This is a genomic window from Geobacillus sp. G4 (assembly GCF_040327975.1).
GTDB lineage: Bacteria > Bacillota > Bacilli > Bacillales > Anoxybacillaceae > Geobacillus > Geobacillus thermoleovorans.
Genome location: NZ_JBEPJY010000005.1, coordinates 110576 through 167897 on the forward strand (window position 1 = coordinate 110576; position 57322 = coordinate 167897).

A 57322-nucleotide genomic window follows, 5' to 3' on the forward strand; every position below is an offset into this window, starting at 1 on the left:
AATAGCGTAAGCGATGGATAACTGGCTGTTGCATTATTTATTATACCATGGCGATGCGCATTTTCAATGGGAATGTTTTCACCCCCGGTGAAAAACGGTCATTTTTGCCAAAGCGATGGAGTTCGCCAGGAAAGAAGAGCCGATGTTTCAATGCTTCTCCACTTGAGAAGATTCGATTGAGAACTGTTTTTCCCATACACCACCGACTCCCTATAAGGCTGGTGAAAAACGGGTTTTGCGCCCAGATCGGCGGCGCTGGACGAGAAAGGCATGTCGATCTGACAAAGTTTCTCTAAATAGAAAAAGAATTGGGATCTCCCGTTTTTTCTTTGAATCACCAACCCTCTATAGTTTTTGCCGCTCGCGAAACGCCCGTTCGATTTCGCGCTGCGCTTCTCTCCGCTTCATGTCTTCCCGTTTGTCGTATTTTTTCTTCCCTTTGGCCACCCCGAGCTCCACTTTGGCAAAGCCGTTTTTAATGTACAGTTTGAGCGGCACGAGCGTATACCCTTGCTCTTTCGTGTAGCCGATCAGCTTGTTGATTTCGCGGCGGTGCAAAAGGAGCTTTCTCGTCCGCAGCGGATCATGGTTGTAGCGGTTGCCTTGTTCATACGGGCTGATATGCATGTTATGGAGAAACACTTCCCCTTTTTCCACTTTAGCGAACGAATCTTTTAAGTTGACGCGCCCGTTGCGGATTGATTTGATTTCCGTCCCTTGCAAAACGAGGCCGGCTTCATACGTTTCTTCGATGAAATAGTCGTGGTGCGCTTTTTTGTTTTGGGCGATCACTTTTCCTTCGCCTTTGGGCATCCGTTTTCCCCCTCCTCATCGTAGCGTTTCTTATTTTACCAAAAACGAAAAAGAAGGAAAAGCCGCCCGTTCGGCTTTTCCTCACCGTTTTTTCTTTTTCTTCTTTTTCGCCTTCGCGCTGCGGTTTGAGCCGCTTTGCGCTTTCGGCTCCGCCTTCGCTTTTCCTTTCTTTTGCTTTTTCCCTTCAATGACGACCGGAGCGGCTTTCGCTTTCGGCGGACGGCGTCCCTTCATGCCGACGACTTCAAAATCGACGATCCGTTCGTCTTTGTTGACGTTGATGACGCGGACGGTGATTTCATCGCCGATGCGGTACATTTTCCCGGTCCGTTCGCCGATCAATGCGTAGTGGCGTTCGTCATAGCGGTAATAGTCGTCCGTTAAGTAGCTGACGTGCACCAAGCCTTCGATCGTGTTCGGCAGCTCAACGAACAAGCCGAAGTTCGTCACCGAGCTGATAATGCCGTCAAACTCCATCCCGATTTTGTCTTCCATAAACTCGGTTTTCTTCAGATCGTCCGTCTCCCGCTCCGCCTCAACGGCGCGCCGCTCCATATCGGAAGCGTGTTCGGCAATTTCAGGCAACTTTTCCGCCCATTTTTGCTGGGTGTCAAGATCCATCTGGCCGTTGATGAGATACGTCCGGATCAACCGATGGACGATCAAATCCGGGTAGCGGCGGATCGGCGACGTAAAATGGGTGTAAAACTCAGTCGACAGGCCGTAATGGCCGAGGCTCTCGGCGTCATAGCGCGCCTGCTTCATCGACCGAAGCATGACGGTCGAGATCACCATTTCTTCCGGCTCGCCGCGCACCGCTTCGAGAATTTGTTGCAAAGCGCGCGGATGGATTTGGTTGCCCGTTCCTTTCACGACATAGCCGAAGTTCGTGATGAACTCTAAAAAGCGCTGCAGTTTTTCCGGTTTCGGATCCTCGTGAACACGGTAAATAAATGGCACGTTCAACCAATGGAAATGCTCAGCCACCGTTTCGTTCGCCGCCAGCATAAACTCTTCAATCAACCGCTCAGCGACCGACCGCTCGCGCAAGACGACATCGTACGGCTTGCCGTTTTCATCGACAAGCACCTTCGCCTCCTTAAAATCAAAATCAATCGCCCCGCGCTTCATCCGCTTCGCCCGCAAAATGTCGGCAAGCTCAGCCATCAGCTCAAACATCGGCACAAGCGGCGCATATTTTTCCCGCAAGATTTCGTCTTTGTCAACGAGAATTTTATTGACATCGGAATACGTCATCCGTTCCGCCGTGCGGATGACGCTTGGGAAAATTTCATGGCGGACGACTTCTCCTTGCGGGGTGATTTCCATTTCGCACGAGAGCGTCAGCCGATCGACTTTCGGGTTGAGCGAGCAAATGCCGTTCGACAGCCGATGCGGGATCATCGGGATGACGCGGTCAACCAAATAAACGCTCGTGCCGCGTTCATACGCCTCGCGGTCAATAGGCGAGCCTTCCTCAACATAGTAGCTGACATCGGCGATATGAACGCCGAGCTTATAGTTGCCGTTTTCAAGCTTTGTCACGGTGACGGCATCGTCCAAATCCTTCGCATCTTCCCCGTCGATCGTGACGATCATCTCGCCGCGCAAATCGCGGCGCCCTTCCAAGTCTTTCTCCGTAATGACATCCGGCACCCGGTTGGCGTGCTCGATCACGTCTTCTGGAAATTGAAGCGGAAGGCCGTATTTATAGATGATCGCCAAAATGTCGACGCCCGGGTCGTTTTTATGGCCGAGAATTCGCACGACTTCCCCTTCAGCGCTCATTCGTCCTTCCGGGTACGAGGTGAGCCGGGCGACGACTTTATGCCCTTCGACCGCGCCGTTCGCCGCGTTTTTCGGGATGAAAATGTCATTGACGATCCGTTTGTCATCCGGGATGACAAAGCCGAAATATTTGCTTTCCGTGTACGTGCCGACGACCTCTTTCACCCCGCGCTCCAAAATGCGGACGATCGTTCCTTCGCGGCGCGCCCCGGATGAATCGGCTTGGACGCGCACAAGCACCGTGTCGCCATGCATGGCGTTTTTCAGTTCGGACGGCGGGATGAAAATATCATCCAGTCCCGGCTCCTCCGGTGTGACAAACGCGAATCCTTTCGGGTGGCCAATCACCTTGCCGCGCACGAGATTCATCCGCTCGGGCACGCCGTAGCGGTTGCTGCGCGTCCGGACGACAAGACCTTCCTCTTCCATGGCGACAAGCGTTTTGACAAACGTTTTAAACCCCTCAGCATCCGCAATCCCAAACGCTTCCTCCAGTTCCTCAACGGTCAGCGGTTTGTACGCCTCATCGCGCATAAACGTTAAAATGCGTTCGGCCAACACATGATCCATTGGCCATCCCCTCCTTTCTCCATTACCAATCTAACGATTCAAGAAATGCATAAATATCTTCATGCAGCTGATCTTTTTCTTGATCAAGCGTAATCACATGGCCTGATTGCTCATACCATTTGATTTGTTTGACCGGCGATTCAATTTCGTTATAAATGATGTTCGCGCTGTCTGGATTGATCATCTCATCATGGCGCGCTTGGACGACGAACGTCGGTGCATAAACCAAATCAAGGTGGGCGCGCACATCGGCAATGAGTTCTTGCAAGGCTTTCAACGTCTTCATCGGCGTTTGTTTGAACCGTTCCATTTCCTGTTCGATTTGTTCCTCTGATTTCCCTTCCCGCTTTTTATACTCGCGCGCATACTCGAGCACACCTTCGTACATCGTTTCTTCGCTTTTGATGTACATCGGCGCGCACATCGTCACAATGCCTTGTGTAGGTACAGTGTAGCCTAATTTGAGAGAAAATACGCCTCCAAGCGACAATCCAGCCACGGCAATTTTTTCGTAGCCTTTGTTTTTCAAAAACTGATAGCCGTTCATGACGTCTTGCCACCAATCATCCGGTCCGGTGTGGACGAGCTCTTCCGGCGGCACGCCATGCCCTTTGTAAATCGGAGCGTGGCACGTATACCCTTTCGATTCCAAGAATCGCCCAAGCATCCGAACGTCGGCGGAATTGCCGGTAAACCCATGCAAAAGCAGCACCGCCCGCTCCCCGGCTTCAAAGAAAAACGGCTTCGGCGGAACAATTTTCATCATAGGTTCTCCTTCCTCTCTGGTGTGAAATAGAAAGGGCAGCCCTTCATTCTATGGACCGCCCCATGTTTGACTTATGATGGCTGTACGTACGTAACCAGGATCGTCAATACGAAAAACAAAATGGCCAATATGACCGTCACGCGCTGAAACACCGCATCGAGCCCACGGGCTTTCTGCTTCCCGAACAATTGCTCGGCGCCGCCGGTGATCGCCCCCGACAGCCCGGCGCTGCGGCCCGACTGCAGCAAGACAACCGCGATCAGCGCGATCGACACAATGACAAGCAGCGTCACAAGCAAGGCATGCATGCCTGACACCTCCAACGACCGACGTTGCAATAATTTCACTATACCATAGATCGCCGTTGGCGGCAACTGGCGGGCCTGTCTCAACACGACGAAAGGCACAAATTCACTTTTTTGTGAAACATTAGATTGGAAAGCCCCTCATCTAAAAGTTTTAAAAAAATACAAGCCAGAAGATGCTCAAATGGAGGAAATCGATGAAATCATTGACGAATGCCTGGCAAAAATCGCAACGTATCTGACCTGATCTGATCGGCCTGGAGGCAACGGAAGAATGGAACGGTGTTGAAGGAAAGACTGCGTTTCCTGTCTTTGCAAGACAGCTGAATCGGAGGGCGGGGGCCAAAAAAATTCCCTGCCTCTACCCCTTTGCATAGATGTGGGAACGTTTCATCCTCCATCTGCTTGACGCTCCATGCCTCGGGCGCGGTATGATCATTGTCGTCCGCAGCCGAAATACGTTACAATAGAAAGCAAATCGGCAACGACTGGAGGGACTTCAATGGCAAGACCAGACGAACGAGTCATCATCGCGATTGACGGCTATCAATTCAAACGGGCGCGGGAGGCGAAGAAAGGAAAAATTTTCGTCACCTCGCCGATCGGGGCGAACTTTACGTTTGACGTCAACGTCATGCGGAAGCTGCTTGAGGCGATCGACCGCGACCCGGCGCTGGCGGAACAGTTCGGGCTTCCTTCACCGGGAGCAAACGAATAACAAAGGAACGGCGGTTGGCCGTTCCTTTTTCCTTATGCGCGCGTCATCCACGCCGCACGCTCGCAGCCAAACGGATCATCTTCGACATGGCTGGCGGCTGAAAAGACAAACACCGGTTTGCGCTCGTTCGTATAGATCGGCCACTTCTCTGGCAAATGCGCGCCGTTCGGGTCGCCGGTGCGGGCGAACGAAAGCCAGGCATAATGCATTTCGTTGGCGATCGCCTCGCGCTCCGGCCGATTGCCGACGAAATTCGCGACGCCCGGCTGATGGAGATTGTGAAACACAAACGGCAGCTCGAGCGCGTGGCATGCTTTCAGCTGCCCGCCGAACACCGGCGTTTCATAGTCAAACCGGTACATGTACACATCCGCTCCGTGGGCCGCTTGGGCGTCCGCTGTCCGCAGCATCCCCTCGACAAACACGCGGTACGTCATGATGCGAAGCCACGTTTGCCAGGCGGGCGCCGACGGCTCCGCCGTCTCTGCATAATAGCGAATCGCCGCCTCCGGCACGGGCCCGACTTCACGGTTGATCCGGTCAAGCAGTTCGTGTTCGCCAAGCTTCATCCATGACGGATCCGTCAAGGTAAACAGGTTGTACTCGTCTTTCGTGACGCCGATGAGAATCGGAATGCCGCTGGCCGCCCCATCGCAGAGCGCTTCGATCGGATGGCGGCGCAATACGCGGCCATCCACCACCGGACCGTACATGATTCTTGGGCCGAGCGACAGCGCCGACCGCAGCAGCTCCTCGGCGGGAATCGACAAGAGCCGGCCGCGGTCGCCCGGACGGATGCCGGCGCGCTCGAGAATGCGCTCGGTCATCGCCATGGCGGTCTTGGGCGAACGGAGGAGAAGCGCTCCCGAACCGCTTTGCAAAATGGCGCGCCGAAACAGCCCGCTGGCCTCCGGAAGCGACAACAGCACGCCGACGCTCGCCGCTCCGGCCGATTCACCGAAAATCGTGATGTTGTCCGGATCGCCGCCAAACGCCTCAATGTTCTCCTTCACCCAGTGCAACGCCGCCACTTGATCCAAAATGCCGAGATTCCCGGCTTGCGCGTACGCTTCGCCAAACAAATCCCCCAGATGCAAAAAGCCAAACACGTTCATTCGGTAGTTGATCGTCACGACAACGACATCGCCGTGTTTCGCGAACGCCGTCCCGTCATACCACGGCGAAGAACCCGAACCGAACAAAAAGGCGCCGCCATGAATCCAAAACAACACCGGGCGCTTCTTCCCATCCGCCGCCGGCGACCAAATGTTCAAGTACAGCCCGTCTTCGCTTGGCGCCTCGCTCATCCGCCCGAGCAATCCGCTGAAAATCGGATCCGACGGCTGCATGACCACGGGGCCAAACGCGGCCGCCTCACGCACCCCATCCCACGCATCGGGCGGTTCCGGCGGCAGAAAACGGCGTTCACCGACCGGCGCTTTCGCATACGGAATTCCTTTCCAAACGAAAACGCTTTCATTCGTCCCCCCGCGCAACCGTCCATACCGCGTCTCGACAATCATTTGTTCCATCCCCATCCCCTTAATATTCTGATGATTCAAAAATATTATAAACGAACAAACCACCTCCGTCCATTGCTTTGTCCTATGCGGGACAATGTCAGCTCATTTGAATAGGAAAGGGAACAGCACCTAAAGATTTCTTACTTTCCAGGCCAAATTGGGCGATGATGAGCCCTATCATACTAAGCATCGATGGTTTCGTTCCAGGCGTGTTGATTAACCAATAATATCCATAAAAAGCATAGAAAAAAGAGCACCTTTCCTGTAGAATGTAAGTAACGACGCAAACAAACCTAGGAGGCGCTCTCTGTGCACAAGCATACCACACTCCCAAATTTGATGCAAAAAATTGTTTCTGATGAGGATCGGATTTTACTTGTCAATTCGGAACAAAACAATGTCGTTCCAAAAAGCGCCATCGCGTCGTGATCTTTCAGGATGCGAACGAGCATGACATCCGTGTGGTCACGAACCTCTTGAAGGCATCGGCGGAAAAGATTGCCGAGATGTATCAAGCGCGTCATCATAAAACGACTATTTACGATCCCATCTGATGAAGAGGCGCAGCTTTCCTGAATGCGTCAAGACGTCTTGATCACCGCCAGCCATTCGATTCTCTTTTCGCCTCCGTCAAAACGACAGGCGCCCCCTCCGTTGGGGACGCCTGTTCCCGTTATTTTTTCAAATTGTAAAACGAGCGGATGCCTTGGTAAATGGCCGTGTGGCCGAGTTCATCTTCAATGCGGAGCAGCTGGTTGTATTTCGCGACGCGGTCGGTGCGCGACGGCGCGCCCGTTTTGATTTGGCCGGCGTTGGTGGCGACGGCGATGTCCGCGATCGTGCTGTCTTCCGTTTCGCCGGAACGGTGCGAGACGACGGCGGTGTAGCCGGCACGTTTCGCCATTTCGATGGCGTCAAACGTTTCGGTGAGCGTGCCGATTTGGTTCACTTTGATCAAAATCGAGTTGCCGACGCCTTTTTCAATGCCTTCGGCCAGTTTTTTCGTGTTTGTGACAAACAAGTCGTCGCCGACAAGCTGGACTTTTTTGCCGAGCCGCTCGGTCAGCAGTTTATGGCCTTCCCAGTCGTTTTCATCGAGCCCGTCTTCGATCGAGATGATCGGATATTTCGATACAAGCTCTTCATACCAAGCGACCATTTCTTCCGACGTTTTCACAACGCCTTCGCCTTCAAGATGATATTTGCCGTCTTCTTTGTTGTACAGCTCGGACGAGGCAACGTCCATCGCGAGCATCACTTGTTCGCCCGGTTTGTAGCCGGCTTTTTCGATCGCTTCGATGATCGTTTGCAGCGCTTCTTCGTTCGATTTCAAGTTCGGGGCGAAGCCTCCTTCATCGCCGACGGCGGTGTTGTAGCCTTTCGCTTTCAGCACCGCTTTTAAGCTGTGGAAAATTTCCGCCCCCATGCGCAGCGCTTCGCGGAAGCTTTCCGCGCCGACCGGCATGATCATAAATTCTTGAATGTCGACGTTGTTGTCCGCATGCGCGCCGCCGTTTAAAATGTTCATCATCGGCACCGGCAGCGTTTTGGCGTTAAAGCCGCCTAAGTATTGGTACAGCGGCAGGCCAAGCTCGTCCGCTGCCGCGCGGGCCACGGCGAGCGAGACGCCCAAAATGGCGTTGGCGCCAAGCTTGCTTTTGTTTTCCGTGCCGTCTAATTCAATCAGCTTCCGGTCGATCGCCACTTGGTCGGCGACCTCCAGGCCGATGATTTCCGGCGCGATGATTTCGTTGACGTTTTCGACCGCTTTTAACACCCCTTTGCCGAGGTAGCGGTTTTTATCGCCGTCGCGCAGTTCGACCGCTTCATATTCCCCGGTCGAGGCGCCGCTCGGCACCAAGGCGCGGCCGAAGCCGCCGTCTTCTGTGTACACTTCCACTTCCACCGTCGGGTTGCCGCGCGAATCGAGCACTTCGCGAGCGTAGACATCGATAATGGCAGACATGGGAACACACTCCTTTTCGTATCGTTTTCTCAAGATCATCATTATTTGACAATCAACGATTTCCCCGTCATTTCTTTCGGCTGCGGCAAGCCGAGCAAATCGAGCATCGTCGGCGCCAAATCGCCTAAGATGCCGCCGTCTCTAAGCTTGATGCCTTTTTTCGTCACGATGACCGGCACCGGATTCGTCGTATGAGCCGTTTGCGGCTTGCCGTCCGGCGTCAATACTTCATCGGCGTTGCCGTGGTCGGCGGTGATGATGGCGATGCCGCCTTTGGCCAAAATGGCATCGACGACTTTGCCGAGGCATTCGTCCACTGCCTCCACCGCCTTGATCGTCGGTTCGAGCTTGCCCGAATGGCCGACCATATCCGGGTTGGCGTAGTTCAAAATGATCGCATCGTACTTATCGGCTTCAATTTCCTTGAGCAGCGCATCGGTCACTTCATAGGCGCTCATTTCCGGCTTCAAGTCATACGTCGGCACTTTCGGCGAGTTGATCAAAATCCGGTCTTCGCCTGGAAATTTCTCTTCGCGGCCGCCGCTCATAAAAAACGTCACGTGCGGATATTTTTCGGTCTCGGCGATGCGCAGTTGGCGCAGTCCGTGCTGCGACAGCACTTCCCCAAGCGTGTTGTCAAGGTTCGTCGGCTTGAACGCCACGTATCCTTTCACCGTTTCGCTGAAGTGCGTCAAGCAGACGAAGAACAAATGCTTCGGATGTTTCGGGCCGCGGTCAAACTCGCGGAAATCTTCGTTCGTAAACGTGTTCGAAATTTGAATCGCCCGGTCGGGGCGGAAGTTGTAGAAAATAATCGCGTCGTTGTCTTGGATCGTCGCCACCGGCCGGCCGTCTTCGCGGACGATGACCGACGGCAGGACGAATTCGTCGTAAATGCCGTGTTTGTACGAGTCCTCGATGCATTCGAGCGGATCCCGGTACGTCGGCCCTTCCCCGTACACCATCGCCCGGTACGCCTTTTCGACCCGGTCCCAACGCTTGTCGCGATCCATCGAGTAGTAGCGGCCCGATAACGTCGCGATTTCGCCGACGCCGTATTCCTTGATTTTTTCCTGCAGTTCTTTGATGTATTGCGGAGCCGTTTGCGGGCCGACGTCGCGGCCGTCCAAAAAGCCGTGGATGTACACACGCTTCACGCCTTCTTTCGCCGCTAAGCGCAAGAGGGCGTACAAATGGTGAATATGGCTGTGCACGCCGCCGTCAGAAAGCAAGCCGAACAAGTGAAGGCTCGTTCCGTGCTGCTTCACATGGTTCATCGCCGTCAAAAACGTTTCGTTCCGGTCAAACTCGCCTTCGCGGATGGCGATGTTCACTCTCGTTAAGCTTTGGTACACAATGCGGCCGGCGCCGATGTTTAAATGCCCGACTTCCGAGTTGCCCATCTGTCCTTCCGGAAGTCCAACCGCCTCGCCGCACGCCTTGAGCGTCGCGTGCGGATACTCGCTCCAGTAGCGGTCAAAGTTCGGCTTATGGGCTTGGGCGACCGCATTGCCGTACGTTTCTTCGCGCAGCGCAAACCCGTCCAAAATGATGAGAGCCACTGGTTGTTTACTCATGGCGGCCCGCCTCCACCAATTGCAAGAATGAAGCCGGCTCGAGGCTCGCCCCGCCGACTAAGGCGCCGTCGATCTGTTCTTGCGCCAAGAAGTCGCGGATGTTGTCCGGTTTGACGCTGCCGCCGTATTGGATGCGGATCGCTTCCGCCGCCTCCGGGCCAAACAGGCGCGAAACAACCGAACGGATATGGCCGCAGACGCTGTTGGCGTCTTCCGGTGTTGATGATTTGCCCGTCCCGATCGCCCAAATCGGCTCGTAAGCGATGACCGCTTGCTTCACTTGTTCCGGCGTCAAGCCGGCGAGCGCTTTTTCCACTTGCGAGGCGACAACGGCGTTCGTCTGCCCCGCTTCCCGCTCCTCAAGCGATTCGCCGCAGCAAATAATCGGTATAAGCCCGCGGGTGAAAGCCGCCAATACTTTTTTATTGACTGTCTCATCCGTTTCCGCAAACATCTGCCGGCGCTCCGAATGGCCGAGGATGACGTACGTGACGCCGAGGTCTTTCAGCATGACCGGGCTCACTTCGCCTGTGTACGCCCCTTGATCGGCAAAGTGCATCGTTTGCGCCCCGATTTTTAAATCCGTGCCGTCTGCCGCTTGCACCAACCGATCCAAAAAGAGAAACGGCGCGCAAACGACGGAATCGACTTCGTCGGCCGGCGGCACGTGCCCTTTTACGTTCTCGACAAATTGAACGGCTTCCGCCAATGTTTTATGCATTTTCCAGTTGCCTGCAATGATGCGTTTTCTCATCGTTCACCCTTCCTTTCAATGGGCGGCGTCAGCCGCCATGCGCCAAATCCGGCGCCGTGGGTCATTTGTCTTCGAGCGCGACGACACCCGGCAGCTGTTTTCCTTCCATAAACTCGAGCGAAGCGCCGCCGCCGGTGGAGATATGATCCATTTTGTCGGCCAAGCCGAATTTCTCAACCGCCGCCGCCGAATCCCCGCCGCCGATGACCGAATAGGTGTCGGGCGCTTCCGCCAGTGCTTCGGCGATCGCTTTTGTCCCATGGGCGAACGCTTCCATTTCAAAGACGCCCATCGGGCCGTTCCAGACAACGAGCTTCGATTGACGAATGACATCGCGGTATAATTCGCGCGTTTTCGGGCCGATGTCAAGCGCCTCCCAATCGCTCGGAATGGCGTCGATGGCGACGACTTTCGTGTTGGCGTCGTTCGCAAACCGGTCGGCGACGACCACGTCCACCGGCATATAAAAACGGACGCCTTTTTCTTTCGCCTTTTCCATAAACGATTTGGCGAGTTCGATTTTGTCCTCCTCAAGCAGCGACTTGCCGACGTCATGGCCGAGCGCTTTGACGAACGTATACGCCAGTCCGCCGCCGATGATCAAGTTGTCGACTTTTTCAAGCAAATTGTCGATGACGCCGATTTTGTCTTTCACTTTCGCGCCGCCGATGATCGCCGTAAACGGGCGGTCCGGATTCGAGAGCGCTTTGCCGAGCACTTCGAGTTCTTTTTCCATCAAAAACCCGGCCACCGCAGGCAAGTAATGGGCGATGCCTTCCGTCGACGCATGAGCGCGGTGGGCGGCGCCGAACGCATCGTTGACATACAGATCCGCGAGCTCCGCAAACGCTTTGGCCAGCTCTGGATCGTTTTTCTCTTCGCCAGGGTAAAAACGGACGTTCTCAAGCAAGAGCACGTCGCCTTCGTTCAAACGGTCGACCGCCGTTTTCACCTCATCGCCGACCGCTTCATTCGTTTTGGCGACCGGCCGTTCAAGCAGCTCGCCGAGCCGCTTCGCAACGGCATCCAAACGCAATTCTTCGACCACTTTTCCTTTCGGGCGGCCGAGGTGGCTCGCCAAAATGACTTTCGCCCCGTGCTCGATCAAATAGCGGATCGTCGGGAGTGCGGCGCGAATGCGCGTGTCATCGGTGATGGCGCCTTGCTCCATCGGAACGTTGAAATCGACGCGGCAAAAGACGCGCTTTCCCCTCACCTCAACGTCGCGGATCGTCTTCTTGTTCATCGTTCGTGCCCCCTTTTGGCTGCAGTTTGGACAAAGGAAAAGGAGTGGGGATCATTTCCCCGCTCCCCTCCATTTCCCTATTATAGACTTGAACGGATGGAAAACTCAACGCCAAGCTGGTTTTACAGCCCTTTCGAGGCGATGTAGGCGGCCAAGTCGACGACGCGGTGCGAATAGCCCGTTTCGTTGTCATACCACGAAACGACTTTCACCATTTTGCCTTCAATGACCATTGTCGACAGCGCGTCGATCGTCGACGAAGCGGTGCTGCCGTTGTAGTCGCGCGACACGAGCGGTTCTTCGCTGTAGGCCAAAATGCCTTTCAGCTCGCCTTCCGCTGCTGCTTTCAACGCGGCATTCACTTCTTCGACCGTCACTTCTTTTTCCAATTCCGCCACCAAGTCGACAACTGATACGTTCGGCGTCGGCACGCGCATTGCCATGCCGTTCAATTTGCCTTTCAGTTCCGGCAAGACAAGCGCAACAGCTTTCGCCGCCCCGGTCGTCGTCGGAATGATCGATTCCGCGGCCGCGCGAGCCCGGCGCAAATCTTTATGCGGCAAGTCCAAAATTTGTTGGTCGTTCGTGTACGAGTGAACGGTCGTCATCATGCCGCGGACGATGCCGAATTTTTCATGCAGCACTTTGGCAAACGGCGCCAAGCAGTTCGTCGTGCACGAAGCGTTCGAGATGACATGATGGGCTTTCGGATCGTATTTGTCTTGGTTGACGCCCATGACGATCGTAATATCCTCGTCTTTCGCCGGTGCGGAAATGATCACTTTTTTCGCACCCGCTTCCAAATGTTTGGCGGCGTCTTCGCGTTTCGTGAAGCGGCCGGTCGACTCAACGACGATGTCAACGCCGATCTCGCCCCACGCCAAGTTCGCCGGATCGCGTTCCGCCTTGACGATGATTTCTTTGCCGTTGACGACCAAGTTGTTGCCGTTCACCGACACTTCGGCATCCAGACGGCCATGGACGGAGTCGTACTTCAACAAATGAGCAAGCGTATTCGCATCGGTTAAATCGTTCACCGCCACCACTTCAATGTCCGGGTTTTTCAATGCCGCGCGGAAGACGTTGCGCCCGATGCGGCCAAATCCGTTGATTCCCACTTTGACTGCCATCTTATTTTCCTCCTTGCGATTGGATTGTATCAGCAAGGGAGATTACTCCCCTACGAACGCTTTTGCGGCTCCTTCGTCCGTCACCAATAGCGAGTGCGGCGCCCGTTTCATGTACGCGCGAATGGCTTTCGCCTTCGACGCCCCTCCGGCGACGGCGATGACATGCTCGACATGCGGGAGGTGTTCAAGTTGAATGCCGACTGTTTTCACTTTATGGACGACGTCGCCGTACTCGTTGAAATAGTAGCCGAACGCCTCGGCGACCGCATGGCGGGCGATGATGTTCTCCATCTCTACAGGCGGCGTCTTCCGCCGCTTGGCCATCGTCACCGCTTCACCGATGCCATGGACGACCATGCGGCATGATTGGATGAGCTCAAGCACTTCTTTCACCGCCGGCTCTTCGACAAGCGACGCGTACGCTTCATCGCTCAGCTGGTCAGGCACGTGCAGCAACCGATAGCGGCCCATCGCTTTTTCCGCCATTTTCGCACAAATCGTGTTCGCCTGATTCTCGACATCTTCGCCAAGGCCGCCGCGCGCCGGCACGAACAACACATCGCGAAGCTTCGAATCCGGCGTCATCATCTCCGCGACCGCCGCCATCGTCGTTCCGCCGGCCACGGCGACGATGTCCCCGGGCTCAAGCAGCTCCTTCATGCAGGCGACACACGCTCTACCCATTTCTTTTTTTACCCAAGGGGAACGGTCGCTATCCCCGGCAACGACAATCACCCGCGGAATGCCGAGCTGTTCCTGCAGCGCGGCTTCCAGCTCTTTGAGTCCGAGCGCTTCCCGCATCAAATCATTGAGCGTATGAAGGAGCGCCTGGCCTTCCTCCGTCAACCGCATGCCCGACACATCGGCGGAAAGCAAGTTTTGTCCTTTCAAAAATTCTGTTTCCGACCGGAGCACCCGCTCACTCATGCCGAGGCTCGCCGCCAGCGCCCGCCGCCCGATCGGCGCCATAAGCGAAATGGAGTGCAAAATTTGATATCGTTTTTGCATAACGTCAAGCAAGTCAGGCAATAATTTTTTTTGTGCCTCCAATAACGGCTGCATGGATCCTTTCTCCTCGATTGAATATAGGGACATCTTATGTCCCGGTATGACATATTATGTCCCGCAGTGCCATAAAAAATTCCTCCCGCGCCATTTTCATTATAGCAGGAGGACGATAGCCGTTCAACTGTTTTGCGCCCGCCGCAACCGTTTTCTCACCGCTTCTTTTTCAATCGCTCCCCAGCCGATTTCTTCGCCATCCAATTCCACAACCGGGATCATCAGCTGATATTTTTCCAGCAGTTCATCATCTTTGTAAATATCAATTTCTTCCAGCGTAAACGAATAGTCCGCCCGCAGCTCCGTCAAAACGGCTTTCGCTTTGTCGCAGAGCGGGCAATTGGTTTTCGTATACAATCGGATATGCATTCATTTCTTCCTCTCTTTCTACAGCAGTTGCCGTTTCGATTGGCCGCCCGTTACGGCAGGCCGATATATTGCCTCCGCTTTGCCGAAGACGGGATGCGCAGCTGCTCGCGGTATTTGGCGACCGTGCGGCGCGAAATGGCGATGCCGTGCCGATCGCGAAGCAAATCAGCAAGCTGTTGGTCAGACAGCGGCGCCCGCCGATCTTCCTCGGAAATAAGGGCCTCAATGATCGCTTTCACGCGGGCGGACGATGCCGCTTCATCCCCTGCGGCCGTCGCGGCGTTTGAAAAGAAACGGCGCAACTCCACGGTGCCAAACGGCGTTTGCACATATTTATGCCGGACCGCGCGGCTCACCGTCGATTCATGAACGCCGAGCTCCTCGGCCACCTCGCGCATCGTCATCGGCTTGAGCGCCGAAAGCCCAAACTCCAAACACGAGCGCTGGCGGTCGATGATGACGGCCGTCAAATGGAGAAGCGTCTGTTTCCGTTGCTCCAAACTTTTCGCGAGCCATGTAAACTGCCGATATTTTTCTTTGATAAACTGTTCGGCATGCCGGTCGCCGGATGTAGCGATGCGCCGCTCGTACTCCCGATTCCATCCGAGCTCCGGATGGATGTCATCATTATAGGCGGCCATCCAGTCCCCTTCCGCCCCGCGGACGACGATGACATCCGGCACCACCAAAGGCGGTGTTTCGCTCGAATAGTGAATGCCTGGCCGCGGCTCGAGTGTGCGAATGAGCTCGAAGACGCGTTGCAGTTCGCCAAGGCTGACGCCAAGCTGCTTGGCCAGCGTTTTCCACGACTTTTCCGCAAAGGGGACAAAATGGTAGCGGACGATCATCTCCGCCAGCTCGTCGCGCTCAGGAAGACGTTCCAGTTGCAGCAAGAGGCATTCCGCCAAATCGCGGGCGCCGACTCCCGGCGGGTCGAGCGACTGCACAAGGCGCAGCCCCCGTTCCATCTCTTGTTCCGATGCGGAAAACCGCGCCGCCAGCTCGGCAAGCGGCACGCGCAAATAGCCATCCTCATCGAGCGAGGCAATGAGATAACGGACGATGCGCTCTTCCCGATCGGCCAGCTTCAACGCAGGCAGCTGAGAAAGCAAATGGCCAACAAGTGTCTCTGCGCGGGCGCCAATGTTCTCGAGCCATTGCTTTTGGTCTCTTTCTGTCCGGCTTGGCCGTTGCCGCACCCGGGTGCGGCGAATTTCCAAAAACGGGTTTTCCAGCGACTGTTCATATAAAAACGCTTCCAAATCCACTGCGGAATATTGCAACAGTTCAATCGCCTGCACAAGTTCCTTTGTCAGCGACAACTGCAGCCGCTGCTCTTGCCATAACTCCGCCCTCATCGTCACGCCTCCCTTTCTTTTATTGTACACAACGGGAGCGGGAGGGGGTAGGAGAAATTTTTGACGGCGGAAAGCGGCCTTGGCGACCGCCCGAACCGGCGCCTGTTCAGACGAAAAAACCCAATGCCCCGCCCGAGCCCTTGATTTGGGAACCCTCTCGAGGAAAGCGGCGCGTCCGCTGCTGATCTAAAAGAAAAACAGCCGCCTAGGCGGCTGTTTTGCCTCGGCAGGATTACAACCATATACCAAGTATATGTTTTTTAACCTAAGGGTCTTTATTCCTTCCCATTTCCTCCTCACCGCCCCGCGCACTCGTTTATACGTATCGCGCCGGACCCCATGATCTCCATCCAGTCGCCCCAGGTCATTCCGTCCTTTTTCTTCATGTGGTTTAGCTTTTGTTATCGTTCAATACCTCGTGCAACTTCTACACGTGTATCACCTCACCTACATAAAAAACGCCGCCCAATCGGGTGACGCAACGGAAGGAGGATTCGGTTTGCACCTTTCACTTATTAGTGGCATTTACACGACAAAAAACAAAAAACTGTAGTCTGGATGAAGAAAGAGCGCTTCCAGATACTCCGTGGCGCCATACGCTTTGTCTGCGGACAAAGTCCGAATTGTGATCGACGGTTGGCGAAACCGAATCGAAGCCAGCTGCTCCAAACTCGTTTCCTGTTCCGCCATATTGTCACTACTCTGCAAACGTACTCGCATATTTTAGATGAGATGGAACAAAAAGAATCCCGGCAGGTCGATCTCGCGATGGCGGAACTGGATCGTACCAAATAGCCGTGCAAAATTCGTACAAAATTTTTTCGGATTCTATCGGTTTTTTCGGGATTCCCAAAAAATGAAAAACGACCGCAAACGCGGTCGTATCAAGGGATTTGGGAATCTCAATCCGAACTTGTCGGATCGTTGGAACGCCCTCGGCAGGATTCGAACCCACGCTAAGAGAACCGGAATCTCTCGTGCTATCCACTACACTACGAGGGCATGGAAGTTCATGATTTCTCTATTTCGTTCCGTCGCATGTTCTATTATAGCAGGATCGTGCAAAAATGCAAGGGGAAAATGCAATAAAAAAACAGGAAAAATTAGGCCTTTGTTCCTTCCACATCAATGCCACCGCCACAGGCAACTGGTTAAAAAAATAAAAAAGCGGTTATGATGAAAAGAGGGATGTTCCCGCTAGCCGCGAATATGTTATAAAGAATGGGGAAGGTCGTTTTGTTTGACCTTCATTGACCATTCGTGTATGATGAAGGCGTACATATTGATCCATTAGGATGGAAAAGGAGGCGTTTTTGATGTATTTGATTCCGACTGTCATCGAACAGACGAACCGCGGGGAGCGGGCGTACGACATTTATTCGCGCTTATTGAAAGACCGAATCGTGTTCCTTGGCAGCCCGATCGACGACCAAGTGGCCAACTCGATCGTGTCGCAGCTGTTGTTTTTGGCGGCGGAAGACCCGGACAAAGATATTTCCTTGTACATCAACAGCCCGGGCGGCTCGATCACAGCTGGCCTGGCGATTTACGACACGATGCAGTTCATCAAACCGGACGTATCGACAATTTGCATCGGCATGGCCGCTTCCATGGGGGCGTTTTTGCTTGCCGCCGGTGCGAAAGGGAAACGGTTCGCCTTGCCAAACAGTGAAATCATGATCCACCAACCGCTCGGCGGCGCCCAAGGGCAAGCGACGGAAATCGAAATCGCAGCGAAGCGCATTTTGTTCTTGCGCGACAAATTGAACCGCATTTTATCGGAAAACACCGGCCAGCCGATCGAAGTGATCGAGCGCGATACGGACCGCGACAACTTTATGACCGCGCAAAAAGCGATGGAATACGGCATCATTGACCGCGTGCTGACGCGCGCTGATGAAAAATAAGGCATGCACACGTTGGCAGAACCGCTATAGAGCTGCGCCTGCACCGACATTGACGAAAAAAGGCTGCTTCCGACAAAAACGGAGCAGCCTTTTCCATTCCTTTCCCCGCCAGCCCCACACGCTGCTTTACTTTTCCTTTTGCACATAGGCGGCGAGCTTTTCGATCGCTTCTTGCTCATCCGGACCGTCGGCAATGAGCGTGATCACCGCTCCATGGCCGATGGCGAGGCTCATCAAGCCCATAATGCTTTTCGCGTTGACCCGTTTTCCGTCTTTTTCCAAAAACACATCAGCGGAAAAACGGTTCGCTTCTTGGACAAACAACGCCGCCGGGCGCGCCTGCAGCCCGGTTTTTAATTTCACTTCCACTTGTTTTTCCATCATTCTCCATCTCCCCTTTACAGCGATTTATGGAAATCGACCGGCTTTCCAGCCCGCAGCCGCTCCGCGATCTCATCAATTTTGCGCAGCCGGTGGTTGATGCCGGATTTGCTGATTTTTCCACCGGCAACCATCTCCCCGAGCTCTTTCAGCGTCACGTCTTGATGCTCGATGCGAAGTTTCGCGATTTCCCGCAGCTTGGCCGGCAGTGAATCAAGGCCGATCGTCTCGTCGATGTAGCGGATGTTCTCCACCTGGCGAAGCGCAGCGCCGATCGTTTTGTTCAAATTGGCGGTTTCGCAATTGACAAGCCGGTTGACCGAGTTGCGCATATCGCGGACGATGCGAATGTCCTCAAAGCGGAGCAGCGCTTGATGGGCGCCGATGATGTTCAAAAACTCGGCGATTTTTTCCGCCTCTTTTAAATACGTAATAAACCCCTTTTTCCGTTCCAACGTTTTCGCATTTAAAAAAAAGTGGCTGTTCATCAATTCGCATAACGCCCGGTTATGCTCCTCATACAGCGAAAAAATCTCCAAATGGTAGGACGACGTCTCCGGGTTGTTGACCGAACCGCCGGCCAAAAACGCGCCGCGCAAATACGAGCGCTTGCAGCATTTTTTCTTGACGAGCTCCGGGGAAATGTCATGGATGAGCGAAAAATCGCCGTTGACAATGTGAAGTTCACGAAGCAAAGAAGCCGCACCGTCGGTCACGCGGACGATGTAGACGTTGTTTTTTTTCAAGCGCATTTTCTTGCGGACAAACAGCTCGACGGCGACATCGTAGCCCTTTTTCAATAACGTATAAATGCGCCGAGCGATCGCCGCATTTTCCGTCTGGACATCGATGGCCATTCGCCCGCCGGAAAACGACAGTGAACCGTTCATGCGCAAAAGCGCCGACAGCTCCGCGCGCAAGCAGCAAGGCTTCACCTCTAAATGGGTCAATTCCTTTTTCGTTTCCGATGCAAAAGACACGATCGCTCCACCTCCATTCGTTCCCCGCATCCGGCCGGTTGGAGGTGCCTGACTTTCGGCGCGGCCATCGGGAGCATCACCGCCCATAATGGCGCTTTGCGGCCTACTCGGGTCCCGCCTTTAACGGTGAGGGAGAAGCCCGAGAAGAAGGGCGGCGACTTTCGCCGTATTATGGCGAATGACCCCATCCTCGTACGTGACAATATCGTCGCGGATGACTTGCAACGAAAGCCCGCTGCTGTCGTCACGCACCGGCTCGGCCCGCTCCGCCTCGTAGCGGCGGCGGATCGCTTCCGGGATCGCTCCGCTGTTGATGATCACCGCGTCCAAAAACGGGCCGCCAAGATGAGCATGAAGCGCCTCCACATGGTCGCTCACCGTATAGTGCGGCGTCTCGCCGGCCTGAGTCATAATGTTGCATATATATACTTTTTTCGCCTTCGCCTTGCATACTTCCTGCCCGATTTTCGGCACGAGCAAATTCGGCAAGATGCTTGTGTATAGGCTGCCCGGCCCGATGACAATCAAATCGGCGCGGCGGATGGCATCAACCGTCTCCGGCAGCGGCTCAATGTCTTCCGGCGTTAAAAACACCCTCTTAATTTTTTTTCCCGCACTCGGGATTTTTGACTCGCCAGAGATGATGGAACCGTCTTCCATCTCCGCGTGCAAAACGACGCTCTTGTTCGCTGCCGGCAGCACCTGGCCGCGCACGTTCAACACTTTGCTCATCTCACGGATCGCTTTCACAAAGTCGCCGGTGATCGATGTGAGCGCCGCCAAAATCAAATTGCCGAGCGAATGGCCGGATAAGCCGTTGCCGTTTTGAAAACGGTGCTGGAACAGCTCGACAATGAGCGGTTCGACGTCAGACAGCGCGGCCAATACGTTGCGGACATCCCCGGGCGGCGGAATGTGCAGCTCATCGCGCAGCCGCCCGGAACTCCCTCCATCATCGGCGACGGTGACAATGGCGGTCAAATCCAATTCATGCTGCTTCAGCCCCCTCAGCAGGACGGGAAGCCCGGTGCCGCCGCCGATGACGACCAGTTTCGCTGCTCGTTCGTTTCTCATCGGTGTATGTCCTTTCTCCTCTCCATGTCCCGGTGCGAGACAACCGTTTTATAATCATCTGAAAAATGGCGGGCGATATATTCTGCGAGCGCCACCGAACGGTGCTGCCCGCCCGTGCAGCCGATGGCGATCACCAGCTGGCTTTTTCCTTCGCGCTGGTAATACGGCAGCATAAACGACAACAAGTCAATGAGCTTTTCCAAAAACTTTTGCGTTTCCCCCCACTTGAGCACGTAGGACGATACGTCGTCATCCAACCCGGTTTTCGGACGCATATGTTCAATGTAATGCGGGTTCGGCAAAAAGCGGACGTCAAACACCAAATCTGCATCAATTGGAATGCCGTACTTAAACCCAAACGACATGACGTTGATGGTAAACCCGGATTGAGCGTGCGATGAGAACTGGCGGATGATTTTCTCCCGCAGCTCGCGCGGCTTGAGCCCCGTCGTATCGTAAATGATCTGCGCCCGCCCTTTCAGTTCTTCGAGCAGCTTCCGCTCCAAACGGATTCCTTCAAGCGGGGGCTCGTTCGGCGCAAGCGGATGCGTCCGCCGCGTTTCTTTGTAGCGGGCCACCAACGTCGAATCTTGGGCGTCCAAGAACAACACCTGGGGGACGACCCACGCTTGCTCACCCAGCTCATCGAGCGCGGCGAACAAATGATCGAAAAAGTCGCGGCTGCGCAAATCCATGACAAGGGCGACTTTGTTCATTTTATTCCCGGATTCTTTGACGAGCTCCAAAAATTTCGGCAGCAGCGTCGGCGGCAAGTTGTCAATACAAAAAAAGCCGAGGTCTTCGAAGCTTTGAATCGCCACCGTCTTTCCCGCTCCGGACATACCGGTGATGATGACGAGCTGAATCGGCTGCAGCGCCCCGTTTTGTCCCATCTCCGCCCCTCCTCTCCATCAGCTCGGATCGAGCCGATATGAAAGCAGCTCGAATTCCTCTGTATAGACAAACACCCCGTACATGACCCCTTTGCCTTTCAAGGCGTAATCCAAAATATGATAGTCTCCAGGGGCCATCGGCAGCGTCGAAAGCGTCTCCACCTGATGCCAAGCAAGCGTCCCTTCTTCGGAAGACGGCACGTTTTCACCAATGAAGTCGTCGGCGAAAAACGTAAACATCATCCACTCCGACACCGTTTCATTCCCATTTTTCATCACGATCGTAAAGACGCCTTTCAGCTCTGGATTTTTCAAATAAATGCCCGTCTCTTCCCGGTATTCACGAATGCATGCTTCACGCACCGTCTCGCCGGGCTCCATTTTCCCGCCCGGAGCGACCCACCAGCCGCGCCTCGGCTTTTGCAAAAGCAGCACTTGGCCGTCTTTATATAATACGCAGTTTGTCACCCGTTGCAATTCGTTCACCCCAACCATCCGCAAACACGCACATAATCATCTTTATTTTACCATAAATAGTTAGGCCGCTCCACCTTCAAACCGCTGGAAACCGTCCGCTTCCCGTCTGCAAAAACCTCGGGGCCCAACATTCCGCTTCCAGCCGAAAGACGCCATCCCCCGCCGTTTCGAGCGGGGCGGCAGGATGCAAGCGCGCAGGCAAAGAAAAAAGAGACGCGGACAAACGCCCGCGCCAAAAAGGATCTATATAAAAGGGGGTCAATTACTTACTTATAGCATACGACAAATGTGTTGCGCCCGTGTTACATCTGGGTTAAATAACCATTACGATTTGATTGCGATTTGGTTACCGGATCAGCTGACCCCTTGCTTATTGAGCTTTTCTTTCAGTTCCTCAACGTAATGCTGGGCGCTTTGCGCGGCGATGCTGCCGTCGCCGGCAGCCGTCACGATCTGCCGGAGCGTTTTTTCCCGCACATCACCGGCGGCGAAAATGCCCGGCACTTTCGTCTCCATCTTTTCGTTCGTGACGATATAGCCGTTTTCATTCGTGATGCCAAGATTGGCAAACGGCTTCGAGAGCGGCACCATCCCGATGTAAATGAAAACGCCGTCGCACGGAAATTCGCGTTCCTCGCCCGTTTGCGTATGCACAAGCGTCACGCTGCCGACTTTTCCGTCCTTTTCGTTGATTTGTTTCACCGTATGGTTCCAGATGAAATCAATTTTTTCATTGGCGAACGCCCGGTCTTGCAAAATTTTTTGCGCCCGCAGCTTGTCGCGGCGGTGAACGATCGTCACTTTATTGGCAAACCGCGTCAAATAAACGCCCTCTTCGACCGCCGAGTCGCCCCCACCCACGACGACCAAATCTTTTCCTTTGAAAAACGCCCCGTCGCACACCGCACAGTACGAAACGCCGCGGCCGCCGAGCTCCGCTTCACCCGGTACACCGAGTTTTTTATATTCCGCTCCGGTGGCGATGATGACCGCGCGGGCCTTGTACTCTTTATCGCCGACAATGACCGTTTTGTACGCCTCGCCGTCGATGATTTCTTTCACATCGCCGTATGCGTACTCCGCGCCGAATTTTTTCGCATGCTCAAACATTTTCGCCGCCAATTCCGGGCCTAAAATCGTTTCAAAGCCGGGATAGTTCTCGACTTCCTCAGTGTTGACCATCTGCCCGCCCGGAACGCCGCGCTCGATCATCAGCGTCGACAAATTGGCGCGCGATGTATAGACAGCCGCCGTCAGCCCAGCCGGCCCGGCTCCGGCAATAATGACATCGTAAATTTTTTCGTCTGCCACACCGTCCACTCCCTCGCTTGAGAATCATTCCATTTTCATCGTATAGAAGTCGATTCGCCCTGTCTATTGATTTGCTCATGTATAGAGCCGGCGCGCTTTTTGCACGTATTTTTGCACCGTCGACGCCGACACGCCGTATTTGGCCGCCATCTCTCTTTGCGTCACACGCTCTCCTTGCTGTCGGCGCCACATGTATTCGATCGCCGCCGCCCACGCGGCTCCGTTCGCAAATGGCTCGCGATCAGCCGACGGATGGACGGCCATCGCGAAGGCGAAGCGGCAGAGCGCTTCCTTTTCCTCATTATGCGCCGAAAGCGCATCGACCATGCGGCCGATGTTCGCCGCCCAAGCGGACGGGCCGTCGGTTAAGCCGAACAAAAAGCAGTCGATAAACGGGCGCAGACGGGGATCGGACGGCAAGAGGCGGCATACCGCAAGCGACATCGATGGCTCTTTCGCCTGCGGCGAGCGGCTGAACAAGTACAATCCGTACAGACGGTCGGCCAGCTCGTCGCCCTCCAGCCAAGCCATCAAGCGGATAAGCGCCTCATCCACCGGCGCTGAAACGGCCCACGGCTCCTCACCCCGTTTTTCGGGATGGAGGGTGGCAAGCACCTCCCACATTTGCCGAGCGAGCGGCTCATGGCCAGTATAGTAGGCAGCGCAAGCGAGCCAATAATAAAATGGCCCATCACCGCCAAAGCCTTGTTTATACAAACGGTGCAGCCAACGGAACGCCAAATCGAACCGCCCAACAAGCGCGAATGTCGCCCCGAGCTTGTATTGATGCTCGCGAAAAAACGGATACAAACCGGCCAGCGTCTCGCAAAGCGCGGCCGCCTGTTCTTCCTCACGCAAGTAATAGGCGAAGACAAGCGCGTTGCAAAGCGCATGCAAATTGCCGGGATCGCGTTTGAGCACTTCACGCACTTTCTGTTTCGCTTTGTCGACATCGCCGCTGTAAAAATAAGCAAGCGCCAAATTGTTATGCGCCGACCAAACGTCCGGATAGCGCACGACGAGCGCTTCAAGCGCTTCAATCGCTTCCGCAAACCGCTCCTCCTCAAGCAAACGGCGGGCCCGATCCTCCAGCACCATCAGCTGCTCCTCTTCTTCCGTCCATTCCGAGCCATCGAGCCGAAGCAGCTCAAGCAAGTCAGCAGCATCGTCGGCAAACTCTCCGGCCGGCTCATGCGCCAAATAACGTTCCGCGTATTGCCTTGCTTCACGAAACAAGCCGAGGCAGGCGAAATTGTTCGCCAAAAAATACAAACAGTCGTACATCGTTTCGTCCAAATCATGGATAATTTTGAACAGCCATTGATTGGAAAATTGATATTCACCAAGCTCCGACAGCACAAGGGCAAGCTGCAAGGCGAATGAGGCGTCGCGCTCATCCAAACGGACGGCGCGCTCAAAATATTTCCTCGCCTTTTCCAAATCGCCTCGGTCGTATGCTTTCATTCCTTTTTTAAAAAAGTAATCTCCGCTTTGGATGAACGGTACAATCGTCGCTTTTCGTGATGATCGCTTCAGTTGTTTTCCCATTCTGTCCTCCGTCGTCCGTAAAATTCGTCGAACAACAGTATACCATATCGGCGGCGAAAACAAGCAAGAAACTTTAGGAATGCGGTTTTTCCGTGCAAAAAAGGAACGCCGGCGCGATGGCAGACGTTCCTTTTTCTCACCTAACCATCTTGTTATTTTTTGTCGCTCGCTTCCACCTTTTGCGCGTGCCGCTCGGCAAGCGTCGCAAGCACCGCGTCAAGCGGCAGCTTTTGTTCGCGCAACAGCACAAGCAAATGGTACAACAAGTCGGCCGCTTCCCATTTCAATTCGTCATGGCTCCGGTTTTTCGCCGCGATGATGACTTCCGCCGCTTCTTCGCCGACTTTCTTCAAAATTTTATCGACGCCTTTTTCAAACAAGTACGTCGTGTACGACCCTTCCGGCCGTTCGGCGTCGCGCTGGGCGATGATTTGTTCAAGCTCATGCAAAATCGCGAACCGGTCGGCCGCCGGCGTGCGCGCCGCGCCGTCCAGCGAGCGGGAAAAACAGGAATACGACCCGGTATGGCAAGCCGGGCCGGCCGGCTCGACGAGAACGAGCAGGGCGTCGGCGTCGCAGTCGTAGCGGATGTCGACAACGCGCTGCACGTTTCCAGATGTCGCCCCTTTATGCCATAGTTCTTGGCGCGAGCGGCTGTAAAACCATGTTTCTCCGGTCTCCAGCGTTTTTTTAAGCGACTCTTTGTTCATATAGGCAAGCGTGAGCACTTCCTTGCTTTGCGCATCTTGGACGATGGCAGGTACAAGCCCTTTTTCATCAAAGCGAATGTCCGCCGTCATCGCACGTTCACCCCTTTTTCTTTCAAGTACGCTTTCACTTGTCCGACTGACGTTTCTTTGTAATGGAAAATCGATGCCGCGAGCGCCGCGTCTGCTTTCCCTTTTTCGAACGCTTCGAGGAAATGCTCCGCCTTGCCGGCGCCGCCCGAGGCGATGACCGGAACCGGGACCGCTTCGCTCACCCGCCGCGTCAACTCAATATCAAAACCGTTTTTGCCGCCGTCCGCGTCCATGCTCGTCAGCAAAATCTCCCCGGCGCCAAGACGGACCGCTTCCTGCGCCCAAGCGACGACTTCCCAGTTCGTGGCGTTGCGGCCGCCGTGCGTATAGACGCGCCATGAACCAAGCGTTTCATCGTATTTCGCGTCAATGGCGACGACGATGCATTGCGAGCCGAAAAAGTCCGCCCCTTCGGTGATCAAGGTCGGATGGAGCACCGCGGCGGTGTTGAGCGACACTTTGTCGGCCCCGGCGCGAAGCATCCGCTTCATATCCTCAAGCGAGTGGATGCCGCCGCCGACCGTAAACGGAATCGCTAGCTGGGCGGCGACGCGCTCGACGACATCGACCATCGTTTTCCGCCCTTCATGGGAAGCGGAAATGTCCAAAAACACGAGCTCGTCCGCCCCTTGCTCATCGTACGCCTTCGCGAGCTCCACCGGATCGCCGGCATCGCGCAGCTGGACAAATTGCACTCCTTTGACGACGCGCCCGTCTTTCACATCGAGGCACGGGATGATGCGCTTCGTGATCATCGCTCGTTCACCGCCTTGAGCGCTTCCGCGAGCGTAAACTGATTCGTATAAAGCGCCTTGCCGACGATCGCGCCGCCGATGCCTTGTCCAGCATATTGGCAGAGCGCGCGCAAATCGTCAAGCGAGCTGACGCCGCCAGAAGCGATCACTTCTTTTCCCGTCGCCTCGGCCAACCGGACCGCGGCGGCGATGTTCGGGCCCGACAGCGTGCCGTCCGTTGCAATGTCCGTAAAGATAAACGTCTCCGCCCCCGCCTCAGCGAGCATCCGCCCGAGCTCTTCCGCCTTGACGTTCGACGTCGCAAGCCACCCTTCCGTCGCCACGAAGCCGTCGCGGGCGTCAATGCCAATCACGATGCGGCGGCCGTATTTTTGGAGCATCTTTTTCACAAACGGCGAGTCGGAAATGGCCGCACTTCCTAAAATGACGCGGGCGACCCCATTTTCTAAATAATGCACGATATCCTCTTCCGTCCGGATGCCGCCGCCCACTTGCACATGGACGGAAAGCTTCCGCGCCGCTTCGACAACAAACCGGTCGTTGACGCGGCGCCCTTCTTTCGCTCCGTCCAAATCGACCATATGAATCCACTCCGCCCCTTGAGCGGCGAATTGCTCGGCCATCGCGACCGGCGAATCGCCGTACACCGTTTCTTTGTTGTAATCGCCTTGCAGCAGGCGGACGCACTTGCCGCCGCGCATATCGATCGCCGGATAAATCGTAAACGCCGCCATCAGCCGTTCCCCCTTCCCGTGGCGATGCCGACATAATTGTTCAAGATGCTCATGCCGACCGCACCGCTTTTTTCCGGATGAAACTGTGTGCCAAACACACAGCCGCGCCCGACGACCGCCGGAACATCAACGTCATATTCACTGCTCGCGAGCACGACGTCCTCATCCCCTGGAATGACATAATACGAATGGACAAAATAGACATGCCCTTCCTCGACGCCACGAAGGAGCGGCGACGGACGATGAAAGCGGAGCCGGTTCCAGCCCATGTGCGGCACTTTGTATGGCTCGCCGGTTTTCGTGACGCCCGGAAAGCGGACGACGCGGCCGCGAAGCAAGCCAAGCCCTTTTGTCGGCCCGTTTTCTTCGCTTTCGTCAAACAACAGCTGCATCCCTAAACAAATGCCGAGCAGCGGCGTGCCGTTTTCAACCGCCGAACGGATGAAAGCAGCTAGGCCTGTCTCATTTAAAATGTGCATCGCATCGCGAAACGAGCCGACACCGGGCAAAATCAGCCCGCGCGCCTGCTCGAGCTCCTCTTTGTCGCCGCTTAGGACATACGGACAGCCGAGCCGCTCGAGCGCTTTGCTGACGCTGTATAAGTTGCCCATGCCATAGTCGATGATCCCGATCATCGTCATCCCATTCCTTTCTTCCCTGATCCATGCCCATCCCCTTGTTCAATGAACAACGGTATGGCGGCATGCTTTTTTACGGCGCTCCTTCCATGTGCAAACCTCTCCTTGGCATCCGGTCGCCTTTCCTGCATCCATGGAGCTTTTCCCGCAGGAAGCGCTGCCTCGATCCGACCGCCTTTCCTGCGCCTGCGGAACTCTTTCCCCACGGGGGGCGCCCCACTCCATCGGCTACAGCATCCCTTTTGTCGACGGAACGCCTTTGACGCGCGGGTCGATCATCGTTGCTTCATCGAGCGCCCGCCCGAGCGCCTTAAACACCGCTTCGACCATATGGTGCGTATTGCGCCCGTAATGGACGATGACATGCAAGTTCATCCGCGCTTCAAGCGCCAGTTTCCATAAAAACTCATGCACGAGTTCGACATCAAACGCGCCGACTTTCGCTGCCGGAAACTCGCCGCGAAACTCAAAATGCGGGCGATTGCTCAAGTCGATCACAACTTGCGCCAAGGCGTCATCCATCGGCACAAACGCGTTGCCGTACCGCTTGATTCCTTTTTTGTCGCCAAGCGCTTCCTTGATCGCCTGCCCGAGGCAAATGCCGATGTCTTCCGTCGTATGGTGGTCGTCAATATGCGTGTCGCCTTTGGCCTCAATGTGCAAATCGAACTGGCCGTGCTTGGCGAACAAATCGAGCATATGGGTTAAAAACGGCACGCCCGTTTCCAGTTCCGCCTTCCCTTCGCCATCCAACGAAAGCGATAACTGAATGCTCGTCTCGTTCGTCGTTCTTGCGATCATCGCTTCCCTTGCCATCATTCATTCCCCTTTCTCGAGCCGCACCTCAATGGCGCGCGCGTGCGCCTCCAGCCCCTCGAGGCGGGCAAAGGCGGCGATTTTGTCGCCATGTTGTTTCAATGCGGTTTCACTGTAAACAATCACGCTTGATTTTTTCACAAACTCGTCAACGCTCAAGCCGCTTGAGAATCTGGCCGTGCCGTTGGTTGGCAGCACGTGGTTCGGCCCGGCGAAATAGTCGCCGACCGGCTCGGAGCTGAAGCGGCCGAAAAACATCGCTCCCGCATGGCGGAGCCGGCCGAAAAGCGCGAGCGGTTCTGCCGTCATCACTTCCAAATGCTCCGGCGCCAGTTCGTTCACGACATCCACCGCTTCCTCAAGCGTCTCGGTGACGTAAATGGCGCCGTAGTTCTCGAGCGCCGCTTGGGCAATGTCGCGGCGCGGCAGCGTTTCCAGCTGCCGTTCGACTTCGCTCGCCACCGCCAGCGCCAATTTCATCGACGGCGTCACCAAAATGGCCGACGCCCGCACGTCATGCTCGGCTTGCGACAACAAATCCGCCGCAATCTCATCCGGTCGGGCCGTTTCATCCGCCAGCACGACAATTTCGCTCGGCCCCGCGATCATGTCGATCGCCACATGCCCGAACACTTCCCGCTTCGCCAATGCCACATAAATATTGCCCGGCCCGAAAATTTTGTCAACCGGCCGGATCGTTTCCGTCCCGTAAGCAAGCGCGGCGATCGCCTGCGCGCCGCCGACTTTGTAAATTTCCGTCACGCCGAGTTCATAGGCGGCAGCCAGCACCCCAGCCGGGAGCGTGCCGTCTTTGTTTGGCGGCGAGGTGATGACAATCCGTTTCACCCCCGCCACTTGTGCGGGAATAACGTTCATCAGCACAGACGACGGATAAGCGGCCGTCCCGCCTGGCACGTACAACCCGACCGCATCGAGCGGCGTCACCTTTTGTCCGAGAATTGTGCCGTCTTCTTTCGTCATCCACCATGATTCGCGCTTTTGCCGTTTGTGGTAGTCGCGAATGTTGGCCGCCGCTTGGCGAATGATCTCCAGCATCTCCGCGTCCATCGCCGCATGCGCGCGCTTCATTTCCTCTTCCGTCACCTTGAGCGAATCCAGCTTGACGCCGTCAAACCGTTCCGTATATTCTTTCAGCGCCGCATCGCCACGCACCCGCACCGCGGCGATGATATCCAGCACCGCGCGCCGCTGCTCCTCCGTTCCGCTTTCAATCGTGCGCCGCAGCGAGACGCCGCCTCGGATCCGTTCGATTTTCATCGTTCGCTCCCCTTTCTGTGACGTCCATCGGTTTTCGTCCATTGGCAATCTGTATCGATGCAATTTGAAGCTTTACCATTTGCAGCTTTTACCGAGTATTTGATCGACTGTCGGGCGACCGAACAACGCCGCTTAAAGACCCATATATATATGGGTCTGTGAAGCAGGCGGTTGTTCGATCCTCCGTCAGTCGAAAATGGACAAACCGCTTTTCCGTCAAGGATATGTTAAAGTTCTTCGTTGCATCTATATGCTATTTTCCAACGGCGTTGTCAACGCCGCTCCGCCATTCCCGAATCTCCACCAACCCATTCTTCGGAAACCGCCCATTTCCGCTCTGTCACACCTTTTTTCCTACGGCTGGGGAATGACCGCCGCCAATCGGTCGACCAACCGTTCAATGTCCCCGCCGTTTAGCCGGTAGCTCGCCGGGTTGACAATCAGGCGCGACGTCACCTCGGCGATCCGTTCAAGTTCGACAAGCCCGTTTTCTCTGAGCGTCCGCCCCGTGGAAACGATGTCCACGATCCGGTCGGCAAGGCCGATCAGCGGGGCGAGTTCAATGGATCCGTTCAGGCGGATGATTTCGACTTGCTCGCCTTGCTCGCGAAAATACGTTGACGCGATGTTCGGGTATTTCGTCGCCACCCTTGGTGCGATTTCGTTCATCTTGGCGCCGGGCAGCCCGGCGACCGCCAAATGGCAGCGGCTGATGTGCAAATCGAGCAGTTCGTACACATCCCGTTCTTCTTCCATCAGCACGTCCTTGCCGGCAATGCCCAAATCCGCGACCCCATGCTCGACATAGGTGACGACATCCATCGGTTTCGCCAAAATAAAGCGCATGTTTTCCTCTGGCACATCAATGACGAGCTTGCGCGACTCGGTAAATTCCGGCGGCAGCGCATAATCCGCCCGCCGCAGCAACTCGACCGCCTCTTCAAAAATGCGCCCTTTTGGCATGGCAATCGTCAGCATCATTCTTCCTCCTTGCTCCTCATCATGTCAAATGCGGCGCTGGGCCTTGAGTACACCGCATGCTCTCCACCGCCATGGGCAGCCTTTCCCGTCCGTTCTTCGCATCCGCTCTGTCCCGCCAATCGCTGCCGTTTTCAACAGCGTCGATGACCAACCGGCGGCGCCTTCTCTGTTATGTTCACTGCCCATCGCGCCCGCTGCGGCCAAGCAAATACACGATCGACCGGTAGCGCTGGCTGTAGGCGTCAATATCACGAATGCCGGCAATGTGCTGCAAGACGACGCGCTTGCCTTCCGCCCGTTTCGCTTCGGCCAATTCCACCGCTTCCGCCAGCCGCTCTTGGCTGAACACGATGCACTCGATGTCATCGCGCACATCCGTTTCCCCAATCGCCTCAATCAACCGATCGACGCGCAACCCAAACCCCGTCGCCGGCGCCGGGCGCGAGAACTTCGCCAATAAATCATCATACCGCCCGCCGTTGCCGATCGGGAATCCCACTTGCTCGGCGTACACTTCAAACAAAATGCCAGTGTAATAGCTCATATGGCTGACAAGCGCCATATCGAGCTTCACCGCCTCGGCCACTCCGTACGTCCGAAGCACCGCCATGAGCACCGCCAGCTCATCGGCCGCCCGCCGCCCCTTCTCGCTTGTGACGAGCGTTTTCGCCTGTTCAATCACGTCCGTTCCACCGCGCAAGGAAAGAAGATCCAACAGCCGCTTTTGATCGATCGACGAAAGCGGCCACGACTTCACATGTTCACGGTAGCCGACGTAATTTTTCTCATATAAAAAACGGCGCAATACACTCGCCCGCTCCTCATTCCCTAAAATCTCCAAAAACAGAGCATTGACATAACCGATATGGCCGACCGCCACCGAAAACCGCCCGAGTCCCGTCCGCTTCAGCAGGGCGACCATTAAACTGATCACCTCGGCGTCGGCCGTCACCGTGCCGTCGCCGATCAACTCCACACCGATCTGTTCAAACTCCGCCGGCCGCCCGCCTTCGCGCTGCTGGGCGCGGAACACATTGGCGTTGTACGCCAGCCGGAGCGGATTGCCGTCGTCATACAACCGCGACGCCGCCACCCGGGCGATCGGCGCCGTCATATCGGGCCGCAATACGAGCGTATGCCCTTGCTGATCGAGGAGCTTAAACAGCCGATGATCGGCAATCGCCGACGCCGCCCCGACCGTTTCATAATACTCAAGCGTCGGCGTTTCGATAAACTCGTACCCCCAGCGCTCAATTTCTTCCGCCATCACCGAACGCACTTGTTTTTTCAACTCATATAAAAACGGCAGCGTATCGCGCATGCCTAACGGTTTTTCAAACATGAACAGCTTTTTTGCCATGTCCCCACGCCCTTTATCGAGATGCTTTAGTTTGCTAATATGGTAGAGAAGTGAAGTTATTAGTAGTTTACTCCTTTGCGGCCACAGCGTCAAGGGGGGAATGCTTTATAAATAACAAAACGGACAAGATCGCTTCAAAAAAGGAAGCGCTTGTCCATTTCGTTCCATGTCGCATAGGCGATTATCCACAATAATGGAATAAATACCTAAAAAAGTAGAGTACTTATTTATATACATGCAACGAAAAAGTTTAACATATCATTGACGGAAAAGTCGCTTATCCACTTTTCGACTGGCGGTGACCGAACAATCACCCGCTTCGCAGCCCCATACATGGTTCCGGAAGCGGCATTGTTCGCTCGCCCGACAGTCGATCCAATCGCTCTGTAAAAACTACAAATGTTAAAGATTCAAATTGCACCTATATAGAAAACCTACGCCCGTCAGACGATCTTCATCAGTCGCATTATAAATGTTTTTTGTGTTCCAATCTTTTTATCACTTTTTCTGGAAATCTTCATTTTTCCAAACAAAACCTCGCCCCCATTCAATTGGAAGGCGGTTCATTCCGGCGGACGATGCGCATCGGGCAACCCGCGGCCATCGCCCCGGGCGGGACGTCTTGATGGACGACGGTGCCGGCGGCGACCACGGCGCGGTCGCCGATCACCACACCAGGCAAAATGGTCGAGTTCGCGCCGATCATCACCTCATCGCCGATCACCACATCGCCGAGGCGGTATTCGTCAACCAAATATTCGTGAGCGAGAATCGTCGTGTTGTAGCCGATGACGCAGTTGCGGCCGATGCGGATTTTTTCAGGGAAGAGAATATCTGGCATGACCATAAAGGCGAGCGCCGTTTGTTCGCCGATTTTCATGCCGAGAAACGTGCGGTACAGCCAGTTTTTCAGCGGCAAAAACGGCGTGTAGCGCCCGATTTGAATGATGATGACGTTTTTCAGCACTTTCCAAAACGATACGGTGCGGTACAATTGCCAGAGCGAGTTCGCCCCGTGGACAGGGTATTTTGTCGTTCGTCTCACTGGGAGGACGTTTCCTCCTTCCGTTCGTTGATGCCGACAATGGCCAGCAAATCGCTCATTTTTTCCAGCATATAGTCCGGTTCATATTGTTCCAAATAGCCGCGGCCTTTAATCGCCCAAGCGACGCCGGCCGTTTTGACGCCGGCGTTTTTGCCGGCCAAAATGTCGTGGTAGTTGTCGCCGACCATCAGCGCTTCGTCCGATTTCGACTGAAGCGCCTCAAGCGCCTTATGAATCGGTTCGGGATCCGGTTTGGGGCGGCTGACGTCATCAAGGCCGATGACGCACGAGAAAAACGGTTCCAACCGCGTTTTTCTTAACCCCATCAGGGCGGTGTCGTGCATTTTCGTCGTCACGACGCCGAGGCGGAAGCCATGGCGGTGCAGCGTTTCGATCGTCTCATACACGGTGTCAAACTCGCGGATCAGTTCGTCATGGCGGGCATGGTTGAAGGTGCGATACGTCTTCACCATCTCCTCGGCCCGTTCCGGATCGAGCGAGCTGAACGTCTCATACAGCGACGGGCCGATGAACGGCAAGACGTCCTCACGCCCGTAGCGGCCCGGATAATACTTCTCCAGCGTATGCAAAAACGACTGGATGATCAGCTCATTCGTATCAATCAACGTTCCGTCAAGGTCAAATAAAATCGTGCGAATCGTCATGATGCGGCTTCCTTTCTCATCGGGTGTTCAAAACGGCGCCAAAGGAACGCCACCGCCATCGTCAACAGCACAGCCGTAACGAGGCGAATGACCAACAACGGCCAGACCGGGATGCCGAGCGGAACGAAAATGAGCGTGTCTTCGACAACCGCATGGCAAGAAACGAGAAAAATAAACGCCAACGTCAAATCGCGCTTCGAGACGCCGTCTTCTTTCGCCGCCTGAATCATCACCCCCGCCCCATAAGCGAGGCCGAACACAAAACCGGCGGCAAGGGTGAGCGATGTGTTCGCGCTCATGCCGAGCATCTTGGTCGCTGGCGCCATCCAGCGCGAAAACGTCTCAATCCAGTGGCGTTCTTTCAACACTTGAATGATCGTCATCAATGGAATGACAATCGCAACCAGCTGGACGATGCCGGTCGCCGCTTTTTTCAGCGCCGCCAAGATGATCTCTCCCCAGCCGGACGGCGAGGCGGCTTCAGGCGAGACAAACCCATATTGAGCGAGTTCCTGCCCCCCATCCCATAGATGGGCGATCAACAAACCGGAGACAACGGCCAAGCCAATGCGCACGGCGAGCATGAGCCAAACGCTCATACCCGTCCGCGAAGCGACGGAAGACTCGACGATCAAGTTGTGAGAAAAGGAAAGCATGACAGCGAGAATGAGCACTTCTTTCACTGTAAACTCGATCGTCAGCATCGCCCCGATCGCGGCGTACAGCCCGAGCAAATTGCCGAGCACCAGCGGCACGGCCGCGTCGCCGGATAAGCCGAACCACTTCATCAGGGGAGTGACAAGGTCGATCAACCATGAAAATAAAGGGGTCGGCTGCAACAGCGCTAAAATGAGCGTCACTGGAAAAATGATTTTGCCGAGCGCCCATGACGTCTTCAGTCCGGCGATGACGCCGCGCTGCAATGTTCCTACCATATCTCCTCTCTCCTTCGCTTGTCTTCATGCCGCCGTGTGACCTTTTCACCACACGCCGCCTCTCTTTTTCCCTAGTCATCCGTCAACGGATAAGGACGGCTATTCGTCTTGATACCTTGCTTTTGCCCATCCTTTCGCCCGGCGCACGATCCACAGCGCGATCGACAACACGATCAGCGTCACGGATACGACTTGGGCCGCGCGCAGACTGCCGGCCAGCATCAAGCTGTCGGTGCGCATCCCTTCAATCCAGAAACGGCCAACCGAATACCAAATCAAATAGGACAAAAACAGCTCGCCGCGCCGCAAATTGACGCGCCGCAGCCAAAGAAGCAAGAAAAAGCCGACGAGGTTCCAAAGGGACTCATATAAAAAAGTCGGATGCCAATAACGGCCGTCAATGTACATTTGATTGATGATCCAATCCGGCAAATGCAAATTTTCAAGAAACTGGCGCGACACAGGGCCGCCGTGCGCCTCTTGGTTCATAAAATTGCCCCAGCGCCCGATCGCCTGGCCTAAAATGATGCTTGGTGCGGCAATATCGGCGAGCTTCCAAAACGACAGCCCGCGCGCGCGGGCGAACACCGCGCCCGTCGCCACCGCCCCGATCAAACCGCCGTGAATGGCGAGGCCGCCTTGCCAAACTTTTGGAATCTCGGACAAATGCTTTGAATAATAGTGCCATTCAAACAGCACGTAGTACGCCCGCGCGCAGACAATGGCGATCGGCACGGCAAATAACACCAAATCGACAAACGTCTCTTTCGGCAAGCCGCGCCGCACCGCTTCGCGCGTCGCGAGCCATAGCCCAATCAACACACCGGTGCCGATAATGACCCCATACCAATAAATCGTAATGGGGCCAAGGTGCAAAAACACGCGGTCGAGCGGCTGAATCGTCGATTCCATCGTTTCCACCTCCTATGCTCCATGCCCAAACGAGATCCATTCCTTTGACGCAAGAAACATCAGTCGTAATCGTGCGCGCCGTCTTCGATGGCGTCGCTCAATCGCGCCGAAAACTCCTCAGCCGCGTTGACCCCGAGCCGCTTCAGCCGGAAGTTCATCGCCGCCACTTCGACGATGACCGCCAAGTTGCGCCCTGGGCGGACCGGAATCGTTAATTTCGGCAATTCGGTATCCAAAATTTTCACTTTCTCTTCTTCCAACCCGAGCCGATCGTACTGCTTCTCCGGATCCCAAAGCTCCAAGTCGACGACGAGCGAAATGCGCTTATGCGTCCGCACCGCCCCTGCGCCGAACAGCGTCATCATATTAATAATGCCGAGGCCGCGAATTTCAAGCAGATGCTCGATCAGCTCCGGCGCGCTGCCGACGAGCGTATCTTCATCTTCTTGGCGGATTTCCACACAGTCGTCGGCGACCAACCGATGGCCGCGTTTGACGAGCTCCAGCGCCGTTTCGCTTTTGCCGACGCCGCTTTTGCCCGTGATCAACACCCCGACGCCGTACACATCGACAAGCACCCCGTGCACCGCGGTGGTGGGGGCGAGCTTGCTTTCCAAATAGTTTGTCAATCGGCTTGACAGGCGGGTCGTTTTCATCGTCGAGCGCATGACCGGCACCGACTGGCGCTCAGACGCTTCGATCAGCTCCGGCGGCACTTCCAATCCACGCGAGACGATGATCCCTGGCGTAATGTCGGTGCAAAGCCGTTCCATCCGCGATTTTTTTTCTTCCGGCGTCAACGTTTCATAAAACGACAGCTCCGTCCGTCCGAGCAGCTGCAGACGCTCCGCCGGGTAATAGGCGAAATAGCCGGCCATTTCAATCCCCGGCCGCGACAAATCGCTTGTCGTAATCGGGCGGTAAATGCCCTCCGCGCCGCTGACGAGCTCGAGCTGGAACTGTTCAATGATGTCTTTCGTCCGCACTTTTGGCATACGTCGCCTTTCTCCCCTTTCTTCATCTTTTTCCATTGTAACACGTTTCGTTCCGCCATTGAATGGAAAACATCGGGGAAAACAAAACAGGGACGGCTCCCCCCGTCCCGATCAAGCCAAACACATCAAACCGAAACGATCTTCACCGCATCGTTTCTCCCATTGCAACCCCTTGCCGCATTCGCCATCTTTTCACACGATCACGGAAAACCATGGCGCCACCGGCCTTCCAATGGATCACGCCCCCGTTACGACCGGTTGCGCAGCGGCTCGATAATCGCTTTTTGCACGAGCAGGTGGAAAAACGACAAGACGATCGATGCGAGCAGCGCCGTGCCAAAGCCGCCGATTTGAAACGCATCGCCCATCAGCCCTGCAGTCATCATGAGCGTGATGGCGTTAATGACAAACAAAAACAAACCGAGCGTCAACACTGTCACCGGCAGCGTCAACAAGATGAGCACAGGGCGAACGACGGCGTTGAGCACCGCCAAAATCACGCTCGCCAAAAACGCCGCGCCGATGCCGCTGAAGTGAATATCGTCAAAATAGCCGTCAATCGCCATCAGCAGCACCGTATTGATAAACACACCGATCAGCCAATTGAGCATCCCATCACCATCTTTATTCGAGTCTCGCGCCCGCCGGCCACACCTTGTTACAGTCCCAAAGAAACGGAGCCACGGCATTCGCCGGCAAACGGGCGCTTTCTCTTATTTTAACACTTGAATCCCTTTTATGACATTCCAAACGATGACAACAAGATTCACCGCCCCAGCAACGAGGAACCCAAGCCAGACGAGCCCGCCGCCAAAAAGAAGCGATTCCTCGCCCCAATGGCCGAACAGCACCGGCGACGCGGCCAACGCAATGAACAAGAGGATCGTAACGGCCGGAATCAAATGCGACACGAGCGACCGCTTCGCATGGCGTTTGACTTCAAGATCTTCGACAACAAAATAGACGACAATCGGCAAAATGAACGGCGCAAAAAAGACGCTGAAATAACAAAGCGCGGATAACACTTTGTTCGTCGACAATCGGCAATCCCCTTTCCAAGTTTCCTTTACCTGTATATACGACGGCCGCTAGGAAAAGTTTCCTGCCGACGGCAAAAAAAGGCGGCGGCCGCCGGTGCCCCAAGCGGCGGACAAAGCCGCAAAGGCCTTTACGCCTTCACCTCTTCATATTGCGCCTGCATGCGCGCCCGGTCGCGCTCGAGAATCGGTTTTAAGTAGCGGCCGGTGTGCGACTCCTCCACCTCGGCCACCTCTTCCGGCGTGCCGACAGCGACGATTTGTCCGCCTCGGTCGCCGCCTTCCGGACCTAAGTCAATGATATAGTCCGCGGTTTTGATGACGTCCAAGTTATGTTCAATGACAAGCACGGTATCGCCGTTGTCGACGAGCCGGTGGAGCACATCAAGCAGCCGGGCGATGTCATCGACATGAAGCCCGGTCGTCGGCTCGTCCAAAATGTAGAGCGTCCGGCCGTTGGAGCGGCGGTGAAGCTCAGCGGCGAGCTTGACGCGCTGCGCCTCGCCGCCCGAGAGCGTCGTCGCCGGCTGGCCGAGCTTCATATAACCGAGCCCGACGTCATAGAGCGTCTCGAGCTTGCGTTTGATTTTCGGGATCGAGGCGAAAAAGTCGAGCGCATCTTCGACCGTCATGTCGAGCACCTCGGCGATGTTTTTTCCTTTATACGTCACCTCGAGCGTCTCGCGGTTGTACCGTTTGCCGTGGCACACTTCGCACGGGACGTACACGTCCGGCAAAAAGTGCATCTCAATTTTGATGATGCCATCGCCATGGCACGCCTCGCAGCGCCCGCCTTTGACATTGAAGCTGAACCGCCCTTTTTTGTAGCCGCGCACTTTCGCTTCGTTCGTCGAGGCAAACACGTCGCGGATGTCGTCAAACACCCCGGTGTACGTCGCCGGGTTCGAGCGTGGCGTGCGGCCGATCGGCGACTGGTCGATGTCAATGACTTTATCGAGATGCTCCAGCCCGCGGATGCCGCGGTGCTCGCCCGGTTTCGCCTTCGCCCGGTGCAGCTTTTGCGCCAGCGCCTTATACAACACTTCGTTCACGAGCGTACTTTTGCCCGAGCCCGACACCCCGGTGACAGCGACAAACGTGCCGAGCGGGATTTTCACCGATACGTTTTTCAAGTTATGCTCGCGCGCGCCGACGACCTCAAGCCAACGTCCGTCCGGACGGCGACGCTCGGCCGGAATCGGGATGAATTTTTTCCCCGATAAATACTGGCCGGTGAGCGAGTTCGGGTCGTTCATCACTTCTTCCGGCGTGCCGGCGGCGACGACCTCGCCGCCGTGGATGCCCGCCCCCGGACCAATGTCAATCAAATAGTCCGCGGCCAGCATGGTATCCTCGTCGTGCTCCACCACAATGAGCGTATTGCCGAGGTCGCGCATGCTTTTCAACGTCGCGATCAGCCGGTCGTTGTCGCGCTGATGAAGCCCGATCGACGGCTCGTCGAGCACGTACAGCACCCCCGTCAGCCGCGAGCCGATCTGCGTCGCCAAGCGGATGCGCTGCGCCTCGCCGCCGGAGAGCGTTCCTGCCGAGCGGCTGAGCGTCAAATAGTCGAGGCCGACGTTTTGCAAAAAGCCGAGCCGGTCGCGAATTTCACGCAAAATGAGGCGGGCGATTTGCGCTTCTTTTTCGGTCAGCTCGAGACCGTCAAAAAAGGCGAGCGCCTCGGTCACCGACATGGCGGTGACCTCGCCGATATGCTTGCCGCCGACAAGGACGGCCAGGCTTTCTTTTTTCAGCCGGTAGCCTTGGCATGTCGGACATGGTTGTTCCGCCATATACTTTTCCATCTGCTCGCGGATGTAGTCCGAGCTCGTCTCGCGATAGCGGCGTTCGACGTTCGGAATGACGCCTTCAAATGCGATGTATTGTTCGCGCACTTGCCCGAAATCATTCGTATAGCGGAAGTAAATCGGCTCCCCGCCGCTGCCGTACAAAATTTTATCGAGCTGCTCTTTTGGCAAATCTCTGACCGGCACGTCCATCGGGATGCCGTAATGGCGGCACACGGCTTCGAGCAGCTGCGGGTAATATTGCGAGCTTTGCGGCTCCCACGGAGCGATGGCGTGTTCTTTTAACGTCAGCTCATCGTTCGGGATGACCAAATCGAGATCCACTTCGAGCTTCGCCCCGAGCCCGTCGCAGTCCGGGCAGGCGCCGAATGGACTGTTGAACGAAAACAGACGCGGTTCAAGCTCCCCGATCGAAAAGCCGCAGTACGGACAAGCGTGCTTTTCGCTGAACAAGAGCTCCCCCTCGCCGATCACGTCAACGACCACTTTGCCGTCGGCGAGCTTCAGCGCCGTCTCAAGCGAATCGGCAAGCCTGGCGGCGATGCCGTCTTTGATGATGATGCGGTCGACGACGACATCAATCGAATGTTTTTTGTTTTTTTCCAGCTCAATGTCCTCCGTCAACTCGCGCATCTCGCCGTCAATGCGGACGCGCACATACCCTTGTTTGCGAATATCCTCCAATGTCTTGGCGTGCGTCCCTTTTTTTCCCGAGACGATCGGCGCCAAAATTTGCATTTTCGTCCGCTCCGGGTAAGCGAGCAGCCGGTCGACCATTTGCTCGATCGTCTGCGATTGGATTTCAATGCCGTGCGTCGGGCAAATGGGGCGGCCGATGCGGGCGAACAGCAGCCGTAAATAATCGTAAATTTCCGTCACCGTGCCGACGGTTGAGCGCGGGTTGCGGCTCGTCGTTTTTTGATCGATCGAAATGGCCGGCGACAACCCTTCAATCGCATCGACGTCCGGTTTTTCCATCTGCCCTAAAAACTGGCGGGCATACGCCGACAGCGATTCGACGTAGCGGCGCTGGCCTTCCGCGTAAATCGTATCAAACGCCAGCGACGACTTCCCCGACCCGGACAGCCCGGTCAAGACGACGAGCTTGCCGCGCGGGATTTCGACGTCAATGTTTTTCAAGTTGTGGGCGCGCGCCCCTTTGACGACAATTTTATCCATTCCGTTCATCCGGCCATCACCCTTCCGCTTTCAATTCGAAAATGATATCGCGCAGCTGGGCGGCCCGCTCGAAGTCGAGCGCTTTGGCCGCCTCTTTCATTTCCGCTTCGAGCGTTCGAATCAGCTCTTCCCGCTCTTGTTTCGTCATCGCTGCCGCCGGCTTTGCCTCGTACATCTCCGTCTCTTCCGCCGCATACGTCGCGCGGATGACGTCGCGAATCTCCTTTTTCACCGTGCGCGGCACGATGCCGTGCTTTCGGTTGTACTCTTCTTGAATCGCGCGGCGCCGCTTCGTCTCTTGAATGGCGATTTCCATCGATTTCGTGATCGTATCGGCGTACATGATCACATGGCCGTTCGCGTTGCGCGCCGCCCGGCCGATCGTCTGGATGAGCGAGCGCTCCGAGCGCAAAAACCCTTCTTTGTCGGCGTCCAAAATGGCGACAAGCGACACTTCCGGAATGTCGAGCCCTTCGCGAAGCAAGTTGATGCCGACCAATACATCGTATTTGCCGAGCCGCAAATCGCGGATGATTTCAATGCGCTCGAGCGTCTTAATTTCCGAATGCAAATACGCCACCTTGATCCCCGCTTCTTTCAAATAATCGGTCAAATCTTCCGCCATCTTTTTCGTCAGCGTCGTCACCAACGTCCGCTCGTTCCGCTCGACGCGCTCGCGAATTTCGCCGATCAAATCGTCGATTTGCCCTTTCGTCGGGCGGACGTCGATCGTTGGGTCGAGAAGCCCGGTCGGGCGGATGATTTGTTCGACAACGCCCGGGCTGTGTTCAAGCTCATACGGCCCCGGCGTCGCTGAGACGTAAATAATTTGATTGATTTTTTGCTCGAACTCTTCAAACGTGAGCGGCCGGTTGTCAAGCGCCGACGGCAGACGGAAGCCGTGGTCGACAAGCACTTGCTTGCGCGCCCGGTCGCCGTTGTACATGCCGCGCAGCTGCGGCAAGGTGACGTGCGACTCATCAACGATGATCAAAAAATCGTCCGGAAAATAGTCAAGCAATGTATACGGCGTCGAGCCTGGCGGCCGCAGCGCCAAATGGCGCGAGTAGTTTTCGATGCCGGAACAAAAGCCCATCTCGCGCATCATTTCAAGGTCATAGCGCGTCCGCTGCTCAAGCCGCTGCGCCTCTAAGAGCTTTCCTTGCGCGCGCAGTTCGGCAAGCCGCTCCTCAAGCTCTTGTTCGATGTTTTGAATGGCGAGCCGCATTTTCTCCTCGCGCGTCACGAAGTGCGACGCCGGGAAAATGGCGACATGCTCGCGCTCGCCGAGCACCTCGCCGGTTAAGGCGTCCACCTCGCGGATGCGCTCGATTTCATCGCCGAAAAATTCGACGCGGATGCAATGTTCATCGCGCGACGCGGGGAAAATTTCGACAACATCGCCGCGGACGCGGAACGTGCCGCGGCGAAAATCGATGTCATTGCGGTCGTATTGGATGTCAACGAGCCGCCGAAGCAACGCGTTGCGCTCGATTTCCATCCCAACGCGCAGCGAGACGACGAGCTCCCGATATTCTTCCGGCGACCCTAAACCGTAAATGCACGACACGCTCGCAACGATAATCACGTCCCGGCGCTCAAACAAGGCTGATGTCGCCGAGTGCCGCAATTTGTCGATTTCATCGTTGATTTTCGCGTCTTTTTCAATGTACGTATCCGTCTGCGGCACATACGCTTCCGGCTGATAGTAATCGTAATAGCTGACAAAATATTCGACGGCGTTGTGCGGGAAAAACTCTTTCAGCTCGCTGTACAATTGGCCAGCGAGCGTTTTGTTGTGGGCGATGACAAGCGTCGGTTTGTTGACTTGGGCGATCACGTTCGAGATCGTAAACGTTTTGCCCGTCCCCGTCGCCCCAAGCAGCGTTTGATGCTTCACCCCGCGGCGCAGGCCGTCAACGAGCTTGGCGATCGCCTGCGGCTGATCGCCTTGCGGTTCGTATGGCGCCACTAATTGAAAACGGCCCTCCACCGTTTCGCCTCCTCCTTCGTACCATCTTTCCCCATTGTATCACATCGTGATGATCCATGCATCAAAAATGCGAACTCATATTCGTACCAATCCACTCAGCGTTTTCCATCGCTTCGCACCGAAAAACGCGAAAAAGCGGACCCATTCATGCCCAAGGTCCGCGTCTTCGCTCCGTTCCGTTTCGACAATCCGAGGTTCAGCCGACGATGCCTTTTTCCAAAAACAGACGGTTGAACCGACAACGCCGCTTCATTTTTGCTTCAGATAGTCGAGCATGCGGCCGGCCCAAAGAAAGCCGGCGATCGTCGATGCAATGTCAGCGACGATTTCATGCAGCTCATCCGTATAGCCTTTCAAGTAGGAAGCGACAAGCAGCGCCGTCGTCAACAGCACAGCAATGTACCGATTGTACGTCACCCGCGCAAACAACAGCACCAATAAGCACGGAATGATGAGTGCCGCCAAAAACCACATGATCCATTCTCCTTTACGAAACAGCTTCAGACGCTGATGCGTTCCGATCACGGACGAACAGCAGCCCGAGTTCATGATGCTCATCCTCATAGAGCGCCCCTTGGACGAAACGGACTTCGCCGTTATGTCCGACGACATCCAACTTGCAGAACGCGCGGTTGCGTTGGAGCGCCTCGTAAAACTCGGTTTCGGTCCGCACCGGGGCGCCGTTTGTTTTGATGATGACTTCTCCGATCGAAAGCCCCATTTTTTCCGCTTTCGAGCCGGGAAGCACGCCGACAATCACCAAGCCGTGCGGATGGCGGGCAAAGCGGGGCGGGCGGGCGCGGTCGGCGCGATGCCCGGAAAACGCGATCCATTCGCGGCCGATGATGGCCATAGCCCCCGCCGCCACCGCGAGCGGTGGATACCATATACCCGAAGCGGCCAACAGGGCGACAACGAACGCCAGCCGAACAACAAGCCGCCCCTCCGCGCGCGCCGCTTCCGCCGGCAGCATGTGCTGGCGGCGCTGGGAAAAGCCGAGAAGAAACGGCACGAGCCAAAATGAATAGCTGTCTCCCGTCGAAACGAGCGGCCACCAGGAAGCCGGAGGCAGCGCGCCGCCTGATACGGGCAGCACAACCGGCACAAACCAAAGACGCTGCGTCCATTGCAGGCCGACCGTCATCCCTCGCTTGCTTTTCGCCAGCTGCGGCGAGGCCGCCTCGTTTCGCGTGCGAATGATGAGCCATCCTTCCGAAAGCAAAAGCAACGCAAGCCACACCGCCAAAGCGGGCGCGGCCGCCATGCCATCGGGAAGCCATCGGGACAACGCGCTGCTTCGCTCCGCCAAACCGAGCACGAGAAGCGCGCCGCCAACCGTATAAGCAGGCGACAGCAACCGCGCTTCCATCGTCAAACTAAAGAGCACCGTCAGCACCGTCACCGTCCAAACCGCTTCCTGCGGCACCGCGATCCCGATGCCGACGGCCGCCGCCGACAACATCGCTCCAGCCATCCATCCCTTCGTCCAAAGCCCGCGCCACTCTTGCCATAGGCTGTAGACGCGCACATGAAAATCGCGGCGCTCCCGCTTCACCCGCCGCCAACCGACGGCCAAAGCGAGCGCGGCGCCATAATAAAGAAGCGGCTGCCGCCAAACCGACGCGACGCCCTCAAGCCATTCCAGCCACCATGTTGCCATCCGCTTCACCCCTTGCGTCGTTCATCATTCTTTATCTTCTATTCTACCAAATGGCATGGCCAATTCCCATGCCCACAGCCATCTTTTTTCGCCAATGGCGAATCTTCGCTGTTTTCCACTTTCTTTGCCGAATCAACACTAGTTTTGTCGGCTGGGAAGGATTTTCAAAGATGCAGAGGAAAAAGGATAAACAAGACGAAACAAGGAGGAGTGAAACGATGGAATTGAAAACGTCCGACGTCGCTATTCGCCTTGGTGTATCGCCGAAAACGATCCAGCGCTGGGTGCGCAAATACAACATTCCGTTGCGGAGAAACGAGGCCGGCCACTACTTGTTTGATGAAAAAACAGTCGCCTTGCTCGAACGGGTCAAATTTGAACAAGGCGCCGCCATGGAAGCGCCGCCGACCCCGAAACGCCCTCCGACGCCGCTGCGGAACAACATTCCTATTGACGCCTTACATGAATCGATCGAACCCGAAATCGCCCGCGTCTCCTCGCGCTTGGACCAGCTTGAACGGCAACTGGAGCAAAAAGCAGATGACGTCGTCTCCATTCAACTGTTGCATCACCGCCAAGAAATGGAAGAAATCGTCGCCCGCCTCACTGCGTTGGAGCAGCTTGTCGCCCGCCTTGAACAGCAGCTGAACAATCGGCCGCCTTCCTCCCATGAAACATCGGACGAACCAAAGCAGAAACGGCGCGGCCTTGGGCGGGTGATGGGGTTGTTTGCCTAATGGTTCCATCCTCCCTGCTTGACGCAGGGTGTTTTTTTGGTTGCTTCTTTCCCCTTTTTCTCCCCCTTCACTACTTCTTTACAATTTTTTTATGCTTTTTTAATCGCAGCGGTTTATAATGGACCATGTTGTGCAATCTTCCCGTATGGGAAAGGAGGGCGCGCGAGATGGAACAAAGAGAACGAAAAGCGGTCGCCATCGCGTTCATCGTATTGGCTCTCTACCTTTCTCCGCTGTACATGTTAGGCGAACACGCCCATATTCGCGTGCACGACAATATGGATTCGAACATCGCCTGGTATCGCGTGCTCGTTCGCAGCGGCCAACTATTTGGCCCAATCGATGCCGTCATCCCGCAAGTGATCAACGGGTTGCCGCGCAACGCCTTCGGCACAGAATTCAGCGGCATCGTGTGGCTGCACGCTTTGTTTCCCTCCATGGCGGCGTACGCGCTCAGCCAGACGATCACGAGGGTATTCGCCTTTTTGGGTATGTATTGGCTGCTCAGGCGCCACTTTTTGCCTTCACCGGAATCATGGCTCATTCGCGTCGGGGCGGCGCTTGCTTTTGCGCTGACACCGTTTTGGCCGTCCGGCATGTTAAGCACGCTCGGCATGCCGCTGGCGCTTTGGGCGTTTCTGTCGATCCGCAACGGAGAAGCGACATGGAAAGAATGGCTTGCGATCATCTTGCTTCCGTTTTACGCCAGCTTTGTGCTCGGATTTTTCTTTTTCCTCGCCGCGATGGCGGCGGTGTGGCTGTTTGACGGCGTTGTCCGCAAGCAGTGGAACAAGCGGTTTTTCGCCGCGATCGCCCTGATGACAAGCTTGTTTTTGGCCATCGAGTACCGCCTCGTGTACTCGCTTGTCTTCAGCGGCGAACCGACGAGCCGGAACGAGTTCCTCTCCTCGCGGCTCAGCTTCGTCCACTGCCTTCGTTTAACGTTGAAAAACTATGTGCTCGGCCATACGCATGTGATGACCGTCCATGGGCCGATCATCTTGCCGGTGCTTTGGGCGGCGTTTTTTCTCGTTTTGCGCCGCCGTCAGCGCGGGTCATTGGAGCGGCGCTTCCTTTTGCTGTTTTGGTTGAACATCGCCTTATCGGCTTGGTATGCGTTTTGGTTTTACAAAGGGTGGCAGCCGCTGAAAGAACGGATTTCACTTTTGAATACGTTCAATTTCGCCCGCTTCCATTTTTTGCGGCCGATGGTCATTTACGTCGATTTTGCCTTGGCCTTGCAAATCTTAGCCAAGGAACGGACCGCATGGCGGCGCCTCGTGCCGATCGCCTTGGCGCTGCAGCTGCTTTTGCTTGGCGGGTTTAACGAGGAAATCCGCTATCGCCTCGCTGGCACGCCGTCGTTCGAGCAGTTTTATTCCGAACATTTATTTACCAAAATCAAGCAATACATCGGCAAGCCGGTATCGTCCTACCGCGTTGCCAGCGTTGGGCTTCACCCGGCCATCGCTCAATACAACGGGTTTTATACGCTCGATACGTACAACAATTTTTACCCGTTGTCGTATAAGCGGAAGTTTCGCCGCATCATTGCCAAAGAATTGGACAAAAGCCCAGTGCTGAAAGACTATTTCGACCATTGGGGCAACCGCGTCTATTTGTTTTCGGCAGAGCTCGGGAAACATTACATGTTCACGAAACGCTCGCATAAAGTCATTCGTCATTTCGAGATCGACACAAAGGCGTTCAAACAGCTTGGCGGCAAGTACATTTTTTCCTCCGTCCCGATCATGAACGCCCGCGACATCCATCTCCGCTTCTTGCGGGCGTTCACCGATCGACAGTCAGTCTGGAAAATTTATGTATACGAAGTGGAGTGAAAGGGAGGCAAGAAACATGGTGGACAAACCATTGTTAGCCATCGTCGTCCCATGCTACAACGAAGAAGAAGTGTTGCCGGAAACGGCCCGGCGGCTGACCGCTTTGCTTGAGCAGCTGCTCGAAGAAGGAGCGGTCGCCATCGGCAGCCATATCGTTTTTGTCGACGACGGCAGCCGCGACCGGACATGGGCGCTCATTGAAGAAGAAAGCGAGCGCAACCCGTTTGTCTCCGGTGTGAAACTCGCTCGCAACGTCGGCCATCAGCGGGCGCTGCTCGCTGGGCTCGAAACCGTTCGCGCGTACGCCGATTGTGCCGTGTCCATTGACGCCGATTTGCAAGACGATGTGGAGGCGATCCGCGAATTTGTGCAAAAATACCGCGAAGGGTATGACATCGTGTATGGCGTGCGGCGGAGCCGAAAGACAGACACGTGGTTCAAGCGTACGACCGCCCAAGCCTTTTATCGGTTCATGAGGGCCATCGGAATCGAGCTGATTTACAACCACGCCGATTTCCGTCTGATGAGCAAGCGGGCGCTCGATGAACTGAGCCGTTACACGGAAGTCAATCTCTTTTTGCGCGGGTTGGTTCCGCTCGTCGGCTTCCGCTCGACGTGCGTCTTTTACGACCGGCATGAGCGGTGGGCTGGACAGTCGAAATACCCGCTCAAAAAGATGCTCGCCTTCGCCTTTGACGGCATCACGTCCTTGAGCGTCGCACCGATTCGCGCCATTACGCTCATCGGTTTTTTGGCCTTTCTCGCGAGCGGTGCAGCCGGGCTGTACGCCCTCATCAGCAAACTTCTCGGGCACGCCGAATCAGGCTGGACGTCGCTCATGATTTCCGTTTGGTTCATCGGCGGGCTCGTGCTCATGAGCCTCGGCCTCATCGGGGAATATATCGGGAAAATTTATCAAGAAGTGAAACGACGGCCGCGGTTTGCGATCGAAAAAACCGTGCAGCTGCCGCTTCCAGCAGAAAGAGAGAACACGCCAGTCCGCCTGTAGGAAGCCACGGATCATCTACGGGGAATATGATAAAAAGGGCGCCTCGTCTTTTGCAGAGGCACCCTTTTCTTTTTTGTTCCTTTTGCCCGCCATCATTGGTTTGCTTACGACTGAAACAACACGCCAAGCGCTTTTTTCAGCTGCACATCATGCTTCGGATCGCGGACGGCTTCCATGATTTTCGTTTGCAGCACATCCGCCGTCGTCTCATCGATTCGTCCCGTAACCGGCAGCTGATTCGCTTTTTGGAACGCTTGAACGGCTTGTTCGGTTTCTTTGCTGAAGTAGCCGTCCGTGCGGCCCGGGTCGAACCCAAGCCCTTTGAGCATTTTTTGCGCATTGGCGATTTGCTCGTCGTTCATGTCATACCGAAGCGGTTTTTCCACATGAAGCGGAGCGACGTGGAAATAATCCGGCTGCGCCACCGCGACATCCGGCTTGATCCCTTTTTTATGGATCCAATGCCCGTCCGGCGTCAGCCATTTGTACAGCGTCAATTTGATGTTGCTGCCGTCGCCCATCGGAATCGCCTGCTGCACCGTCCCTTTGCCGAACGTTGCCTCGCCGACCAGCTTGTAGCCGCCCGCTTCCTTCATCGCTCCCGCCAAAATTTCCGACGCGGATGCGCTTCCTTTGTCGATGAGCACAACGATCGGGTATGGCTTTTTCGCCGTTAAATCGGAATAAAACTTTTGCCGATCGCCATCGCGTTCTTCAATTTGCACATATGGTTTGCCTTTCGGGATGAGCTGTTTCAAAATTTCCTCAACGCTTTGCAAATAGCCGCCCGGATTGCCGCGCACATCGATGATCAAGCCATCAATATGTTCGGCCTCAAGCTTCGCCAATTTCTTTTTAAAATCGGCGGCTGTGTTTTCCGAAAACGACGTAATTTGCAAATAGCCCGCCTTTTTGCCGTTGTATGTTTTGATCGAGTCATACACCGTCTGAATCGGAATTTCGTCGCGGACGACTTTGACTTTCATCACGTTTTTGACGCCGGGGCGCAAAATGTCAAGCTCCACCGTTGTTCCTTTCCTGCCGCGGATTTTCAACACCGCTTCATATAAATCAAGCCCTTCCAGGCTTTCTCCGTTGACGCGCAAAATTTGATCGTTCGGCTTCAGACCCGCTTTTTCCGCCGGCGAGTTTTTGATCGGAGCAACGATCGTCACCTTGCCGTCGATCATGCTCACTTCGGCGCCGATCCCCTCAAACGACGAGTCGAGCGACTCGTTGAACTGCTCCGTCGTTTCCGCATCCATGTAGACGGAATACGGGTCATGGAGCGTGTTGATCATACCTTGAATGGCGCCTTCCGTCAGTTTTTCTTCATCCACTTTCTCCACGTACCGATTCTTAATGAGCTCATAAGCTTGCCGGATTTTTTTCATCTCTTCGCTGTCGTTCGTCGACTTGGACGGCTCATTCGAAACAATCGTCGAAAGCGAGCCTTCCATCGGGCGGTCCGCCAACTGAAGGCCAGCGTACGTCCCTCCCGCCCCAATGAGCATCGATATGGCCATCAATGCGGCCGTCGTCGATTTTTTCACGTTGCTTCCTCCTCACCCTATGCTTGACCTTCCCCACCGCTTGCTGCGGTGCGAGAAGGGGGCTTTCTCCTCGCTCCTCCGTCAGTGAAGCAAATGAACACCTCTTCCGCCTCAACGCTGACGGCTTTTGCAAAACACGAAAAGGAAAAGCACCGCCTCACGCCGTGCCATGCCTTTATCTTCATCATATGTTGGGCTTGTACCGAGTATGCTAGTGCGTTGTCTATCCTTTACTAGTTTACACGCTCCTTGTTGATTTCTCAACTCATACAGAGCGGAAAAAAGAGGCACCCCTCGCCGTGCCGGCGAACGATGCCCCTTCTTGATCCGTCTTCTTGGCCGGATCGGAAATGGCGGCCAAGCCAATGAGCCGCACAAAACGAAACGCTTTCACACCTCTTTTGGCAAGTCGATGAGCATCAACCGCGCCCCTTCGTCCGTTGCAAGGCGAAGAACCGGCGTTTCTGTGATGCGGGCCGCATCGCGCCGTTCAAGATGAGCCTCGCCGTTTAACGTCAAATCCCCCTCAATGACAAAGACAAAGATGTTCCGCCCTCCCGGCTGGGTAAACGTCAGCTCATGCCCAGCTTCCAAATCGGAAAGGTAAATCGTCAAATCTTGATGAATGTGAGCAATCCCTGGGGAAGACGGGTGTTTCGTGACAATCGGCAGCAAAGCATTTTTCATCTTCTCGACCGGAAACTCGGTCCGCTCGTACGACGGCGGCAATCCGTATTGTTCCGGCAAAAACCAAAGTTGCAAAAAGTTCACCTCTTCCGTCGCCGACGGGTTCACTTCCGAATGGACGATGCCGGTGCCGGCCGACATCCGCTGCACGCCGCCGAACGTCGTCACCGCCTTATGTCCGGTGCTGTCTTCATGTTGCAAATACCCTTTCAACACGATCGATACAATTTCCATTTCGCGGTGCGGATGGGCGCCAAACCCGGTCATTGGCGCGACGAAATCGTCGTTTAACACCCGAAGCGGTCCGAATTGGATGTTGTTTGGATCATAATACTCGCCAAATGAGAAGCTATGATATGTTTTCAACCAACCGTAATCGGCATGATAACGGGACGACGCCCGGTCAATGCGGATCATCTTGTTCCTCTCCTTCATTGATCGAAATAGAGCACCAAGAGCATACCGCTTCAATGCGGCGATCGCCATAGCGATCATAGTCATGTGATATATACGATGCGGATCATGAAAAATCTAGAATGCTGGTGATTCAACAGGAAATGCGGTTCAATCATGTCGCTTCTCAAACGGAGCAGCCTTAATATATAAATGTTGCTCTTCCCTCCACTCAAGAAACATCGATATTAGGGGAAATGGACGTTTCGCACCGCCCTCCTTGGAGGGATAGCCAGCATGAAGTTCTACATCAATTTGATTGGGTCTAAAATCTCGAATTCGAGATTATTATATAAAAAACCGTTTTGCCTGTCAACTTTGGAACGGATGAAAAATAGGACAAATGGATGATTTACCTCAGATCATAGGACTAGTTATAGTGAAGGTAGATTATCGCCGCATCTTCTCCCGCGAGAAGATACGGCGAAAAGGCAAAGCGCTGGAAACAGCGTGGCGCAAAGCTAAAGGGGCTACGGCGAAAGACGCTATGCCAGCCAGCTGCCGAACGTATCTTCAATCCATCATTGATGAAGGGAGAAGAAAAGTTATGAAGCGAATGCTAGTTGGATGCCTCGCTGTTGCCTTGTTGGTTTCATCAGGATGGGCAACAGCGGAAGCCAAGGGGAAACAACAATCCAAGCCAAAATGGGCCGATAAAAATAAAGACGGCATCCCGGATGATTGGGAGCTGAAGTACAAACTCGGTCTAGGGAAAAACGTCGCCAACCAGGACAAAGACCGCGACGGCTTAACCAACCGAGTCGAATACAACCTCCGTCTGAATCCGACGAAAACAGATACGGACAAAGATAAAATATTAGATGGGGACGAAGACACCGACCGCGATGGGCTGACAAACAGCGCCGAGGTAGCGCTCGGCACTAAACCGGAAGATGCCGACAGCGACAACGATCATGTCAAGGACGGAGCAGAGAAGAAAGGAAAAGCCCAACTGGCTAACCTCGTCCAAAAGCTTGAGCTGCAAATGAAAACCGCGGCGAACCAAACGATTAAAATCGACTATCATTGGTCTGAACGCCGTTCCCATTTGTACATTAAAGATCAGACCGGTGAAGTGACAGCAGGCGATGTCCAATCGCTCATTAACGACTTGCAAGCATCGCCGTCGCTGTCAAATGATGAAGTAATCGCCAAAATCCAAACTCTCTTTTCCCTTGACACTCCGTTCCGCCTTGAACTCGAGTGGAAATACGGAAGCGGCTGGGCGCGGAAACTTTCCGTCAAGCAAGACGAGGACAAAGGAGAAAATGCTGGGCAACCCAGCGATGATCAAGATGACGATGACCAAGTCCATGATCAAAATCACGATCAAGACGATGAGGGCAACAACAGCGAATAATCGCGTCCTGAGCAGACAAGCGGCTGCCGAAAGGCCGGGAAACCGGCTGATGAGGGCAGCCGTATTTTTGTTGGAGCTTCCAACCGCTTTCTTTCCCTCGTTGCCAGCGGAAGGAGGCACAGAACTGAAACGAGCATTGGCCGAGGCCGATTCGGCCCACATCCCGTGGTGCGAACCTTTTACCTTGGCGGAGAGAAACGGCGCCACGCACCGGGTATGGGAAACGACCTCGACCTATGAAGGCCGCCCCGTACGCTTGATCGTCGTCGAATCGAGCGCGCTCGACCAGCGAAAAGGAAAGACGCTCGAAAAAGAACGAGCCAAAGAAGCGGAGCTTCTTCGCGAGGAACAAGCCCGTTGGGAGCGTCACCCATTCTCGTACCGCAAAGACGCCGAACAAGCCTTGGCGTCCCTCAAGGCGTCCCTTCGCCCCCGGTTTCATCGGGTCGAGGCCGCGGTCGAAAAGATCGTGCGTCCGAAAAAAGGGGCGGAACCGGACATGGAAACGCTGCATCTCCTGCGCCTTGACGTCGAATTCGACCAAGACGCGTGGAAACAGGCGAAACGGAAAGCGTCCCAGTTTGTCCTCGTCACCGACCGTTCCGAAGGAATGGAAGGGCCAACAAATGGATGCCCAAGAAATCTTGAAGCTGTATAAAGGGCAGATCTCGGTGGAAATGAACTTCGCTTTTTTGAAAGACCCTTTTTTCACGGATGAGATCTATGTCAAAAAGCCAGAACGAGTTGCGGTATTGGGTGATTTATTTCTCTTGGCCTTGGCCATTTACCGCGTTTTTCAGCGCCGGGTGCGTCCGTTCATCACACCGGAACGCCCGTTGAAGGGGCCTGGAGGCCGCAAGCTGACTCGACCGACGGGGCAGGCGATTTTTCAGTTGTTCTGGTATGTGAACGTCGTCCTGTTGGAGCTGCCGGATGGGCAAATCCAACGCGCGTTAGGGAAACCGCTCACCTACGAGCAGCGAAGGATTCTGCAAGGGTTGGGAATGGACGAAAGCATTTACGTGTAACATTATACGGAACGACCATATATTGTAAAAAAAGGATTTCCCTCACTCGTCGTGTTGGTCGAAACGTGATTCTGAAAAACGAAATAAAAAATCCTTTCTTTCTACCCTGTTAGGGTGCGAAATGTGAGTGACATGGCATTTTTCCGCTAGTTTACCGATGCGATACGTTCCCATACCATCCCCCCTCGCTGAAAGCTACTAGAGTTTCCCATAGTACTTTTATTTCCACCGTTCATTTGGGACAATATCCCGCATCCAAAACCACATATCATCGACCCTGCTGAACAAGGAAACCGGGCAATGCGGGGTAAGGCATCGAAAGTAATCTTCCCGTTCAATAACCAAGTCCCAACTATCCTTGTTCAAAACTTTTCTCATCTCCCCTTCATCTATTGGCGACCCTGCAGCAGAGCATTTTGGGCAAATCTCCTTGTTCTCAATGAGATCTCGCCAATTGGGAGGCAAGCTACAGCATCCAGCCATGCCTTGCACCTCCATGCTTCCACATTCCCCCTACTAGCTTCAGTCCACTTGAAGCGCCTTTTCCACATATATCAATTCCAGATTAGCGTTTATAGGACTGTCATGGTTAAGAGAATGGCCAGAACTTCACGATCAAATAGACCCCTGATCCAACCAATAACAAAGACGACGCCTTGTAAAGAAAAGGAGCCACATTTTTTATCACCCTCTCGATCAGTGCCCTCGACATGACAGCCGCCACCGAAATCGCGGTCACAACCAATCCCATGCCTAACGTATAGGCTGCAAAACGGGTCATTCCCCCTGCCAAGTCTCCCGCAAGCAACGCCGAGGCTACCGTTAAAAAGAACATCGGCAACGTGCAGCCTAAAGAAGTGATTGCATACGCAATGCCATACAGATAAAAAGACCATGCCGGGTGACTTCCTTTTTTCACCCTAAACGGATTGGCCATTCGGAATTCGCGGCCCAACCACATCCATATCCCGGCGAGGATGAGCAACAATCCCATCACAGTTACTGCCGCCGACAAATACCTCCCGATCACCCCCTGAAATAAGGACATCAACAGACCGATGGGAAGAAAAATGCTCAAAAAACCGAGCGTCATCATGATCCCAGCCTGAACCCCCTTCGTCCAATGCGCCTCTTCTCCCCCCATCAAATACACAATAAACGCTGGCAACAAGGCGACGCCGCAGGGATTCAATGCGGCAACGACCCCGGCACTGAACACAATCCCCATGCTAACGTCCATGGCGAATGGCCTCCTTGATCGTTTGTATGTTCGGTCGAATGCTTTTATGGACGACTTTCTCGTCTTTCACAACCACTACCGTATCAAGCGAGTTTACCCCGAATAACTTGACAAGGGAAAGATCGGCATCAAATACATGCGGCCAAGAACCCCCGTACGTTCGCTGAAAGGCAGCTAAATGCTCCTTTTTGTCGATCTGCGGATCCACATCGACAGTCACTACTTGAACGTTCTTATCCTTCGCTACTTCCTTTAAACTCTGTTCGATCTCAGCGCACGAGACGCACCAGGCCGCCATAAAAAACAGGACGGTTGGTTTCTCGTCATCGATGTTGACTGTGTTTCCCTCAATATCTTTCACGCGAATGTGGATGGCATCCTCTTCTTTTGCAGTCTTGTTTATACTCAACCATCCCACTGCCAAAACCGCAATGAGGAAGAGAGCCCCAGCAAGCCAATAGTATCGCTTACTTCGCATTTCCGTTCCTCCTTCCATATGATCCGTTGATCTGGTCTCTCTATGAAGTCATCTGCTCTTGTCGCTAAGTTACCGAAGTTTCCCTTCGTCTTTTAGCGAAAATCTATTTTTCTTGCCCATATATCCCTTCGAGCAACATGTCAATAATCGGACAGCTGTAGAGATTCTCCTCATGGGGGCAACACGCCTTCAACTCAAGGAGCATCGCCTCTATTTTCATTAAGTCTTGAATCTTCTCCTTGATCTCCTCGATTTTCTGTTCCACAAATTGGTACATGTCTTTGCATCGATCGCGATCCCGATCGACAACGCCAAGCAATTTATCAATTTCCGCCAAGGTGAATCCGAGCCCTTGCAGCCGCTTAATAAACTGAATGCGCCTGACCGTTTCCTCCGTATACAGACGATATCCGCCTTCTGTCCGCTCCGTTTCTGGAATAAGCCCTTTCCGTTCGTAGTACCGGATCGTTTCTTTATTGACATGGCATTTTTCTGCCAGCTCCCCGATGCGGTAATGTTTCACATAACCACCTCATCCAAAAGGATATCAACCCTGCACGATCGTACAGGGTCAAGTCGATATGAAAGTTAGGCCGGCATTTCTTCTATGATGCTTAGGGAAGCACGCCGCTAAACGGACTGCTCCCTATTCAGCTTCACCGCCATCGCAACAACAATTGGCTCCAACCCCTTCATAACGCTCCACGAAACGGCGGCCTCATTGGGACGCCTCATCCCGCACAGCACGATAACTTCGAGACGTCTTGGTCAAACGTCAGCGCCGCCAGCTTCAACCCCTCCGCCATCGTTAAATACGGGACAAGCGTGTGGCGAAGGTCGTCGATCGTTAATCCGAATTGAATCGCCAACGTTGCGGCGTAAATGACCTCGCCGGCATGATCCGCAACGATGTGGGCGCCTAGCAGCTTGCCCGTATGGGCCTCAGCGACAAGTTTCAACACTCCCGTCGTTTCCCGGTTGACGATCGCGCGCGGCACCGCCTCAAGCGGCAGAACGGACGTTTTCACGTCATACCCGTTTTCTTTCGCCCGTCGCTCGGTCAACCCGACGGTGGCAATGGCCGGATGGGTGAACGTCACCGCCGGAACGACGGCCGTATCCCAGCGCTTGTTCAGCCCGCCGACGGCATTGGCCGCGGCAACGGCTCCCTGATAGGCCGCGACATAGACGAACTGCGGGCCGAGCGTGACATCGCCTGCCGCATAAATCGACGGGTTCGTCGTCCGTGTGTATTCATCGATCAAAATTTCCCCGCGCGCCCCGACTTCCACACCGGCTGCCGGCAAGTTCAACGCCGCCGTATTCGGCGTTCTCCCGGCTGCCACGAGCAGTTCGTCCGCTTCGATGACCCGGGTGCGTCCGTCTACATTCACATACACGTTTTTCGTATTCCCGTCTTGTTCGACCCGTTCAAACGAAGCGCTGGTGATGATGCGGATGCCTTGTTCTGTGAGCGCCCGCTCCACCGCTTCGGAAATTTCCGGGTCATACTCTTTCAAGAGACGCGGGCTTCGCTGCATCAACGTCACCTCCGAGCCGAGATGGTGAAACAGCTGGCCCAACTCCATCCCAATGTAACCGGCGCCGATGACGGCGAGCCGTTTGGGCACCTTTTTCATATCGAGCAGCGTCGTGCTCGTCAAGTAGTCGACATCATGAAGCCCCGGAATATCCGGCACTGCCGGGGAAGCGCCTGTCGCGATCAAAAACCGTTTCGCCGACAGCGTTTGGCCGTTCACTTCAATCGTTTGACGTCCAACAAATCGGGCCTCCCCTTGGATGAAGTCAAACCCATACTCTTTGATCAAGTCGGCATATTTCGCTCGGCGAAGCTGCTCGACCAGTTCATTTTTTTGCTTCACTAACGGCGCCAAATCAACCGGACCAGCGGATGTATGCAGGCCAAGAAACGGATGGTTTCGCGCCAATGCATTGATTTCACCAGCCCGAAGCAATGTCTTTGACGGCACGCAGCCGATATTGACGCACGTCCCCCCTACCGTGCCGCGTTCGACCATCGCCACTTTCGCCCCATATTTCACCGCTTCGATTGCTGAAGAAAACGCTGCCCCGCCGGAGCCGATGACGATGTAGTCATACTCTTCTTCGCCAGCGATGACAGGGCTGGCTGTCACGGCGATCTCCTCGATGTCCCCCGGCTCGTAATGGGCGTTTTTGACCGCTTGTCTCGCCATGTCAACGTCCGTGCCCTCAGGCAGCGCGAATACCGCTTCCCCGCGCGGAAAGCTGACATCAATCTTCTCGGCCCCAATCGCCTTCAGCGCTTTGGCAACATGCTGCTCACAACCGGTGCATGTCATGCCATGGACGGTCATTCGATATGTTTTCATGGTAAAAAACACTCCTTATCAACAAATGTCTCTTTCCTATTTTGTTCAGATCCTCGATTACAAAACCTATATCACTCGTCCTCATGGTTCGTTTGGAATGGGACGCAGCACGCCCCATGGCCGTTTCCCGTTTTCCCTAGGCCACCGCTTTCCGTTTCACCTGTTCGCATTGGCTTTCGCTTTCCAATCATCATCATCAGCGAACAGAAAAACAAAACCGTAAAAAGGCCGATGGCAAGGCTTTGGTGTCGGATCAAATACGCACCGACCGATGTTCCGGCCAACAACGGCAGAATAACCGCCAGATGGCACGGGCAGCTGAGCAGTGCCAGCACGGCCCAAAACGATTTTTTGGCCATTTTCATCGTTCTCCCTCCTTGCGATGACGGAGTGGCGGGTTTCCGTCTTTGCTCAACATTATAAACGATGGACTAAGGTACAGAGTCAAGGGGGA

The 57322-nt window shown here is 55.0% G+C and carries 56 protein-coding genes, 1 tRNA gene, 2 pseudogenes and 1 riboswitch; of the genes and pseudogenes, 8 read left to right on the plus strand and 51 right to left on the minus strand.

What is annotated here, in order from left to right:
• Positions 1-345 precede the first annotated feature (345 nt).
• From smpB to secG, 4 genes are all read right to left on the minus strand, one after another.
• On the minus strand, positions 346-813 hold the full coding sequence (gene smpB / locus ABS784_RS08100; RefSeq protein WP_011232513.1) for an SsrA-binding protein SmpB: 468 nt from the start codon (positions 811-813) through the stop codon (positions 346-348).
• An 81-nt stretch (positions 814-894) separates the two neighbouring features.
• Positions 895-3171, minus strand: coding sequence for a ribonuclease R (gene rnr / locus ABS784_RS08105; RefSeq protein WP_352512077.1), 2277 nt, complete (start codon positions 3169-3171; stop codon positions 895-897).
• A gap of 22 nt (positions 3172-3193) precedes the next feature.
• A complete protein-coding gene (estA, locus tag ABS784_RS08110; RefSeq protein WP_025039237.1) occupies positions 3194-3934 on the minus strand; it encodes a carboxylesterase in 741 nt (246 codons plus the stop codon).
• 74 nt (positions 3935-4008) lie between these two features.
• Positions 4009-4245, minus strand: a complete 237-nt coding sequence (gene secG, locus ABS784_RS08115) for a preprotein translocase subunit SecG (RefSeq protein WP_011232516.1) — start codon at positions 4243-4245, stop codon at positions 4009-4011.
• 499 nt (positions 4246-4744) lie between these two features.
• Between secG and ABS784_RS08120 the strand changes: the two genes are divergently transcribed.
• The gene (locus ABS784_RS08120; RefSeq protein ID WP_352512080.1) at positions 4745-4960 is read left to right on the plus strand and encodes a hypothetical protein; all 216 of its coding nucleotides are present in this window, start codon (positions 4745-4747) and stop codon (positions 4958-4960) included.
• A 32-nt stretch (positions 4961-4992) separates the two neighbouring features.
• Here the strand turns inward: ABS784_RS08120 and ABS784_RS08125 are convergent, their stop codons facing one another.
• Positions 4993-6492, minus strand: a complete 1500-nt coding sequence (locus ABS784_RS08125; protein WP_352512082.1) for a carboxylesterase/lipase family protein — start codon at positions 6490-6492, stop codon at positions 4993-4995.
• A gap of 356 nt (positions 6493-6848) precedes the next feature.
• Here ABS784_RS08125 and ABS784_RS08130 point away from each other — a divergent pair.
• Positions 6849-7004 (plus strand): annotated as a pseudogene (locus ABS784_RS08130) (IS4 family transposase); the annotation flags it as partial.
• Positions 7005-7156: 152 nt separating this feature from the next.
• Here ABS784_RS08130 and eno read toward each other — a convergent pair.
• The 10 genes from eno to ABS784_RS08180 form a co-directional block, all read right to left on the minus strand.
• Positions 7157-8449 (minus strand): phosphopyruvate hydratase, encoded by a 1293-nt coding sequence (eno, locus tag ABS784_RS08135; RefSeq protein WP_011232524.1) that lies wholly within the window; start codon positions 8447-8449, stop codon positions 7157-7159.
• A 41-nt stretch (positions 8450-8490) separates the two neighbouring features.
• Entirely contained in the window at positions 8491-10026 is a 1536-nt protein-coding gene (gpmI, locus tag ABS784_RS08140; RefSeq protein WP_352512084.1) for a 2,3-bisphosphoglycerate-independent phosphoglycerate mutase, read from the minus strand.
• Entirely contained in the window at positions 10019-10780 is a 762-nt protein-coding gene (gene tpiA, locus ABS784_RS08145) for a triose-phosphate isomerase (protein WP_011232526.1), read from the minus strand. Before tpiA ends, gpmI begins: the two co-directional genes overlap by 8 nt.
• A 61-nt stretch (positions 10781-10841) precedes the next feature.
• Positions 10842-12026 carry a phosphoglycerate kinase gene (locus tag ABS784_RS08150; RefSeq protein WP_062898916.1) on the minus strand — a complete coding sequence of 395 codons (1185 nt, stop codon included), beginning with the start codon at positions 12024-12026 and terminating at the stop codon, positions 10842-10844.
• A 122-nt stretch (positions 12027-12148) separates the two neighbouring features.
• Positions 12149-13156: a type I glyceraldehyde-3-phosphate dehydrogenase gene (gene gap, locus ABS784_RS08155; protein WP_011232528.1), complete on the minus strand. Its 1008-nt coding sequence runs from the start codon at positions 13154-13156 to the stop codon at positions 12149-12151.
• Between the two features lie 42 nt (positions 13157-13198).
• Entirely contained in the window at positions 13199-14218 is a 1020-nt protein-coding gene (locus ABS784_RS08160) for a sugar-binding transcriptional regulator (protein ID WP_011232529.1), read from the minus strand.
• Between the two features lie 123 nt (positions 14219-14341).
• Positions 14342-14587, minus strand: a complete 246-nt coding sequence (locus tag ABS784_RS08165) for a glutaredoxin family protein (RefSeq protein ID WP_014196719.1) — start codon at positions 14585-14587, stop codon at positions 14342-14344.
• Between the two features lie 50 nt (positions 14588-14637).
• Entirely contained in the window at positions 14638-15945 is a 1308-nt protein-coding gene (rpoN, locus tag ABS784_RS08170) for an RNA polymerase factor sigma-54 (protein ID WP_352512087.1), read from the minus strand.
• Positions 15946-16470: 525 nt separating this feature from the next.
• On the minus strand, positions 16471-16635 hold the full coding sequence (locus tag ABS784_RS08175; RefSeq protein ID WP_014196720.1) for a hypothetical protein: 165 nt from the start codon (positions 16633-16635) through the stop codon (positions 16471-16473).
• 240 nt (positions 16636-16875) lie between these two features.
• Positions 16876-16947, minus strand: a tRNA-Arg gene (locus ABS784_RS08180).
• 314 nt (positions 16948-17261) lie between these two features.
• Here ABS784_RS08180 and clpP point away from each other — a divergent pair.
• On the plus strand, positions 17262-17852 hold the full coding sequence (gene clpP / locus ABS784_RS08185; RefSeq protein WP_011232532.1) for an ATP-dependent Clp endopeptidase proteolytic subunit ClpP: 591 nt from the start codon (positions 17262-17264) through the stop codon (positions 17850-17852).
• A 126-nt stretch (positions 17853-17978) separates the two neighbouring features.
• Here clpP and ABS784_RS08190 read toward each other — a convergent pair whose 3' ends face one another.
• The 27 genes from ABS784_RS08190 to ABS784_RS08320 all read right to left on the minus strand — a co-directional run bounded on the left by ABS784_RS08190 (position 17979) and on the right by ABS784_RS08320 (position 44110).
• On the minus strand, positions 17979-18236 hold the full coding sequence (locus ABS784_RS08190; RefSeq protein ID WP_352512090.1) for an HPr family phosphocarrier protein: 258 nt from the start codon (positions 18234-18236) through the stop codon (positions 17979-17981).
• 14 nt (positions 18237-18250) lie between these two features.
• Positions 18251-19213, minus strand: a complete 963-nt coding sequence (whiA, locus tag ABS784_RS08195) for a DNA-binding protein WhiA (protein WP_011232534.1) — start codon at positions 19211-19213, stop codon at positions 18251-18253.
• Positions 19214-19333: 120 nt separating this feature from the next.
• A complete protein-coding gene (locus ABS784_RS08200; protein ID WP_011232535.1) occupies positions 19334-20287 on the minus strand; it encodes a gluconeogenesis factor YvcK family protein in 954 nt (317 codons plus the stop codon).
• Entirely contained in the window at positions 20284-21180 is an 897-nt protein-coding gene (gene rapZ, locus ABS784_RS08205) for an RNase adapter RapZ (RefSeq protein WP_042381714.1), read from the minus strand. Before rapZ ends, ABS784_RS08200 begins: the two co-directional genes overlap by 4 nt.
• A gap of 18 nt (positions 21181-21198) precedes the next feature.
• Positions 21199-21675, minus strand: coding sequence for an NUDIX hydrolase (locus ABS784_RS08210; protein WP_014196721.1), 477 nt, complete (start codon positions 21673-21675; stop codon positions 21199-21201).
• 336 nt (positions 21676-22011) lie between these two features.
• Positions 22012-22968, minus strand: coding sequence for a thioredoxin-disulfide reductase (gene trxB, locus ABS784_RS08215; RefSeq protein WP_352512092.1), 957 nt, complete (start codon positions 22966-22968; stop codon positions 22012-22014).
• Between the two features lie 75 nt (positions 22969-23043).
• On the minus strand, positions 23044-24516 hold the full coding sequence (locus ABS784_RS08220; RefSeq protein WP_020279524.1) for a tetratricopeptide repeat protein: 1473 nt from the start codon (positions 24514-24516) through the stop codon (positions 23044-23046).
• A gap of 152 nt (positions 24517-24668) precedes the next feature.
• Positions 24669-25316, minus strand: coding sequence for a bifunctional phosphoribosyl-AMP cyclohydrolase/phosphoribosyl-ATP diphosphatase HisIE (gene hisIE / locus ABS784_RS08225; RefSeq protein ID WP_015375790.1), 648 nt, complete (start codon positions 25314-25316; stop codon positions 24669-24671).
• Complete coding sequence (hisF, locus tag ABS784_RS08230; RefSeq protein ID WP_011232541.1) at positions 25313-26071, minus strand: imidazole glycerol phosphate synthase subunit HisF; 759 nt, start codon at positions 26069-26071, stop codon at positions 25313-25315. Before hisF ends, hisIE begins: the two co-directional genes overlap by 4 nt.
• Positions 26068-26805: a 1-(5-phosphoribosyl)-5-[(5-phosphoribosylamino)methylideneamino]imidazole-4-carboxamide isomerase gene (gene hisA / locus ABS784_RS08235; protein ID WP_352512094.1), complete on the minus strand. Its 738-nt coding sequence runs from the start codon at positions 26803-26805 to the stop codon at positions 26068-26070. The genes hisF and hisA overlap by 4 nt, the downstream gene beginning before the upstream one ends.
• On the minus strand, positions 26805-27446 hold the full coding sequence (gene hisH / locus ABS784_RS08240) for an imidazole glycerol phosphate synthase subunit HisH (protein ID WP_014196729.1): 642 nt from the start codon (positions 27444-27446) through the stop codon (positions 26805-26807). The genes hisA and hisH overlap by 1 nt, the downstream gene beginning before the upstream one ends.
• A 225-nt stretch (positions 27447-27671) precedes the next feature.
• Positions 27672-28259 (minus strand): imidazoleglycerol-phosphate dehydratase HisB, encoded by a 588-nt coding sequence (gene hisB, locus ABS784_RS08245; RefSeq protein ID WP_011232544.1) that lies wholly within the window; start codon positions 28257-28259, stop codon positions 27672-27674.
• A gap of 3 nt (positions 28260-28262) precedes the next feature.
• A complete protein-coding gene (gene hisD / locus ABS784_RS08250; RefSeq protein ID WP_021321643.1) occupies positions 28263-29537 on the minus strand; it encodes a histidinol dehydrogenase in 1275 nt (424 codons plus the stop codon).
• 354 nt (positions 29538-29891) lie between these two features.
• The gene (gene hisG / locus ABS784_RS08255; protein ID WP_015375795.1) at positions 29892-30515 is read right to left on the minus strand and encodes an ATP phosphoribosyltransferase; all 624 of its coding nucleotides are present in this window, start codon (positions 30513-30515) and stop codon (positions 29892-29894) included.
• 27 nt (positions 30516-30542) lie between these two features.
• A complete protein-coding gene (locus ABS784_RS08260) occupies positions 30543-30704 on the minus strand; it encodes a hypothetical protein (RefSeq protein WP_020279443.1) in 162 nt (53 codons plus the stop codon).
• Complete coding sequence (locus ABS784_RS08265; RefSeq protein ID WP_011232547.1) at positions 30694-31878, minus strand: ATP phosphoribosyltransferase regulatory subunit; 1185 nt, start codon at positions 31876-31878, stop codon at positions 30694-30696. Before ABS784_RS08265 ends, ABS784_RS08260 begins: the two co-directional genes overlap by 11 nt.
• Positions 31879-32425: 547 nt before the next feature.
• Positions 32426-32923: an acyltransferase gene (locus ABS784_RS08270; protein ID WP_021321645.1), complete on the minus strand. Its 498-nt coding sequence runs from the start codon at positions 32921-32923 to the stop codon at positions 32426-32428.
• On the minus strand, positions 32920-33588 hold the full coding sequence (gene ppaX / locus ABS784_RS08275) for a pyrophosphatase PpaX (protein WP_011232549.1): 669 nt from the start codon (positions 33586-33588) through the stop codon (positions 32920-32922). Before ppaX ends, ABS784_RS08270 begins: the two co-directional genes overlap by 4 nt.
• Positions 33585-34523, minus strand: a complete 939-nt coding sequence (locus ABS784_RS08280) for a nucleoside recognition domain-containing protein (RefSeq protein ID WP_011232550.1) — start codon at positions 34521-34523, stop codon at positions 33585-33587. The genes ppaX and ABS784_RS08280 overlap by 4 nt, the downstream gene beginning before the upstream one ends.
• A gap of 99 nt (positions 34524-34622) precedes the next feature.
• The gene (gene lgt / locus ABS784_RS08285; protein WP_011232551.1) at positions 34623-35435 is read right to left on the minus strand and encodes a prolipoprotein diacylglyceryl transferase; all 813 of its coding nucleotides are present in this window, start codon (positions 35433-35435) and stop codon (positions 34623-34625) included.
• A gap of 59 nt (positions 35436-35494) precedes the next feature.
• A complete protein-coding gene (gene hprK / locus ABS784_RS08290; protein ID WP_011232552.1) occupies positions 35495-36430 on the minus strand; it encodes an HPr(Ser) kinase/phosphatase in 936 nt (311 codons plus the stop codon).
• Between the two features lie 248 nt (positions 36431-36678).
• Positions 36679-37041 (minus strand): phage holin family protein, encoded by a 363-nt coding sequence (locus tag ABS784_RS08295; RefSeq protein WP_011232553.1) that lies wholly within the window; start codon positions 37039-37041, stop codon positions 36679-36681.
• Between the two features lie 102 nt (positions 37042-37143).
• The gene (locus tag ABS784_RS08300) at positions 37144-37470 is read right to left on the minus strand and encodes a magnetosome magnetite crystal formation protein family (RefSeq protein WP_011232554.1); all 327 of its coding nucleotides are present in this window, start codon (positions 37468-37470) and stop codon (positions 37144-37146) included.
• A 128-nt stretch (positions 37471-37598) separates the two neighbouring features.
• A complete protein-coding gene (gene uvrA / locus ABS784_RS08305) occupies positions 37599-40466 on the minus strand; it encodes an excinuclease ABC subunit UvrA (RefSeq protein WP_042381719.1) in 2868 nt (955 codons plus the stop codon).
• A gap of 7 nt (positions 40467-40473) precedes the next feature.
• On the minus strand, positions 40474-42450 hold the full coding sequence (uvrB, locus tag ABS784_RS08310) for an excinuclease ABC subunit UvrB (RefSeq protein ID WP_021321647.1): 1977 nt from the start codon (positions 42448-42450) through the stop codon (positions 40474-40476).
• 249 nt (positions 42451-42699) lie between these two features.
• Complete coding sequence (locus ABS784_RS08315; protein WP_011232557.1) at positions 42700-42924, minus strand: CsbA family protein; 225 nt, start codon at positions 42922-42924, stop codon at positions 42700-42702.
• A gap of 13 nt (positions 42925-42937) precedes the next feature.
• On the minus strand, positions 42938-44110 hold the full coding sequence (locus ABS784_RS08320; RefSeq protein WP_011232558.1) for a PDZ domain-containing protein: 1173 nt from the start codon (positions 44108-44110) through the stop codon (positions 42938-42940).
• Positions 44111-44328: 218 nt separating this feature from the next.
• Between ABS784_RS08320 and ABS784_RS08325 the strand changes: the two genes are divergently transcribed.
• The 3 genes from ABS784_RS08325 to ABS784_RS08335 all read left to right on the plus strand — a co-directional run bounded on the left by ABS784_RS08325 (position 44329) and on the right by ABS784_RS08335 (position 47697).
• Positions 44329-44847, plus strand: coding sequence for a MerR family transcriptional regulator (locus ABS784_RS08325; RefSeq protein WP_011232559.1), 519 nt, complete (start codon positions 44329-44331; stop codon positions 44845-44847).
• A 167-nt stretch (positions 44848-45014) separates the two neighbouring features.
• Complete coding sequence (locus tag ABS784_RS08330) at positions 45015-46688, plus strand: DUF6044 family protein (protein ID WP_023633677.1); 1674 nt, start codon at positions 45015-45017, stop codon at positions 46686-46688.
• A 16-nt stretch (positions 46689-46704) separates the two neighbouring features.
• Positions 46705-47697: a glycosyltransferase family 2 protein gene (locus tag ABS784_RS08335; RefSeq protein WP_352512102.1), complete on the plus strand. Its 993-nt coding sequence runs from the start codon at positions 46705-46707 to the stop codon at positions 47695-47697.
• A gap of 104 nt (positions 47698-47801) precedes the next feature.
• Here the strand turns inward: ABS784_RS08335 and ABS784_RS08340 are convergent, their stop codons facing one another.
• The 3 genes from ABS784_RS08340 to ABS784_RS08350 form a co-directional block, all read right to left on the minus strand.
• Positions 47802-49250, minus strand: coding sequence for a S41 family peptidase (locus tag ABS784_RS08340; RefSeq protein WP_352512104.1), 1449 nt, complete (start codon positions 49248-49250; stop codon positions 47802-47804).
• Positions 49251-49515: 265 nt separating this feature from the next.
• A complete protein-coding gene (locus ABS784_RS08345) occupies positions 49516-49644 on the minus strand; it encodes a hypothetical protein (RefSeq protein ID WP_269430417.1) in 129 nt (42 codons plus the stop codon).
• Positions 49641-50354, minus strand: a complete 714-nt coding sequence (locus ABS784_RS08350) for a pirin family protein (RefSeq protein ID WP_352512105.1) — start codon at positions 50352-50354, stop codon at positions 49641-49643. The genes ABS784_RS08345 and ABS784_RS08350 overlap by 4 nt, the downstream gene beginning before the upstream one ends.
• Before the next feature lie 456 nt (positions 50355-50810).
• Positions 50811-50896, plus strand: a riboswitch (cyclic di-GMP riboswitch).
• Positions 50897-50937: 41 nt separating this feature from the next.
• Here ABS784_RS08350 and ABS784_RS08355 point away from each other — a divergent pair.
• Both ABS784_RS08355 and ABS784_RS08360 read left to right on the plus strand, forming a co-directional pair.
• Entirely contained in the window at positions 50938-51750 is an 813-nt protein-coding gene (locus tag ABS784_RS08355; protein WP_352512107.1) for a hypothetical protein, read from the plus strand.
• A 124-nt stretch (positions 51751-51874) separates the two neighbouring features.
• A pseudogene (locus ABS784_RS08360) lies at positions 51875-52778 on the plus strand (IS1634 family transposase); the annotation flags it as partial.
• Between the two features lie 219 nt (positions 52779-52997).
• Here ABS784_RS08360 and ABS784_RS08365 read toward each other — a convergent pair.
• The 6 genes from ABS784_RS08365 to ABS784_RS08390 form a co-directional block, all read right to left on the minus strand.
• Positions 52998-53276, minus strand: a complete 279-nt coding sequence (locus tag ABS784_RS08365; protein ID WP_044732632.1) for a hypothetical protein — start codon at positions 53274-53276, stop codon at positions 52998-53000.
• A 91-nt stretch (positions 53277-53367) separates the two neighbouring features.
• Positions 53368-54018, minus strand: a complete 651-nt coding sequence (locus ABS784_RS08370; protein ID WP_044732633.1) for a cytochrome c biogenesis CcdA family protein — start codon at positions 54016-54018, stop codon at positions 53368-53370.
• A complete protein-coding gene (locus ABS784_RS08375) occupies positions 54008-54496 on the minus strand; it encodes a TlpA family protein disulfide reductase (RefSeq protein ID WP_352512109.1) in 489 nt (162 codons plus the stop codon). Before ABS784_RS08375 ends, ABS784_RS08370 begins: the two co-directional genes overlap by 11 nt.
• Positions 54497-54599: 103 nt before the next feature.
• Positions 54600-55019, minus strand: coding sequence for a mercury resistance transcriptional regulator MerR (merR, locus tag ABS784_RS08380; RefSeq protein WP_044732636.1), 420 nt, complete (start codon positions 55017-55019; stop codon positions 54600-54602).
• Positions 55020-55227: 208 nt separating this feature from the next.
• On the minus strand, positions 55228-56868 hold the full coding sequence (merA, locus tag ABS784_RS08385) for a mercury(II) reductase (RefSeq protein ID WP_044732637.1): 1641 nt from the start codon (positions 56866-56868) through the stop codon (positions 55228-55230).
• A gap of 71 nt (positions 56869-56939) precedes the next feature.
• Positions 56940-57233 (minus strand): transporter, encoded by a 294-nt coding sequence (locus ABS784_RS08390; RefSeq protein WP_352512112.1) that lies wholly within the window; start codon positions 57231-57233, stop codon positions 56940-56942.
• Between the last annotated feature and the right edge of the window lie 89 nt (positions 57234-57322).

Coding starts and splice junctions, on each gene's coding strand:
- smpB (WP_011232513.1), bottom strand. CDS start 813: ATGCCCAAAGGCGAAGGAAAAGTGATCGCCCAAAACAAAAAAGCGCAC.
- rnr (WP_352512077.1), bottom strand. CDS start 3,171: ATGGATCATGTGTTGGCCGAACGCATTTTAACGTTTATGCGCGATGAG.
- estA (WP_025039237.1), bottom strand. CDS start 3,934: ATGAAAATTGTTCCGCCGAAGCCGTTTTTCTTTGAAGCCGGGGAGCGG.
- secG (WP_011232516.1), bottom strand. CDS start 4,245: ATGCATGCCTTGCTTGTGACGCTGCTTGTCATTGTGTCGATCGCGCTG.
- ABS784_RS08120 (WP_352512080.1), top strand. CDS start 4,745: ATGGCAAGACCAGACGAACGAGTCATCATCGCGATTGACGGCTATCAA.
- ABS784_RS08125 (WP_352512082.1), bottom strand. CDS start 6,492: ATGGAACAAATGATTGTCGAGACGCGGTATGGACGGTTGCGCGGGGGG.
- eno (WP_011232524.1), bottom strand. CDS start 8,449: ATGTCTGCCATTATCGATGTCTACGCTCGCGAAGTGCTCGATTCGCGC.
- gpmI (WP_352512084.1), bottom strand. CDS start 10,026: ATGAGTAAACAACCAGTGGCTCTCATCATTTTGGACGGGTTTGCGCTG.
- tpiA (WP_011232526.1), bottom strand. CDS start 10,780: ATGAGAAAACGCATCATTGCAGGCAACTGGAAAATGCATAAAACATTG.
- ABS784_RS08150 (WP_062898916.1), bottom strand. CDS start 12,026: ATGAACAAGAAGACGATCCGCGACGTTGAGGTGAGGGGAAAGCGCGTC.
- gap (WP_011232528.1), bottom strand. CDS start 13,156: ATGGCAGTCAAAGTGGGAATCAACGGATTTGGCCGCATCGGGCGCAAC.
- ABS784_RS08160 (WP_011232529.1), bottom strand. CDS start 14,218: ATGCAGCCGTTATTGGAGGCACAAAAAAAATTATTGCCTGACTTGCTT.
- ABS784_RS08165 (WP_014196719.1), bottom strand. CDS start 14,587: ATGCATATCCGATTGTATACGAAAACCAATTGCCCGCTCTGCGACAAA.
- rpoN (WP_352512087.1), bottom strand. CDS start 15,945: ATGAGGGCGGAGTTATGGCAAGAGCAGCGGCTGCAGTTGTCGCTGACA.
- ABS784_RS08175 (WP_014196720.1), bottom strand. CDS start 16,635: ATGGCGGAACAGGAAACGAGTTTGGAGCAGCTGGCTTCGATTCGGTTT.
- clpP (WP_011232532.1), top strand. CDS start 17,262: ATGTATTTGATTCCGACTGTCATCGAACAGACGAACCGCGGGGAGCGG.
- ABS784_RS08190 (WP_352512090.1), bottom strand. CDS start 18,236: ATGATGGAAAAACAAGTGGAAGTGAAATTAAAAACCGGGCTGCAGGCG.
- ABS784_RS08200 (WP_011232535.1), bottom strand. CDS start 20,287: ATGAGAAACGAACGAGCAGCGAAACTGGTCGTCATCGGCGGCGGCACC.
- rapZ (WP_042381714.1), bottom strand. CDS start 21,180: ATGGGACAAAACGGGGCGCTGCAGCCGATTCAGCTCGTCATCATCACC.
- ABS784_RS08210 (WP_014196721.1), bottom strand. CDS start 21,675: ATGGTTGGGGTGAACGAATTGCAACGGGTGACAAACTGCGTATTATAT.
- ABS784_RS08220 (WP_020279524.1), bottom strand. CDS start 24,516: ATGGGAAAACAACTGAAGCGATCATCACGAAAAGCGACGATTGTACCG.
- hisIE (WP_015375790.1), bottom strand. CDS start 25,316: ATGACGGCGGACATTCGCTTTGATGAAAAAGGGCTTGTACCTGCCATC.
- hisF (WP_011232541.1), bottom strand. CDS start 26,071: ATGATCACGAAGCGCATCATCCCGTGCCTCGATGTGAAAGACGGGCGC.
- hisA (WP_352512094.1), bottom strand. CDS start 26,805: ATGGCGGCGTTTACGATTTATCCGGCGATCGATATGCGCGGCGGCAAG.
- hisH (WP_014196729.1), bottom strand. CDS start 27,446: ATGACGATGATCGGGATCATCGACTATGGCATGGGCAACTTATACAGC.
- hisB (WP_011232544.1), bottom strand. CDS start 28,259: ATGGCAAGGGAAGCGATGATCGCAAGAACGACGAACGAGACGAGCATT.
- hisD (WP_021321643.1), bottom strand. CDS start 29,537: ATGAAAATCGAACGGATCCGAGGCGGCGTCTCGCTGCGGCGCACGATT.
- hisG (WP_015375795.1), bottom strand. CDS start 30,515: ATGCTGACGATTGCCATGCCAAAAGGGCGCATTTTTGAAGAGGCGGTC.
- ABS784_RS08260 (WP_020279443.1), bottom strand. CDS start 30,704: ATGGGCAGTGAACATAACAGAGAAGGCGCCGCCGGTTGGTCATCGACG.
- ABS784_RS08265 (WP_011232547.1), bottom strand. CDS start 31,878: ATGGCAAAAAAGCTGTTCATGTTTGAAAAACCGTTAGGCATGCGCGAT.
- ppaX (WP_011232549.1), bottom strand. CDS start 33,588: ATGACGATTCGCACGATTTTATTTGACCTTGACGGAACGTTGATTGAT.
- ABS784_RS08280 (WP_011232550.1), bottom strand. CDS start 34,523: ATGGTAGGAACATTGCAGCGCGGCGTCATCGCCGGACTGAAGACGTCA.
- lgt (WP_011232551.1), bottom strand. CDS start 35,435: ATGGAATCGACGATTCAGCCGCTCGACCGCGTGTTTTTGCACCTTGGC.
- hprK (WP_011232552.1), bottom strand. CDS start 36,430: ATGCCAAAAGTGCGGACGAAAGACATCATTGAACAGTTCCAGCTCGAG.
- ABS784_RS08295 (WP_011232553.1), bottom strand. CDS start 37,041: ATGCTCAATTGGCTGATCGGTGTGTTTATCAATACGGTGCTGCTGATG.
- uvrA (WP_042381719.1), bottom strand. CDS start 40,466: ATGAACGGAATGGATAAAATTGTCGTCAAAGGGGCGCGCGCCCACAAC.
- ABS784_RS08315 (WP_011232557.1), bottom strand. CDS start 42,924: ATGTGGTTTTTGGCGGCACTCATCATTCCGTGCTTATTGGTGCTGTTG.
- ABS784_RS08320 (WP_011232558.1), bottom strand. CDS start 44,110: ATGGCAACATGGTGGCTGGAATGGCTTGAGGGCGTCGCGTCGGTTTGG.
- ABS784_RS08325 (WP_011232559.1), top strand. CDS start 44,329: ATGGAATTGAAAACGTCCGACGTCGCTATTCGCCTTGGTGTATCGCCG.
- ABS784_RS08330 (WP_023633677.1), top strand. CDS start 45,015: ATGGAACAAAGAGAACGAAAAGCGGTCGCCATCGCGTTCATCGTATTG.
- ABS784_RS08335 (WP_352512102.1), top strand. CDS start 46,705: ATGGTGGACAAACCATTGTTAGCCATCGTCGTCCCATGCTACAACGAA.
- ABS784_RS08350 (WP_352512105.1), bottom strand. CDS start 50,354: ATGATCCGCATTGACCGGGCGTCGTCCCGTTATCATGCCGATTACGGT.
- ABS784_RS08355 (WP_352512107.1), top strand. CDS start 50,938: ATGAAGCGAATGCTAGTTGGATGCCTCGCTGTTGCCTTGTTGGTTTCA.
- ABS784_RS08365 (WP_044732632.1), bottom strand. CDS start 53,276: ATGGAGGTGCAAGGCATGGCTGGATGCTGTAGCTTGCCTCCCAATTGG.
- ABS784_RS08370 (WP_044732633.1), bottom strand. CDS start 54,018: ATGGACGTTAGCATGGGGATTGTGTTCAGTGCCGGGGTCGTTGCCGCA.
- ABS784_RS08375 (WP_352512109.1), bottom strand. CDS start 54,496: ATGCGAAGTAAGCGATACTATTGGCTTGCTGGGGCTCTCTTCCTCATT.
- merA (WP_044732637.1), bottom strand. CDS start 56,868: ATGAAAACATATCGAATGACCGTCCATGGCATGACATGCACCGGTTGT.
- ABS784_RS08390 (WP_352512112.1), bottom strand. CDS start 57,233: ATGAAAATGGCCAAAAAATCGTTTTGGGCCGTGCTGGCACTGCTCAGC.